This is a genomic window from Oceanospirillum beijerinckii DSM 7166 (genome assembly GCF_000422425.1).
Taxonomy (GTDB): domain Bacteria; phylum Pseudomonadota; class Gammaproteobacteria; order Pseudomonadales; family Halomonadaceae; genus Oceanospirillum; species Oceanospirillum beijerinckii.
Genome location: NZ_KE383828.1, coordinates 173,015 through 222,165 on the forward strand (window position 1 = coordinate 173,015; position 49,151 = coordinate 222,165).

Consider the following 49,151-nt stretch of genomic DNA (forward strand, 5'->3'; position numbering starts at 1 on the left):
GTGTGCTCTCGGATTCAGGGGAAAAACATTAAGGTTGCCGCTTAAATATTCTCAGCTCATTTTGCCAAAAAAATTAAAGGGCTACTTGGTTAAAGCTTTTTCTTCACTTTAACGTTTTTATTATAGTAGGCCGAACCGTAAAAAACGGTCGGCCTATCAATTATTTAGCTATCACGTTGTCCTTGATTTAAAAGCTGTTTTAGTCACCAAGTCAGACTAGTTACAACATCAGGCTTTTAACCACTGGCTGAGTGGATAAAACAGAGACTCGCCCAGCTTGATGGAACGCTCTGGTGACCAGCCACACTGTTCATCGGGGCGCTGGTCGTAGTCCTTAAATGGCATTTCCAGAGTCATTGAAGGGCAGTTAAACTCTCTGCCAACCCAGAAAGCAGCAATCGTATAAGTTTCAGGACCGAACTTACCCGGCGGATAACCCCGTTCCAGCTGGAAGTCAGGGTTAATCTGTGCCAGATCCTGCTTAAAGCATTCTTCCTGCTGGAAAATCTCGTTCGACAGATGGGGAGCCCCTTCCTGACCGGCGATAAAGTTACAGGGCAGCGCTTCATCACCGTGCAGATCCAGATACAGATCAACACCGGTTTCGGACATCGCCTGACGCACCAGATAAACCTCTGGGCTGCGCTCCATGGTTGGCGCTTCCCACTCACGGTTCAGGTTAGCGCCGCAGGCGTTGGTTCTCAGGTGTCCTCGTACCGAACCATCAGGATTCATATTAGGAACAATATAGAAATCTGCTTGTTCCAGCAGACTCTGAGCCAGAGCATCTTCAGTATCTAACAGACGCTCGATAAAGCCTTCGGCACACCATTCCGCCATACTTTCGCCGGGGTGCTGACGCGCCGTAATCCAGATGTTTTTCTTCGTCTTACCTTTATCTGAATCGCTCTTCTCAGAACCAGTCTTCTCTGTGCTAACCTTCCCTGCTTTATCTTGATCAGCTTTACTGATCTTTAGCAGGTTTAGATCACGACCATCAAGAGTCTGGCCCAGATCAAACACGTCACACAGCGGGGATTGCTGAGCAAAAGCGATCAGATCCAGGTGCTGTTCAAAGCTATACGGGGCAAAATAGGCGAGGTAGACGCTGTTTTGCTCAGGAGTATGGTTAATCACCAATTCACCCTGCTCAAAGCTGGTCGGTACACGGAACCAGTACTGACGGTCGTAAGATGCCACAGCACGGTAGTCCGGCCAGCCATCCACATAAGCCGCCTGATCCGCATTCACCAGACGCATAGTCAGCTCTTCACCCGCAGCCCCTTGAACCCGAAAGTGGAACCACTGGAAAAAATCAGACTGATTGTCTTTGCGAATACTGAGTTGAATATCATGAGGGCTGGACAGATCCAGCACCTCAATATTGCCCGAGTCAAAGCCCGAGCTAATTCGAATACCTGGCACAGAAAGTGGCATTTACAGTCGACCCTCTTCTACTGCGTGACAAGCGACCTGCCCACCATCATCTGTGGCAATCAGCTGAGGAATCTCTTTCTTGCAGCGATCATTTACATAGGGGCAACGGCCGTGAAAGACACAGCCTGACGGCAGATTCACCGGCGTCGGTACTTCACCCTGCAGCTTAATGTGTGACGGGCGATCATCTTCCAGGCGCGGAATCGCCGATAACAATGCCTGAGTGTACGGGTGACGTGGCTTGGCAAACAGCGCCTTCGTCGGCGCCAGCTCACACAGGGAACCCAAGTACATCACCGCTACACGGGTGCCAAAGTGCTCTACTACCGCCAGATCGTGGGTAATAAACAGATAGGTCAGGTTACGTTTTTCCTGAGCATCCATCATCAGGTTCAATACCTGCGCCTGAATGGATACATCCAGTGCCGAGATCGGCTCATCGGCGACGATAAACTCAGGGTCTACCGCTAAAGCACGAGCGATACTGATACGCTGACGCTGACCACCGGAGAATTCGTGGGCAAAGCGCTCACCCCAGCTTGGATCAATACCCACTGAGAACATCACCTCGTGAACCTTGTCACGAATCTCCAGAGCTGACCAGGTTGGGTTGTGCAGTTTAACCGGCTCCATCAGGGTCTGGCCGATGGTCATACGCGGGTTTAATGACGCATAGGGGTTCTGGAAGATCATCTGCATCTTTTTGCGATACGGCATCAGTGCCTTATCGTCCAGATTATCGATCCGCTCACCCCGGTAGCTGATGGAACCCCGGCTTGGATTCAGCAGCCCCATTACGGTTCGGGCGACGGTGGATTTACCACAACCGGACTCTCCCACCACACACAGGGCTTCACCTTTGTGTACATCCAGATTTACACCGTTGATGGCATGAACAAACTCTTGCTCACGAACGATCTTGCCGCCTTGAAACTTCAGCTGATCAAGAAAGTCACCGGAGATATTGAATTTTTTATACAGATCACGGATCTGAACCAGAGATTCAGGTTTATTTTCTGTTCGAGACTGGGCCTGAGCTTGCTCTTGAGTCTGGTCTTGTTCAGACGCCTGCTGCTGTTCTTGTACGCTCATCACTTACACCTCATCCGACGTCTGTTCAGCTTTTTTCAAATTCGCCACCATATGACAGGCCACCTGGCAGTTACCGGATACGGTATAGCCCGGCAGTTGCTTGGTACATTCATCCATCACATAGTCACAACGCGGGTTAAAGGCACAGCCCGTCGGGATGTTTTGCAGCGGTGGCATCGCACCACGAATCTGATTCAGGCGCTGGCCCGGAATCGCCATCTGTGGCAGAGCATTCATCAGACCCTGAGTATAAGGGTGCTGAGCATCGTTGATGATCTCTTTGGTTGGTCCCTGCTCGATAATACGACCCGCGTACATCACGATCGCTTTCTGCGTTACCTGAGAGACCACACCCAGATCGTGGGTGATCAGAATCAAAGCCACGTTGTTGCGATCACACAGCTCAACCATCAGCTCCATAATCTCTGCCTGAATGGTGACATCCAGTGCGGTGGTCGGCTCATCGGCAATAATAATATCCGGGTCCATCAGCAGACCGATGGCGATAACGATACGTTGACGCATGCCGCCGGACAGTTCGTGAGGATACTGATCGATACGGGTTTCCGGCGACGGAATATAGACCTGTTTCAGTTTCTGAATCGCGATGGTACGGGCGGCGTCATTACTGATCTTTCGGTGCGCTTTCAAACACTCAATCATCTGCTGACCAATAGTCAGAACAGGATTCAGAGTCATCATAGGGTCCTGGAAGATCATAGAGATACGATTACCACGCACATCTCTCAGCTCTTTTGCCGATAGATCCGCCAGGTTCTTGCCGTCGAACCAGATCTCACCACCGGAAATGCGCCCCGGCTTAGAGATCAGGTTCAGAATGGAGAAACCCAATACGGATTTACCGGCACCGGACTCCCCTACCAGACCCAGACGCTCGCCGCGCTCCAAAGTAAAGCTGATATTGCGCAGGGCTTTAACCGCGCCGCTGCGCAGACCAAAACTGACTTCAAGGCTTTTAACTTCTAACAATGCCATAACTTACCCCTTGTACAGTTTTGGATTTAATACATCACGTAACCAGTCACCCAGCAGGTTCATCACCAGAACCAGCACAACCAGTACGACACCTGGAATCACAGTGATCCACCAGGCTCCAGAGAAGATATACTCAAAGCCGCTGGAGATCAGAGACCCCAGGGATGGCTGAGATACCGGCATGCCCAGGCCCAGGAAGGACAGAGATGCCTCTGAGATAATGGCGTTAGCCACCTGTACCGTAGAGATAACCAGAATCGGTGACAGGGTATTGGGCAGAATATGACGGAACATAATGCGCACTTGGCCCAGGCCCATCACACGTGCCGCATCCACATACTCTTTCTTTTTCTCGGCCAGTACCGATGCACGAATGGTACGGGCATACTGCGGCCACTCTGCGATACCGATTACCAGAACCAGCATTATCATGGCCAGCTCCTGATAGAGTTCGGTGCCAAAACTGGCCTGGAAGACCGCCAAGACAACAATCGCCACCATCATGGTTGAGAACGACAGCTGAACATCAGCAAAACGCATCAGAATGCTATCCACACGGCCACCACGGTAACCGGCAATCAGACCGATGATAATTCCTATGGTTGCCTGCAACAGCACCGCGCAGATACCTATGGTCAGCGAGATACGGGTGCCATACAGAATGGTGGACCATAAATCACGACCTTGGGCATCGGTACCTAGCCAGAACTGAGGGTCGCCCTCATCTTCATTCCAACTTGGCGGTAACTCAGAGTTCATAATATCGATCTGAGTGGGATCATAAGGATCAAACGGAGCGATGGCCGGTGCAAACAGCGCCATCAGCACGTAACCCATAAAAATAGTGAAGCTCAGCTGTGCCACACGGTCTTTAACAAAGCTATGCCATACGTGTGTATCTTTAAAACGCTGCCACGCCGATGGCGCTTTTTCCGGCAGATCGCTAGTCGTATTTTGTGTTGTCATTGTTCTATCTGCCTATTACTTCTTACCAGCCAGTTTTACGGTTGGGTTCACCAGACCGTAGATCAGGTCTACGATGGTATTGGTAATTACAAAGATGGCACCTACTACAATCAGGTAGGCCACGATCAGCGGAGTGTCTACGCGGTTTACCGCTTCAAGAAACAGGAAGCCCATCCCTGGCCACTGGAATACGGTTTCGGTCAAAATGGTGTACGCCACCATGGTACCGATCTGAACACCACCGACGGTAATAACCGGCAGCATGGTATTTTTCAGAGCGTGCAGGAAATAGATACGGCGGGTCATCAGACCTTTAGCCCAGGCAAACTTCACATACTCAGACTGCAGTACTTCCATCATTTCGGCACGGATCAGACGGATAAACAGAGGCAGCATAATAGATGCCAGAGATACCGCCGGCAGCACCAGGTGCGACCAACCATCAGCGGTTAACAGACTGGTTTCCAGTCCTAATATTTCAACGGTGTCGCCACGGCCATAGGAGGGCATTAAGCCCAGTTCGATGGAGAAGAAATAGATCAAACCAATGGCCGTCAGGAATACAGGCACAGAGATACCGACAATACTGATACCCATGACTGCTTTTGAAAACAAGCTTTGAGGATTAATAGCGGAATAAACCCCCAGTGGCACCGACAAACCAATAATGATTAATGATGCACCAAACACCAGTTCCAGAGTCGCTGGCAGCTTGCCTAAAATCACATCAAGCGCAGGTTCTTTGAAGAAATACGAAGTGCCCAAATCCCCCTGCAGGGCATTTTTTACAAAGCGGCCGTACTGTACTAAAAACGGATCATTCAGGCCCAGTTCATCTCTCAGAGCCTGACGCTCAGCTTCAGAAACTGACTGTCCCACCATCTCTCGTAGTGGGTCACCTAAATTATCCTGAATGGAAAAGCTGATCAGACTGATGACAAACATCACCAACACAGCTTGAGCCAGTCGTTTTATAAAAAAAGCTATCATGGTAGTTCTGCCTTAACCACTGTGCATTCCATGCATCGGAGTTTTGTTGTAGTGCGAAGACCGGTATCCGAAGATACCGGCGGATTCCAAAACCGGTGATTGCCCTAACCCAACCACCGGTTCGAAAAGCACAGTACTGAACAGCATTCAGACTGTTGAAGAAAGAGCACTACTTTGAAGATTTATAAGAGTCGATCTTCAATAATAGGGCTCAATCTTGTCCCTTAACCTTAGTCTTCTACAACCAGGTCACCCAGGTATGGGAAGTTCATTACGTTCAGCACAGGCTCAGCTTTAACTTTGCTGGAAGCGCCCCATGCCAGGTTCTGCCAGTGCAGAGGAATAAATGCGGCATCGTTGTACAGCATTTCTTCGATCTTCTGCATGATGGCAGCACGTTTCTTCGGATCAGTTTCAGCATTAGCCTGATGCATCAGCTTGTCAGCCTCAGGGCTACAGTAGTTACCGCTGTTGTATTGACCCAGGCCTGTTTCAGTATCAGGACATGCAGTCAGGAACTCGAAGAAGTTGTTGGAGTCTTCGGTATCTGCGTGCCAGCCAATCATCATCATGTCTGCTGCACGAGCGTCAAACTCACCCCAGTACTGGGCTTTAGGCAGCGTCTTCAGATCAACTTTGATGTTGATCTTAGCCAGCATAGAAGCAACAGCCTGCGCGATCTTCTCGTCGTTCACGTAACGGTTGTTTGGCGCCATCATAGTGATGCTGAAACCGTTTTCATAACCGGCTTCTTTCATCAGCTGTTTCGCTTTTTTCAGATCGTAACGAGGCATCAGCGCTTCGTTATGACCCAGGTAACCCCAAGGACTCATTTGAGCCGCAGGCGTTGCAAAACCTTTCATGATTTTCTTAACGATACCCTTCTGGTTGATCGCATAAGCGATTGCCTGACGGACACGGGCGTCTTTAAAGGCTTCAACGCGTTCCTGATTCATCTGGAAAGTGATGATACGGGTACCGCCCATGGTGATCAGATCGATGCCTTCTTTTTTGGCAATACGATTGTGATCTGTTGGTGGTACAGGCGCGATAAAATCAACGTCACCGGACAGCAGAGCGGCAACACGGGTTGGCGCTTCTTTAATCGGCGTCAGGATAATCTTGTCAACGTTACCTGGAGAGTTTACATCCCAGTAGTTGCTGTTACGGGTAAACTCAACTTTTACACCCTGCTGACGGTAAGTCACAGTGTAAGGACCAGTACCAGACAGCTGACGGGACGCAAAAGAGTTACCGTGTTTAACCAGCTTGTCTTTTGGCTCACCATTCGCGTCATTACCTGAGTAGTACTTACTATCCATTGGGAACAGGTAAGTTACGTTATTCAGTACCAGAGGGAATGGCTTAGCAGTCTTCAGATCGATAGTATGATCATCAACCACTTTCAGCTCGGTAAAAGGGGCGAAGATGCCTTTAAAGTCAGGAGAGTTACGCAGACGGTTGAAAGTGAATACGACATCTTTCGCAGTGAAGTCGTTACCAGAGTGGAACTTAACACCTTTACGCAGATGGAAACGCATGGTCAGTGGATCAACACGCTCCCACTTTTCCGCCAGACGCGGTTCAAAACCCAATTTTTTGTCCCAACGAATCAGGGGGTCAAAGGTCATGTGAGATAATTGCAGGGTGCCACCAGACAGCTGCTCATGTGGGTCAAGTGACACAGGGTCAGCGTCGTATGCCATCTTCAGCGTTGCTGCGTTCGCGCTAGCCACCAGACCCAGGCTTAATGCTGCGCCTGCCAGCAGGGATACCGTTTTTTTCATTGTGTTGTCCCGTTTCGTTGTTATTAACAAGTCAGGCTCAACAATGCGATTCTATTTGTCCGACTCACTTTTTGTCTGACACACACTGTTTAGCTGTGACTTGCTTCTGAGTTGCAGAAGTGATTCACCTTTGGGAGCAAGGCGTCACACACCTGTAATCAGAAAAAAGTCTAATTGATGATTTCAGGACTACCAATTGGAATAACGAAACAGGCTATACACTATTTAAATACTGACAAATCAAAGATCTGTATAGGCACCATTACACAGCACATCATGCTACGATAAGCGTCATATTGGTGCAAAAAGCAGAACTTTCAACCATTGCCCCGGCATTTTCTCTGCAAAACACCTTACTTCTCAGTGCTCAGCATAACTGAATTAATTGCCACTTCAGGCTAACGGTTTTATGATGCGCCCAGTTTTGATCTTGCAATCAGTCAATAAAGTGATACATAAATGGAATACGATTTTATTCGCGATAAAGATGGTGCTTTTAGTGTTGAGCTCTCTATGGAGCATCTGGTGATCGGCCACTGGCTAAACACCGAATTAGCAGCTGATAGCGACAAAATCCTTAACTTTATTGACGACATCAAGCAGTTCAAAAATAGCGCTGATCATGAAAAAGCCTATGTCGGCCAAGAGTACACCCTACTACTAACCCCTGAAGATGCAGAGGTTACCGCCAATGCATTGCATATGAAATCTGATCAATTTAATGACCTGCTACAGGAAGAAGGCCTACACGAGGATGATGAGCTGAGCAGAGCACTCTGCGGCTTGGATGATCTACAGTTTCTTTTGCAGGATTGGTTAGAATTCATCCAGAACTGAAGCCGTATTTGTAAGATTTTCTCGATTATAAAAACCGATCCAGCGTTGCATCAGTCTTAGGAGTTATCATGTTCACATTACATACCCGCCTGGAAGAAGACACCTTTCCTGTAGCCGATTTGCCGTTATGCCGTTTATGTATGATGAATGACCGCCGCTTTCCCTGGTTTATTTTAATACCACGCATCGGCGGTATTACCGAGATATATCAACTGGAAGCAGACGATCGTCAACAACTGATGAATGAATCCTGCGCTTTAGCCGAAGCTCTGATGGTCGCTTTTGATGGCCATAAGATGAATGTGGCGGCTTTAGGTAACATGGTACCCCAACTGCACATTCATCACGTAGTACGCCAGCCAGATGATTCAGCCTGGCCTGCACCAATTTGGGGGGGTGGCGCTCCTGAAGCGATGGAGCCAGAACTGATTGAGCAGCGTATGGCGCAGCTCCTCTACCACCTGGAAGTTAAAATTCCAAATCTAGTCAAAGTCTAAGAGGCTCATCAGATCCAAATCTCCCTGGTTTTCGTAACAGTTTTTACTATGTGTAAGGCCGGTTAATATCAACATTCGGCCTTAATAGACTAAGCGCACCAACTTCGATTGATGCCCCCACTTGATCTTCAAAGCGCGACCGATGTTATGAAAATTCGTTTTATTAACCAGCTTCAGGATCTTTCCATAGAACAATGGCAACAGCTTCAGCATGATGGCAACCCCTTTATGCGACGAGAGTTCCTACTGGCTTTGGAGTTATCTGGTGCGGCCAGTGAAAAAAGCGGCTGGCAGCCTATGCATCTGGTTCTGGAAGATGATCAAGGCCTGGCTGGCTTTATGCCTCTGTACCTGAAAAATCATTCTTACGGTGAATATGTCTTTGATTGGGCTTGGGCCGACGCCTATGAACGCTATGGTTTGGCCTATTATCCGAAACTGGTTAGCGCTGTACCCTACACGCCCAGCCAGGGACAGCGAATCCTGCTAAGAAAAGGTATACAGCCAAACGATTGCATTCCACTGATACTAAAAGAGATCAAGAAACAAGCGAATCAACTGGGAGCATCTTCCTGGCATCTACTGTTTCCATCTGAGGATGAAAACCAAAGCCTGGAAAATACCGGCACACTGACTCGCTTGAACTGCCAATTCCATTGGTTTAATCGTGATAATTGGCAGGATTTTGAGCAATTTCTAGGCAGCTTTAGCTCCAGAAAACGCAAAAATGTACGCCAGGAAAGGCGTAAGATCGGGCAACAAAGCCTGACACTTCAACGTATTCCTGGTACTGAGATCACCCAGGTACAGTTGGATCACTTCTACCGCTGCTACCATATCACCTATCTGCAACGGGGACGTCGTGGTTACCTGAATAAGGCTTTTTTCCAGCATTTATTAGACACCATGCCAGAACAGATGATGCTGGTGATCGCAGAACATCATTTCCATGCCAATAACGAACACAGCAGCATGAGCCATAACAGGTCCCACACCGAGGCAAACAGTAATCAGCACAACCCTGGAGATAATCAAGCAGACTCAGAAGCCATTCAAGATACGCATGATGAACCATCCGAATCAAATGACATGGTGACGCGGCCAGTGGCTGCAGCACTGTTTTTCCATGATGCAGAATCTCTATACGGTCGCTATTGGGGCAGTGTGGTTGATGCCGACTGTTTGCACTTTGAAGCCTGTTATTATCAGGGCATTGAGTTCTGCCTGGAGAAGGGTCTTAAACATTTTGATCCAGGTACTCAGGGCGAGCATAAAATAAGCCGGGGTTTTAAGCCTATCATCACCTGCTCTAATCACTGGGTAGCCGAAGAAGGCTTCCAGGATACTCTAAAACAGTTTGTGCAGGAAGAAGCCGAGCATACCTTCCGCTACGCCCAGGAAGCAGAAAACCTGCTGCCATTTAAGCAGGTATAAGAAAACTTTCAACCTGTTATAACCCTATCTTTTACCTATTAACGTGTCATTTTCTTAACAAAAACAACAACAAATAAGGCAAGCGTAAAACTGCCGATAAAAGCCTCTCCTCCGGCAAACAACCGGCTCCAGCCATTGGGAGTGATATCACCAAAGCCGAGAGTGGTAAAAGTAACCGCACTAAAATAGAGCGCATTTAAGAAGTTCTCGATATTTTGCAAGACAGGAAGATCACTACTGAACTTCACCAGATTGCCACCATCATTAACCCCATTAAGAAAATACGCTACAGCAAAGGCCAGGATCAGAAAAACCGAGAAAAATATAATCCTAAGCGGCCTTTCACCATAACCACAAAAAAGATCTACAGTCCGCGAAACAAAACGCGACATGGAGTAATAAGGCATCTGTAGACGACGCATCACCATCTCACGACGGAAGAAATACCCCGCCTGCTCAAACAACCCTTCATGCTCCAGCACTCGGCGCAAGTTCCGATACACCTCTTCTGCCTGTTCAAGATAATCCTGCCTGTCAGCAAGATCCTTACTGGCATGAGCCATCTTCTCTTGAAGCACATAGTGCCCCCATTGGATATTATCCAGACGGGCATCTTCGAGCCTTGTCCCCAATAGATTGGCATCTTCCAAGTTGGCACAGTGAAGATTCGCCCCTCTTAAATCAGCTTTCATAAGTGAAGCATGCTGCAAATTGGCGTTAAACAAATGAGCCTTTTGCATATTGGCACGATAAAAGTCACTGTAACTCAGGTCATAACCTTGCTTACAACCATGATTGACCAAATTGATATCAGACAGATCAGTTCTTCTTAGTGAGACTCCCTGCATGGGTAGGTTTGTTTTGGCCCTGGTTTCTAATTTATCTTTCAAATCAGTACGATCCTTAACCTGGTCGCTGTTATGCCAATAACATCGACCATCATATTCTGCCGATTCAGTGCAAGGTAAGCCATCAGGGCTAATGTATTTACAACGAGGTTCAATCATTTATCATCTCTTTGCGCAACATCCTGTTACACAGTGTTGTCAGGCAGGACTAAAGTTGCAAGAAGAAGTGGTAAAATAACGCTTGATTTGATCAATGAGTTTAAAGTCACAGCCCTGCCGATCTTTATGATCGGCATGGAAAATCCAAGCCAGACTTTTAGTTCAGGCTCAGGCTTTGATAGAATCATTTAAAATTCAAGGCCCTGCAGAGGCTCCCACAAGATTACAAGGATATTATGTTGAAAAAGTTATTTTTAAGCATTTTACTGCTGACTTTTCTCACAGGCTGTCAAAGCGCCTACTACTCAGCAATGGAACAGGTTGGTGTTCATAAAAGAGATATTCTGGTAGACAGGGTTGATAGCGCCAAAGAGTCTCAGGAGGAAGCACAGGAACAGTTCAAGAGTGCGTTAGAGCAGTATAAAGCTGTCGTGAACTTTGACGGTGGCGAGCTGGAAGGCATGTATAACCGCCTTGAAGGTGAATATGAAGACAGTAAATCAGCCGCAGAGTCAGTGACTAAGCATATTGATCGTGTTGAGGATGTTGCTGAAGCTCTGTTCGAAGAATGGCAGGAAGAACTAACACAATACAACAATGCGAGTCTGCGCCGCCAAAGTGAACGCCAACTCCGTGATACCAAGCGCCGCTACAAAAGCCTGATCAGCTCCATGCGCAAAGCTGAACGTCGTATGGAACCGGTATTGGTTGCACTGAACGACAATGTGCTATATCTGAAGCACAACTTGAATGCCCGTGCTATCGGTGCGTTAAAAGGTGAGCTGAATGCTATACGCCAGGATGTGGATGTACTGATTCGTGATATGCAAACCGCTATCAATGAATCCAACCGCTTTATCAAAGAACTTGAAAGTAAGTAAGTCTGCAAAATAAACCAAAGATAGTCTCGTAGTGTCCGGCCAGCTGTACGGACACTACAAGAGCACCTCTCCATATTCTGTGCCTACAGTCCAAATGCAGTAAGCGCTTAACGGCAACAAGACAGGCTCTCCTACTTATTTGACTTTTTTCGCTACAGCTTCAACATAAGTCCTGCAGCATTCCCAGCTCTGGCGTTTATTCCAAATGAAACTTTTTCTCAGCAACAAATGAGTCTACGCCATATTTTTCATACACCTCTAACTTTTTTAGCCATAATATTCTATGGGTGATGTGAATTAAAACTTAATCAAAAGCTAATCCATTGAACTATATCAGCCTTTTAGCCTTATAAAAGATAAGGCATAAGAGGAAAAACTTTGAAATAGTATCTTTTTGGTTGATTTTACTCACATTTTTCCACAAAATCTGATAGATAGCGTACTCTATAACTAGCAAGTCTGCCTTACAGTCTTTCGGGCTGTAATGACTTAATGGAAAAACACCTACAGCAAACCTACCTTTTATTGCAGTAGGAGAAAGCTCGCTATCAAACTACTATTTTACTCATGTCAACTGGAATGGGTCTAAACTGAAGCAGTATAACCGGTGTATAGCCGGTAATGAGCCAGCTTAAAAAAGACATTTTTAAAACTGGCTCAACTGAGCACGATCTTAATTTGTCCAAGAAGCATAATAAAAAGGAAGCATTTATGAAATTTACCAAGAAATTGCTGACAGGTATGGCATTTGCTGCATCCGCGGGTATTGCAACCGCTGCCAGTGCCGCTGACACCCGCTTTATTTCTATTGGTACAGGTGGTGTAACCGGTGTTTACTACCCTACGGGTGGTGCTATCTGTCGCCTGGTAAACAAAGATCGAAAAGATCACGGCATCCGCTGTTCAGTAGAAAGTACCGGTGGTTCTGTATACAACATCAATACCATTCGCGCTGGTGAGTTAGAGATGGGCGTGGCTCAGTCTGACTGGCAGTATCATGCCTATAACGGTACCAGTAAGTTTGCGGATAAAGGGGCATTCAAAGAGCTGCGCGCGGTATTCTCTGTACACCCAGAACCTTTCACTGTTGTCGCGCGTGCTGACGCCGGCATCAAAAATTTTAAAGACCTGAAAGGTAAGCGGGTTAATATCGGCAACCCAGGTTCAGGCCAGCGTGGCACCATGGAAGTGCTAATGGCAGAGATGGGCTGGTCCAAGTCTGATTTCAGCCTGGCTTCCGAGCTGAAAGCTGCTGAGCAATCCAAAGCACTGTGTGATAACAAAATTGATGCGATGATTTACACCGTTGGCCATCCAAGCGGTTCCATCAAGGAAGCAACCACTTCCTGTGATAGCGTCATTGTAGAAGTATCCGGTAAGACTGTAGACAACCTGGTCAGTGCTAATGACTTCTATCGTACTGCGACCATTCCTGGCGGTATGTACCGCGGCACTCCAAATGACACCAAGACCTTTGGTGTGGGCGCAACGTTCGTAACCTCTGCCAACGTGCCTGACGATGTGGTTTATACCGTTGTTAAGTCGGTATTTGAAAACTTCGCGACCTTCAAAAAGCTGCATCCGGCGTTTGCTAACCTGAAAAAAGAAGAGATGGTTAAAGACGGTCTGTCTGCCCCTCTGCATCCAGGCGCTGCTAAGTACTACAAAGAAGCAGGTCTGATGTAATACCCCATGATTGCAGGTTTGCTGCTTAATGCTACTGCTGGAGACGGCAGTAGCATTCTTATATGGAGCAGCAGGATTTAATCCCTTCACCATGGAGTTATGTCATGTCCGATTCATCACAGACTACACCGCAAGCATCAGATGAAATCGATAAACTACTCAATTCAGAAACCGGCAGCCGCAGCCTAGATGGCCTTTTTGGCAAACTGGTTCTAACACTGTTAATCTCCTGGTCCCTATTCCAGCTCTGGTACGCATCCCCACTGCCGTATATATTTAACTTTGCAGTGTTTAATGAGGATCAGGCTAAGTTTATTCACTTATCTTTCGCTGTATTTTTAACTTTTTCACTGTTTCCCCTTAGTGTTCGCCATAGCAAAGGACACTGGCAGGCTCTGGATGTCATCATTGGAGTCACAGCCGCTGCTTGCTCACTTTATCTATTAGTCAACCGCGATGCGCTCAGTGACCGTATCGGTGCCCCATCGACAACGGATATTATCTTTGCTGTTATTGGTATGATTACTCTTCTGGAGGCAGCACGACGAGCGCTAGGACCGCCCTTGGTCATTGTAGCTATAGTCTTTATGATCTATACCTTCGGCGGCCCTCATATGCCGGATGTAATCGCCCATAAAGGTGCCAGCCTGAATAAAACCATGTCTCACCAGTGGCTGACCACTGAGGGGGTATTTGGTGTGGCGTTAGGGGTATCCACCACTTTCGTGTTCCTCTTTGTACTCTTGGGCGCGCTATTGGATAAAGCCGGTGCCGGTAATTATCTGATCAAAGTATCTTTCTCAATGCTCGGCCACTTAAGAGGCGGTCCTGCGAAAGCCGCAGTGGTAGCCTCTGGTTTAAGCGGTATTATTTCGGGCTCCTCCATCGCTAACGTGGTGACTACAGGCACTTTTACCATTCCGCTGATGAAACGGGTGGGTTTTCCGGCCTCCAAGGCGGGAGCCGTCGAGGTTGCGGCGTCTACCAATGGTCAGCTGACACCACCGATTATGGGTGCTGCTGCTTTTCTGATGGTTGAATACGTGGGCATCTCCTATATCGAGGTGGTTAAACACGCTATTCTGCCGTCACTGATCTCCTATATTGCACTGATCTATATCGTGCATTTGGAAGCAGTGAAGCTAAAGATGAAAGGCATCACGCGTACCCATGTGCCAACAATGGCACAACGTATGATGTCCTGGGCCAGCACATCTACGATCACCCTGCTATTAGCTGGTGTGGTGTATTACGGCTCCAACCTGCTGGAAGCGGCCCTGGGCGACTTTGCTTATCTGGTGATGCTGCTGGTGATGCTTGCCGGTTACTGCTTCCTGGTCAAACTGGCAGCAAGTTATCCTGAACTGGCCGCAGATGATCAAAGTATCGAACTCGATCATCTGCCGGAAGTCCGCCCCACTGTCATGTCAGGCCTCTACTTTGGTCTGCCGATTATTGTGCTGTTATGGGCTTTAGCGGTTAAGCGTTATTCCCCTCAGCAATCTGCATTTTTCTCGGTGATTTTCCTGATCGGTATCGTGTTAACTCATAAACCGATGAAAGCCTGGTTCCGGGGTGATAACGAATGGATTGGCTACTTTAAAGACAGCTGGGATGACTTTGTTGGTGGTTTGATCGATGGTGCCCGTAATATGGTCGGTATCGGTATTGCTACTGCGGCAGCGGGTATTATCGTAGGCACGGTAACCCTGACCGGCCTGGGCCAGATGATGACGGAGTTTGTTGAGTTTATCTCTGGCGGCAATCTGGTTCTGATTCTGATCTTTACCGCGATTATCTGCATCATCCTGGGTATGGGCCTGCCGACTACTGCAAACTATATTGTGGTATCCACTCTGATGGCTCCGGTGATTGTCTCCCTGGGCGCTGAAAACGGTCTGATCGTTCCTCTGATCGCCGTACACCTGTTTGTGTTCTACTTCGGTATTCTCGCGGATGATACACCGCCCGTGGGGCTCGCGGCCTTTGCGGCCGCTGCAATTGCCCGCTCCGATCCGATTAAAACCGGTATTCAGGGTTTCACCTACGATATCCGAACCGCGATCCTGCCATTTATGTTTATCTTTAACACTCAGCTGCTGCTGATTGGCATCGATAGCGTATGGGATCTGTTGATTACGATCATCAGTGCGATTGCGGCGATTCTGATATTCTCAGCAGCCACTCAGGGCTACTGGCTGGTGAAAAGCAAGCTATGGGAATCTTTAGCACTACTGCTCATCGCTTTTAGTTTGTTCCGCCCTGACTTCTGGTGGGATCAGGTCTACCCCCCTCATACCAATGTACCCGCCACTCAACTGGTGCAGCAGGTTGAAAGACTGAAAAAAGGCGATTACCTTCAGATCAATGTTGAGGGTGAAACCATTGAGGGCGATCAGGTGGCTAAAACCGTCTCTCTGCAACTGGAGTCTGAAGAAGGCGATGGTATGAGCCGCCTGCAGGAAATGGGCTTTATGTTGACGCAGAATGACGTGAACTGGACCGTAGATCTGGTGACCTTTGATAGCCCGGCAGAAAAAGCAGGTATCGACTTTGGCTGGCAGATTACCGGCCTGAAAGTTGAGTCTGATCGACCACCACAGGAACTGGTCTTTATCCCTACCCTGCTTCTGCTTTTATTTGTGGGATGGCTGCAGAAACAGCGTCGCGAACCGGAAGAAGCAGTTTAGCCTGATAAACCTGTGATGAAGAAGAAACCGAAAAGGGCGCTATTTAGCGCCCTTTTCTATTTCTGTATAGAGTGATTGCAGCTTAGGCTTAGGCCCAGCAAAACAGCCTGACAGTACAACTAATATCCATAGTTAATAGCCCTGTAGCAGAAAGGAAAGAGAAGTTTGAGGTTAGGACTATCTGGGCCTGAGCGCCACTGGAGCTTCTTCCTGCTGATTTTCGGTCACAAAGTAGAACGGCGGGTAATCTGCATCACTTAAACCCACTTTAAGGGCTTCCCCATTGAGATTTGCAGCTGAGGACCGCGATTTCGGAATAAGTAAGTACACAGAATGCTAAAAAAAGCCTCTTTGCCATCACCCGCCTCCTCAGACTGGGATCTCCCAATATTCTTACTGCTAATTTAAACCTTAATTAAAACATTACTCTATTTCGTCCGATTTGCCATCAGTAGCAGCTTGAGAAAGCTGCTCATGTCGAATAAACATTCGATAGGCAAAAATAGTCAGTAACGACAACAAAATACCTTCTACACAAGAGAAGAGTACAGAAACGACTGTATTCCACAGATCCATACTGGCCAACATGCTGGAAAGCACAAGTGTCATACCAAATACAGATGAGTAGATAATCACAGCCCCCCAGAATATTAACCAGCGATCATGTTTTGTTGCTGCAAGGCTCTGTTTAAATGAGGCAATAGGCCCCTGCCCTCTAAGTAGGCAGTAAATATCCGAGAACTGCAGTCTCACCAATAGCAATACCCCAGGAATAATCAGTAGAGCAAAGCCCATTAATACCGCCAGACCTGCAATAAAATGCAGTAAAAATAGCATGGGCAAACGCAATAAAGCTTTCTGATAGCACACAATGATGCTATCCGGGGCATCGTTCACAGCAGAAGCGATATAGAACATTACAGCCCCGTGGTACCAGGCATAAAGCAGAGCCATAACAGGGGCATACCAGAATACTGTAGGATCTATTGGTTCTCCGTCACCAGTTTGAAAACCTGCTTCCATCTGCAAACCCACCAGATTTGCAACAATCAATCCCGGAAACAAAATAGAGGAGATAGGCAACAGATGGGCGAGAAAAAAAGTCCAGGAGTCATTTAATAAACGTTTAAGATCCTGCATAGTTCACAAGGTGCTGAGGGCTATCCGCCCGATAATACACCGATCTCCTCAAGCAATTAAAGTAGGTATCAAGGCAGACAGCATAACCCATCTCAAGTTCAAAAATCACCGTCTAGTCAATACTATAGTTAAATCAGCTACATACATCTAACTGATTAACAGATAAAGAGGGTCGGTCTATAGCCATATTTCTCTATCAGATCAGCGGGTGTTTTCAAGATAGCTATCCTACAAAGCCCATAGGCAATGGCCTCTGGATATTAAAATGCATCCACTCTTAATGATTGCACTTAATCAACTGGAAACCAGTGGCTTGTTCTATTGGCAAAGTAGACTAACGACAGCATGACTGGAACCTCAACCAAAACCCCAACCACAGTGGCAAGCGCGGCACCAGAATGCAAACCAAACAGGGAAATAGCGACGGCAACGGCTAGCTCGAAGAAGTTGGATGTGCCAATCATACAGGCCGGAGCAGCAATATTGTGTGGCAGATGAAGTCGTTTGGCAGCCAAATACGCCAAAGCAAAAATACCATAGGTTTGAATCAGCAGCGGAATAGCTATCAGAAGGATAGTTTGCGGTTGCTGTAAAATCGTTTCCGCCTGGAAGCCAAACAGCAGCACAACAGTACCTAGCAGGCCTATGATAGACCAGGGTTTAATATGATTTAAAAATGACTGCACACTGTGACTATCGGAACCCTTCTCCAACTTTCTACGAGTAAGAATACCTGCCAGTAAAGGAAACACAACATAAAGAGCAACGGATAAAAGCAACGTTTCCCAAGGTACCTGAATATCGCTCACACCCAGCAAAAAGGCAGTAATAGGCGCAAAAGCAAACACCATAATGATGTCATTTACCGAGACCTGAACAAGAGTATAGTTGGCATCCCCTTTCGTAAGCTGGCTCCAGACAAATACCATCGCAGTACAAGGTGCAACCCCCAGCAATATCATACCTGCGATATACTCCCCAGCACTTTCAGGGTCTACCAGATCAGCAAACAATACACGGAAAAACAGCCAACCTAAGAAAGCCATAGAGAAGGGTTTAATAAGCCAGTTAACGATCAGGGTTAACGCCAATCCTTTTGGCTTTTTACCGATATCCACGATGGCACCAAAGTCGATTTGTACCATCATGGGATAGATCATTACCCAGATCAGTACGGCTACTATCAGGTTAACGTGAGCCACCTCCAGTTTGGCCACTGTCGCAAAAAAAACGGGGATCAGATTACCTAGAGCAACCCCGGCAACAATGCATAACGCGACCCAAACAGATAGATAACGTTCAAAAATCCCCATTATTTTCCTCTTACACTAAACGTTTCAAAGCTTCCTCTCTGCTCAATACATTTACACCGGCAACGGCTTAAGCTCGAGAGAACATCTGAAAAATCATATATTCTAATTTTCAGATACTATCACAGCACATATGCAAGTACATATATCTATTGGATGCCATTTTTCTTGCAACCATCAATTTGCATTGCTGGATATTCAAGGCCAGGCTGGCCAGCAGATTGAGTTACAATCAGGTAACTTGTCTCAGTTATCGGAACAATCCTTAGCTACTCAACAACAGATAAACTTTGCATGCGACAACATCGTGAGCATTTTACAGCTGATTAATGAGAAAGAAGTTCAAGACGACGTTGATATTCGTTATATTCATCAACTAGTTAGTGATGTTGTCAATGAAGTGAATGCACTAAAAATACTCTCTGGCTCTAACGCTCAGGATTGCGAGGAATTGCAACATCAAGGCCAGCGGCTAAACCAGGTAACATTACGGATTGTTCAGCAGCTGGCTGCGTTTAAAACCCGTTAAGGACCACAAATGCGAATTACGACATTTACAGACTTCAGCTTAAGAACCCTGATCTATCTGGCCAGCCTGCCTCCAGATCAGATGTCTAGCGTACAGCAAGTCTCTAGAGTCTATAATGTGTCGCAAAACCATATGGTTAAGGTGGTGGGCAAGTTAAAAAAGCTGGGTTACATCCATGCCCAAAGAGGAAAAGGTGGTGGCATCTCTATCGCTCAGGCACCAGAAGATATCAATATTGGCCGTGTCATTGCCCAAATGGAAAATCATATGGACGGTGTTGACTGTAATGCCCCTGCCTGCCAACTAGCCCCCTGCTGTGAACTCAGAAAAGCCCTTATGGTAGGAATGCAGGCGTTCATTGCAGCGATGGAAAATTACACCTTGGCCGATATTATGACCAATAAAGAGCAATTTTCTCCTCTACTATTTATCAATCAACCTGAAGGCCTGGATCAAGAAATGACCGGCCTTGAGGATAATCAAAACGTTGCCACAAACAAAAACCTGGATTAGATACAAAAGCGATTGATATGAGACACCATCCTGCTGAAAGAGTCATCGTACTCGACTTTGAAACGACGGGGCTATCTCCAAACCAAGGAGACAGAGTCATAGAAGTTGGCGCTGTTCGTATCGAAAACGGCCAAGTCAGTGAACGCTTTCAACGCTTGATGAACCCTGGTCGTCGCATTAACGGCTTTATTGAAAGTTATACGGGTATCAGTAATCGCATGTTACAGGATGCGGCTCCCTGCGAAGAGGTAATGAGTGAGTTTGCCGATTTCATTGAGGGATATAATCTTGTTGCGCACAACGCCTCTTTTGATAGCAAGTTTCTAGTCAGTGAACTGACACGTATCAAACGCAGTGAAAGTGCTTTATTTGCCTGTTCGATGCTCATCTCCCGTAGGATCTACCCAGATGCGCCCAACCACAAACTGGCCAGTTTGGTTCACTACAAACAACTGCCTACCGATGGCACCTTTCACCGTGCCCTTGCCGATGCCGAAATGACCGCTCACCTTTGGCTTGCAATCCTCGATGACTTACGTACTGAGTACGGTATTTACCCGGCAGATTTTGCCCTGATGCAAAAATTAGGGAAAACAGCCAAGAAATCAGTGAATCAGTTTTTACAACAGCAAAGCAGTTAATATCAAACCAGATAAGTTGTTGTAAGTCGGAAAAGCCGCAAGGTGCCTTCTGGCAATTATCCGGTATCGGAGCCAGTGTCGGATGGCTTCGCTTATCCAACCTAGATATCAAGAAGCATATCGGGAATGGTGTAACTACCGCTAAGTTTTATCAGTGTACGAGGAGCCCAGCATACAGTTGGAGGTGAATGCCAGGCAACGCTTTTACTCTTTAGAATATGAGTGACTATAAACCCGCTTTGGCTGCCCGTGCCGCATGCAGTTTTTTGTAGCTTTCGATCAGACGAAGATGTTTGTCCAAGCCTTCCAACTGAGAGTTGGTTGGTGTCAGGCCGTAGAAACGTACTGAGCCTTCAACAGAACCCACTACCGCATCCATACGCTCATTACCGTACATACGACGGAAATTACCAATATAGTGCTCCAGTTCCATCTCTTCATCCAGGACCACTTCCAGCACCACATTCATTGCCTGATAGAACAAACCACGATCGACAGTATTGTCGTTGTACTGCAGGAAGTTTTCTGTCAGCTCCTTGGCCTCTTCCAGACGGCCCAGAGCCAGACAGATCAACAGCTTCAATTCCAACAGGGTTAGCTGGCCCCAAGTGGTGTTTTCATCGAACTCGATGCCGATCAGGGTAATAATATCGGTGTAATCATCCAACTCACTTTCGTAGATACGCTCCAGCAGATCTTCCAGTTGCTGATCTTCCAGAGAGTGCAGATTCAGAATATCTTCGCGGAAATACAGCGCCTTGTTGGTGTTATCCCAGATAAGATCCTCTACCGGATAGATCTCGGAGTAGTCTGGCACCAAAATACGACACGCCGGTACACCCAGGTCTTCGTACACCGCCATATACACTTCTTTGCCTTGATCTTCCAAGATACCAAACAGTGTCTCAGCTTCCAGCTCATTGGCATTTTCACCCTCTGAGGTGAAGTCCCAATCGCTAAACTCATAATCGGCCTTATCACTGAAGAAACGCCAGGACACCACACCGGTTGAATCGATAAAATGTTCGACAAAATTATTGGGTTCAGTTACCGCATTACTTTCAAAGGTCGCCTGCGGCATATCGTTCAGACCTTCAAAACTGCGGCCTTGCATCAACTCAGTCAAACAGCGCTCTAACGCCACTTCAAGACTTGGATGGGCACCAAAGGAAGTAAACACACCACCGGTACGTGGGTTCATCAGTGCAATACACATCACCGGGAACTGTCCACCCAATGACGCATCTTTCACCAGAATCGGGAAGCCCTGCTCTTCCAGGCCTTTAATACCTTCAACAATTTTCGGGAAACGTGCCAAAACCTCTTCAGGTACTTCCGGCAGAGCCAGCTCCTGTTCCAAAATTTCCCGTTTAACCGCACGTTCAAAGATCTCAGACAAACACTGCACCTGAGCTTCCACCAGCGTATTACCGGCACTCATACCGTTACTCAGATAGAGGTTTTCAACGATATTCGACGGGAAATAAACGGTTTCACCATCGGATTGACGTACATAAGGAATTGAGCAGATGCCACGCTCGACATTACCCGAGTTAGTATCATACAGATGGGAACCACACAGCTCACCTTCCGGGTCATAGATGGCGCGGGTGTATTCATCCAGAATCTCTTCCGGCAGCTCATCCTCTGGCCCTGGCTGGAACCATTTTTCAGTCGGATAATGCACGAACTCGCTATTGGCGATCTCTTCACCAAAGTACTGATCGTTATAGAAGAAATTACAGTTCAGACGCTCCAGAAACTCACCCAGCGCCGATGCCAATGCCGCTTCTTTAGTTGCGCCTTTACCATTGGTAAAGCACACCTGAGACGCCGCATCACGGATATTCAGCGACCAGGCATTGGGGACGATATTACGCCAGGAGGTGATCTCGATCTTCATGCCCATATCAGCCAGCAGACGCGTCATCTTAGCGATGGTCTCTTCCAGCGGGCGATCTTTACCCAGAATATAGGTACAGGCATCTTCAGTTGGTTCCGCCATCAGCAGTGCCTGGGCATCTTCATCCAGGTTCTCAACCACTTCGATCTGGAATTCAGGGCCGGTCTGCACTACCTTTTTCACGGTGCAGCGATCAATCGAGCGGATAATACCTTCGCGGTCTTTGTCGGAAATATCTTCCGGCAACTCCACCTGAATCTTAAAGATCTGGTTGTAGCGGTTTTTCGGATCAACAATATTATTTTGAGATAGGCGGATATTTTCAGTCGGAATGCCCCGTGACAGACAGTACACCTTAACAAAATAAGCGGCACACATGGCAGAAGAGGCCAGGAAATAGTCAAACGGGCTTGGGGCAGAGCCATCCCCCTTGTAGCGAATCGGTTGGTCGGTCACCACCGTGAAATCATCAAATTTGGCTTCAAGGCGTAGGTTGTCGAGAAAATTGACGTTGATTTGCATACAAAGGGTACTCAGAGTGTAAAAATATAGCGGACAAGGCTGTGCTGCCCGCTATTATGCACTTTTTTCGCCCTGAGTCTTGGTTTGTCGGTAGGTTTTTCACTCTTCTCCACGTCACGTAATAACGCATTTTTAGCCGGGTTATTTCATCTGACATTCACGCAGAGAACCGTATAATTGCTGCCATATGGTTATTGAGCAGGCCACTCTGTACCTTGCGTACAATCCTGAACCATCAGCATATTATTACGGGAGTCGTTATTAATAAACACCTGGTTTATAGCAGATTTCTCATAGATAAAGTCTTTACATTGAGCACTCTGGCCTGGGCCTATCACAATTTTGCTACCCACCTTCAGTTTACACTCACTCATCACATTCAACGAACTCCAGGATGGGCAGATACCATTGTCTTTACGATACTTTGCTTTTGGTCCTTCAGGTTTCTGCAAAGACCACCAGCGACCGTATAGAGTGAAATCTTTATCACTGTTCCAGACACGGTATACCGTGATAGGTTTTTCTGCTTCGAATACACGCCCTTCACACAGCTTACCCTCACCATCTTTGCCACTAGCTTGCGCTAACAATTCGGCATCATAAGCTGGTTTCAAGCCCTCTGGCACAGCCATAATAGTGCCAATACAAGCCTCACCATTATTGGCCATATCGGTATTAGTGTGTTCGGATTGGTAAATACTGGTACACCCTACCAGAGAGGTTAGGACCAGAGCAGATAGGATAGATTTTAAGAACATAATAATTCCCTTTATTGTGTTTTTGGACTAAGCATTATTGAGACTTACAACGCTAATAGGTCATAAGCAGGTAATAATACCTATTAATTACAATACCTGCAGCCCATAGAAGCATGCTGCAGCCCATAAGAAGTATGCAGCGGCCAAGAAGTTGATTGCCACCGTACTAAAAACAAAGGCCAGAGATTGCTCCCTGGCCTTTTTCCGGCGCAATAATGCACTCAGTCAGTACTGTTCTTTAATTAACTCTTAAGCTGCTTTCTGCTCCGGTTGTTGCCGTTTAAAGACTCGACGCACCAAACGGAACAGCCAGTTATTACTAAAGTTATCGCCCAGTACTAACATACAAGGGGTCAGGAACAGGGTCAGCAGGGTGGCAAACGCCAAACCACCGGCAATGGCACTGGACAGTTGTGTCCACCACTGGGTTGACGGGGCGCCCATGCCTAACGAGTGCTCCATCAGGTTGACATTCACCGCCAAAACCATCGGCATCAAACCCAAAATGGTTGTCGTTGCGGTCAGCAATACCGGACGTAAACGCAATGAGCCGGTTTCCAGCGCTGCTTCAAAGGCACTCAAACCATCTTTGCGCATCTGGTTATAGGTATCGATCAAAACAATATTGTTGTTCACCACGATACCCGCCAAAGCGATAATGCCCATACCCACCATTACCACACCAAAGGCCTGGCCAGTAATCAAGAGCCCCAGAAGTACGCCTGCAGTAGAGAATACAATAGCTGACAGCACCAGCAGAGTCTGATAAATGCTATTAAACTGCACGATCAGAATCAGCATCATCAGCAGAATCGCCACAACAAAGGCACTGGACAGGAACACCATCGACTCCTGCTGATCAGCATCTTCGCCGCCATATTGCACACTGACGGTATCCGGCAGCTCCACCAAACGCTCCTTCAGTACCTTCAGACGTTCATCGACCTGCTGACCTTCAGCCACATCGCCTTCAATAGTGATTGTACGTTTGCCATCCAGGCGGCGCAGAACCCCCGTTTTGGGTTCAGGTGTCAGGGTAACAAAATTACTCAGCGGAACCTGCCCCAGCGGTGTATTCAGACTCTGTCTATTCAGCTGATCCAGTGTCCGGGCATATTCCGGCAAACGTACTCGAATATCCACCTCATCTGTAGCATCTTCCGGTCGATAGCTGGCCAGTTTCAGGCCATTGCTAACCATCTGAACCGCATTACCCACACTGGCTACGGTAGCACCATACTGAGCCGCCTTGGCACGATCCACCTCAAAGCGCCATTCAATACCGGGCAGAGCACGGTTATCGTTGACATCAATAAAGCCGCCCATTTCGTCCATAATATCCCGTGCCTGCTGTACAGCCCGGTTAATCTCATCGGGATTGGAAGCACTGATCTGCACTTCTATCGGCTTACCACCTGACGGTCCGTCTTCCTGTTTACGAAACTCCAGAATCACACCGGGAATATCTTCCGTACGTTGACGCATATCTTCCATGATCTTGCTGGCCGGACGACGCTGTTCCCAGTCGATAAACTGAAACTGGATCACACCGATCACATCAGCGGCCATCTGGCCATCACTGCTGGCAAAGGAGCGGGCGTACAGGGCTTCCACTTCGGGCATACCGTACAGGCGCTCTTCTACACGCTTTAGAATGGCATCTTTCTCATACACGGAATAGTCTCCCAGTGTACGTACCTGCACCTGTGCCGATTCCGGTTCAACATCCGGGAAAAACTCAACGCCGTGATTGTATTTGCCGTACAGGGCATAAATTACGGCCATAACACCCACCAGACTCAGAAAAGTCATGGTTGGCCATTTCAGCATCCCACCCAACACGGCACGATAGCCTTTACCGGCAAAGGTCAGACCATGAGCATGATTAAGATCAATAGCTTCTGTGCTCTCAACCGTTTGAGCGTTTTCCTTGCGGCCAATCACCTTACCCATCACCGGCAGGAAGATCAGCGCCATCGCCAGAGAGGCAAACAGACAGATCATAACCGTCGCAGGCAGGTACTTCATAAACTCACCCATCACCCCCGGCCAGAACAGCAGCGGCAGAAACACCATTATAGTGGTCATGGTTGAAGCGATAATCGGCCACGCCATACGACTGGCAGCCCGCGCCCAGGCCTCTTTACGGCTAAAGCCCTCTTTCTGATGACGATCCGCCAGCTCAGATACCACAATGGCACCATCCACCAACATACCCGCCACCAGAATCAGTGAGAACAGCACGATAATATTCATGGTGAAGCCCAAACCCCACACCACCAGAATACCGGTCAGAAAGGCGCCTGGAATGGTCAAACCCACTAACAATGCCGGCCTTGTGCCCATCGTCGCCAGCATAATAATCAGTACCAGTACCACAGCCGTCAGTACATTATTGAGCAAGTCAGACAGCATGGAACGCACCTCAGAGGATTGATCCATGATATACGTCACCTGAGTACCTTCCGGCATTTGTGACTGTGCCACCTCAAACAGGGCTTTCACCTGCTCCACGGTATTGATGATATTAGCGCCAGCACGTTTGGAGATCTCCAGCACTACCGCCGGTTGACCATTAATGCGGGCGAAACCGGTCGGATCAGTAAAGCTGCGTCGAACCGTCGCCACCTCTTTGAAGGTCACTACCGTATTGCCGTCCACCTTGACTGGCATATTCATCACATCTTCCAGGTCTTCGATCACCCCCCGGAATCTTTAGTGTCATACGACCGGCACCGGAATCCAGGCTACCCGCCGCAACCAACTGGTTATTATTGGTCACCAGAGTATAGAGATCGCTGTAATCCAGGTTGTAGCTATCCATTGCCTGAGGATCGACAATGATTTCCAGCAGATCTTCCCGGTCACCACCGATATCCACCTCCAGTACTTCCGGGATACCTTCAATTGCATCTTTCAGACGACGGGCGATAAAAACCAGCTCTTTTTCACTGATTGGACCCGATAAGCCGACCGAGAGCACCGGGAAAAGAGCCACATTGATCTCATGCACCGAAGGTTCATCGGCTTCTTCCGGTAGGTTTGCCTTGGCGTTGTCTACCTTCTCCCGTACATCCTGCAGTGCCGTCTTGGGATCAAAACCGGCATCAAACTCCAGGGTAACCGATGAATGACCTTCACCGGCAATAGAGGTCATCTTCTTGATGCCCTCCAGTGAACGCAACTCCTGCTCCATCGGGCGTACCAGCAGACGCTCGGCATCATCCGGGCTGATACCACTCAGACTCATGGAGACATAGATCACCGGAATAGTGACATCAGGATTGGATTCTTTGGGGATAGCGACATACGCACTCAAGCCGCCTACCACCAACATAATCAGAATAAACAGGGTGGCACGACTTCGATCCATTGCCGCACGGATAATGGTCTCCATCTTAGTTCACCCCATTACCCTTAGCGCTATTGCTTGCGCCACTGACACCACTCATCTCCTGAGGATTAGCGCTTTGATCCACTGACAGAGTAGCAACAACCTGCTCACCCTCTTTCACAAAACCACCACCTAAAGTGATCACTTCAACCTGATCCGGCAGACCCTTAATCCAGGCCCCATCCGTACCAGTACTGAGCAGCTCAACACGCTGAAAAATCACCTTATCGCCCTGATCGACCCATTTCACGCCCAGTTGACCATGACTATTCAGGCTCAACAGCGCTGGCGTGACCTTATGAGCCCGCACCGAGCCTAAGTCGATATCCAATGTCGCACTGGCACCGGCAATACGTTGGCGGTCAGGATTTGGCAGCATCACTTCGATAGGGAAACTACGGGTGCCAGTTTCGGCTGCACTGGCGATAAAGCTCACGGTGCCAGACAGCTCTTGTCCATTCAGCAGAGTAACGGTCACCTGCTGCCCCACAGCGACAGCAGCGACAGACTGCTGAGGGATCTGCGCCGTCACCTTCAGCCGGTCAATATTTACCAAACGCGCCCAAGTCTCCCCTGCGGTCAGAAACTGACCGATCTCGGCATCGTTCTTGTCCAATACGCCAGTGAACGGAGCTGTCGGTGTAGAGTGCTGCAGTTGCAGACGCGCCTGAGTCAAAGCTGACTTGGCCCCTTCCAGCTCACTTTGCAGGCGCAGAACCTCGGTTTCCGTTTGCATATTACGCTTTTTCAAACGCTGGGCTGCGGCCAGTTCAGCGCGCTTAAGTTTAACTTCCGCTTCCGTGCTGCGGACCTGGGCCTGATATTCCGCATTACTCAGTTTCAACAGTAACTAACCCGCTTTAACCGGCTCACCCTGCTCAACCGGCAGGCTCTCAACAGTACCGGACACCTGAGTTCGCAAATCAACACTGCGCCAAGCTTCGATCTGTCCCTGTACGATATGATGCTGGCTGTAATCCTGAGCCTGAATAATCCGTGCTTCCACACGGGTTAACGCTGCATCGGTGGTTGTGGCGACATCAGACGCCTCTGGCGCTTTTTCCTGGGCTGCAAGCTGTTCTGCCGTCATCGCCCAGTAAACCAGAGCAATAACGGCTAATAGAGCGGTTACCTTGGAAAAGCTGATTTTTGCAATACTCATTTGAATACCATCTAGTTCAAACAAAAAATACTGTGAGCGGTTAGCCCAGCCAGGGCTAAATTATAGGTAGATTTAATACTCTAAAGATATCTATCCAATGACATTTCAGTGATCTCCTACAATTTTAGAAATATCTGATTGAAAGAGCGTGCTCAATCGTCAGAATACCACCGCCACTTATCTATAAAATCGATCAATAAAATCTTTTTTATCCGTTTTCATCTATTTAAGAAAAACATAATAATCAGCGCCATAACGATAAACGGATAAAGACCATGCTTGTCACCACTTCTCAATTGAAAGAGCTGCTCAATAAAAAGGCTCATAGAGTAATGCGGCCTAAGAATGCTATTGTAAGCTCACCTCTGGTTACTACAGCTATAACACTGGCTGTAATCACCATTCTGTCTTATTTCCTGGCCAAGATCGCCTGGTTGGCTGAGCTGGGACTAAGCAGCCTGCCTCTGGCCATTATTCTGGGGATCACTGCCGGATTTTTTATCCGTAACCCTGTAACGGCAATTCCAGATAAAGCCGCTCAGTTTTGCCAACAAAAATTACTGCGCCTCGGCATTATTCTGTTTGGCTTTAATCTGACCATTCAGCAACTAGTCGCTTTGGGCTGGCAGGTGATCGTGATCGACCTGCTGATTATCAGCACTGTTTTGGTCGTCGGTATTACTCTGGGTATGCGCTGGTTAAAACTCCCTAAGGAGCTGGCTGTGTTGACCAGTATCGGCAGTGCGGTTTGTGGTGCTGCGGCCATTATGGCGGCAGAACCTGTCGTTAAGGGCGGTCACAAACATGTGTCTGTTGCCGTCGCAACCGTAGTGATCTTTGGTACCCTGTCACTACTGGCCTACCCTCTGCTCTATCCTCTACTGGCACTGTCACCCGAGCACTTCGGCATTTTTATTGGCAGCACCGTACATGAAGTCGCCCAAGCCGTTGCCGCCGGTGAAACTATCAGCCCTGAAGCCCTGCAAACAGCACTATTAACCAAACTTGTTCGCGTATTGTGTCTGGCGCCGGTTGTCGTCTGTTTAGCCTTGGTATTGTTCCGCACTTCTGGTAAAGAGCAGGTAAAGAGCGGTGAAAACCTACGCGACAAAATTGTACTGCCTTGGTTTATTCTCTATTTTCTACTGGCTATTGGCGTCAATAGTCTGATCGCCTTGCCAGAAGCAACCGGTGAACTGATTCAGGTGATCAGCCAGTTAAGCTTAACTGCCGCGATGGCGGCGATGGGGTTTAACACCCGCCTGTCTTGTCTGCGTCAGGCGGGTATCAAACCCCTGTTGCTGGCTGGTATTTTATTTGTCGTGCTAATGGCGACCGGTGTAACGGCTAATCTGGTGCTTTTACCTAAGGTATAAAGCTCAGCACTCAACTTAACCAGGCTAGACCGGACCAGATCAAGCCAAACAAAACCACACACTGAGAACAAAACCACACAGGTTAGAAAGTGTAAGTCGTCATTATCATGCCACTGAACACCTTATCCCGTTTGATCAATGGTGAGTCGCTGATGCCATCGCCCAACCAGGTGTAAGTCAGCTGATTGACAATGCGCCACTCTTCGGTAAGAGGAATAATAAAACCCAAAGAGGCAGAGGTATTAACCGTATCTTTGCCTTTATAGGCAGACCTTGCCGCCGTAGCTTCACTGTCTTTTACACCAAAATAGTAATCCACGTAATCTTTGCTGAGAGCTTCTACCTCAATAGAAGGCGCCACTATCAGATAACGATTAACAGGGAAGCTACTTTCCAACCCAAGGTTCATTTGAAAACCATCGTGACGACCGGAAACATCGCCTGCAACAGCCGCTGACAGGCTTGCCATTCCCAGGTCAAACTCACCACCCAGGCTGAGATCAACACTATTATGGCGTGTTTTCATCCCTTCCAGGATGGTCGCATCGTCACTGTCGTAGCCATCACCTGAAATACCCAGGCCTGCATACAAGCTTAGTGGCGAGTTTTCGTTGCCATAGAACTGATAAAAAGCCCCTTCGCCACCAATGCTGAAGTTTTCAGTCTCGTATGCAATAACAGGAAACAAGGTATAGTTTTTATCCTGTCCATAGTAAATCTCTTCCATACCGATAGCCCCTAAGCCCAGAGTCCATTGACCCGCGTAGGCTGACGCGGAGGGCAGCATCAGAGTCGATACGGTCAATGTCGAGCTTAGCAATGCTGTACAAAACAGTGATTTTTTCATGAGATTGGCTCTTCTAATTCCTTTAATCTGTCCCTAAATACTCTGGCGTTCATCCCTCAGACAGAAGCAGAGATGGCCCTTAAACCTGATTGCAAAAGTGTGCAACCCAATCAAATAGAATAAAAGCTCTGAAGTGTATGGCTTTGTAAGATACGCCATTACAAGTGTCAGCGACGTTGCAGCATCAAGAAAGATGCCAGGTAGGCATACAGTACTTTCCCCTACATAAGCCCGTATCTTCCGGCCCCATCGGCCGGAAGATATCGGAATATTTATGCTCAGGTACTTAAGTTGCCAAACATTTCATTAGATTAGTGTGCACTTATTAGATTAATGTGCACTGATCAGATGAGTATACGAACAGGCACCAGAATTAGAGCTTTGCCCCAGATGCGACAAGTGGCAGCTCAAGTGCGATACGGGCACCGCCAAGAATAGAATCGGAAATAAGGATACGCCCCTGATGCAGGGAAGCAATTTCACGACAAATCGACAGACCCAAACCATATCCCCCGGAAGAGCGGGTGCGGGATACATCCAAACGTTCAAAAGGCTGAAGAATCCGTTCTCTGTCCTGCTCAGGAATACCGGGGCCATCATCATCGACATAGATCAAAACAGACTTTCCTCTCACCTCATAGCCCACAACAATCTCCGTTTCAGCATAGACATCCGCATTACGAATCAGATTGCTTAAAGCTCTGCGGATTAGATTAGGGTCAAATTCAGCATTAACCCCCTTACCGACATCACCCTGTCCACTGCAACAAGCCTGAACTCCGGGATCAAAGCTGACTGAATGCTGACAGCCACGGGCCAGATCCTGCTGCTGATTAAGCCAGGCATCAAGAGGAGTTTGAGCAGGAGAGAAGTTTTCCCGACCCGATTCCATTCGGGCGTAACTGAGCAGCTCATCGACTAACGTATCCAACTCCACCAGATCTTCATCCATACTGCGGATAAACTCATCCAGCTCCTGTTGCGACATATCAGGCAGTAACAGCTCTAACTGACAGCGCAGTCGAAAGATCGGTGTTCTTAATTCATGGGCGACAGCATTGGTCAAGCGCTTATGACTGGAAACCAGTTGCTCCAAGCGCTCTGCCATATGGTTAAAGGCTTTGTTCAGACCGCCCACTTCCTTGAAAAACCCCGTCGGTGCACGGCCTGAGAGTTCACCACGGGAGAGCTGTTCAGCCGTCTGTTCCAGGCGGGATAGCTTACGATGAAACGTCCAGATCCATAATGCCAGAGCGATTGCAATAATGCAGAAAAATCCATATTTAACAATCTGAAATACCTCTTCAGATTGACGCCAATACTCTTTATCCGAATCATATCGCACCCATACCACCTCGTTAGGTGCCTGCTCATAAAGAAAGTACTCATTCCAGGGAAAGCCTTCCTGAGGCCGGAAGAAACCGCCCTGCTGCTTGAGTTGAGCCAATTCCTGAGTATTTAAGTATTGAGCCGGATCAACCGGCTCAATAATCATCAAATTGATATCTGCAGCGGTCTTAAGCGCGTTGAGCCAAGCCTCTCTTCCCTCTAACTCATAGATCATGCCGGATAACGCAGTATATCCCTGCAGGATACGCTGTGACTCTATCATATCCCTTTCGCCATAGAGATAGATCACACTGTTCCAGAACAGCAAAACGGCAGCGATAATTCCGGCATAAAGGGTAAAGAAAATACGTGCCACAAAGGTCTCCTCTTTTGCTGCTTACCAGCTGTCGGAGGCAAATAAATAGCCTTTACCTCTGACGGTAATAATATGACGGGAAGGTGACGAGGTATCGCCCAGTTTCTTACGCAAGCTGACAATACGATTATCCACGGTTCGATCCAGACCATCGTATTCAATACCACGGGTTTTGCGTACCAGCTCATCTCTGGAAAGAGGCTGATCAGCATGACAGGCCAACAGCCACAACAGATCAAACTCGCTACTGGTCAGGTCGATATCACGCCCCTCTAGCTGACAGAGTTTAACCGTCTGCTTTAATGTCAATGCACCAAATGTCAGGTGGTTTGAACGATCCGATCCGGGTTGTTGATCAAAGGTTTCAACCATAGAAGCGGCTTTGGCCTGCTCATCTTCCAAACGGCGCAACAACATTCTGATTCGGGCCAGCAACACCCTCGGCTGTAGTGGCTTACAGACGTAATCATCCGCCCCCATCTCCAGAGCAGCCACCTGATCCATATCGTCATCACTGGCCGTTAAAAACAGAATTTTGCCATGAAAAACCGGACGTATCTGACGACAGATACTTAAGCCATCCATGCCAGGTAACATCAGATCCAGAATAATAAGATCGGGCTCGGCATCTGGCAGTAGACGAATCGCTTCTTCCCCGGTCAGAGCAGCCTGAACCTGAAAACCATTTCGCTCAAAATATCGGCATAAAATATCGGATAACTTCTTATCATCCTCAACCAGCAGGATTCGATGCACAATTTCACTCCAGAATCTCACCTGCCATTTCCCTGATAGAAGATTATGACTTATGCGCAAGTCATTGGGCAGGCACACCATGTACGGGTTTGTATACTCCCCATACAATATCAAGACATAAATAACGATAACCTGGCAGAGCATGCTACTGCATCTTGGCTGAAGCTTCAGCAGAGAGCCGCTTATTTAGCCATACCTTAACTTGATCCGATTGATCAACCCTGATTCAAACAGACAGCAAAAAGCCCCGGATAAACACCCGAGGCTTCAAAAAGAAAGTGAACAGACTATCGTAAGGAAACAAGCCCAGCAACAGCTCGATCCATACTACAGCTTAATCCATATATTGGGTCAGATTACATCACACGGTTGGTGGTCATAAACTTACTGTCCTGATCCGGGCCCGAGTTATCCGCATACAGGGTGACACCAGAGCGCAGACAGATCGACAGGTTCTGATGAGATGCTTCGGTTTCTTCCGGTAGCAGACGTTCTACTACCGCCTTCTCTTCCAGCAGCTCCTGCTCGGTGATTTTCAGACGCTCTTTACTGAAATCATTCAGTTCGATGCCCTGCACAATCTGGTAACGGCCATAGTTACAGCGTACCGGGAAAGAGTAGAAGATCCCTTTTTCAACACCGTAACTGCCATCACTGAGAATCCCCATACTGGCTACTTCACCCGGCTCAGTACCCAACACCCAATCGTGCATATGATCCACAATCGCCTGGGCTGCAGAAGCCGCACTGGACAGACCCCGCGCCTGAATAATCTCACTACCCCGCTGCTGAACCTTAGGAATATATTCGTCACGATACCAATCAAAATCGATCTGATTGATCGCAGGCTCACCCAGAATCGTCGCCTGATGCAGATCCGGGTACTGTGTCGGAGAGTGGTTACCCCAAACGATAATACCGTTGATATCACGGGGCGTAGCACCGGTTTGGTTGGCCAGGATTCCCCCAGCCCGATTGTGATCCAGACGGGTCAGACAGGTAAACTGGGACGGGCTCAGATCCGGTGCATTACGACTGGCGATCAGCGCATTAGTATTCGCCGGGTTACCAGTGACCAGAACCTTCACATCGCGGTTAGCGTAATCGTTCAGAGCCTTACCCTGACGGGCGAAAATCTCACCGTTCACCTCAATCAGATCGCTACGTTCCATACCCGGTCCACGAGGGCGAGCACCGACCAATAGCGCATAGTGGGCATTGTTAAAGCCGTCTTCAACATTATCGTGCAGAGTAATGGTGTGCAGCAGCGGATAAGCACAATCCATCAGCTCCATCGCCACACCGCGCAGGGCATCCATTGCCTGGGGAATTTCGATCAGCTGTAGAATCACCGGCTGATCCTTACCCATCATCTCACCAGCTGCAATCTTAAATAACAGACTATAACTGATTGCACCTGCTGCACCTGTGACAGCAACTCGTACTGGCCTTCTCATAATTGACTACTCCGTGTAGCTCTCTTGCTCTTGATTTATACACTCCCAAACAAAAGCGTTTTCCTGTATTCCAAGCATGTACGAACAATGCAACTCAGCGAAATTCAGTACTTTTGTTTTGGTGCTATTAGCTTTTTTATTACTTATAGCCCTTAATGTTCATAGCATCAGGGGCACATTAGACTATACGAAAGTCTAAAGCACTAAAAGTATCTGGCGCAGGTTGCAGAAAAGTTAAGTTTTTCTTAAGGAAACATGGCACTAACCACCTGATGAAACCCTGCCTACCAGAAAGTCAGACAGAAAACTTCTCTGCCAAGCTACTGAAATTTAACAAGGTCTGCTATATAGGCGCTTGCCTGAGGACGACACTCTGCGGCCAATTGTGTCGTTGCGGCTTACACTGAGACAATTTGCCCGGCCTGCTACTACTCTGCTGTAACAAAATATCCCTTCTGCTTAGAAAAGGGCAAAACTTATAAAGGAACAAGGCTTAGAAAGGAACAAGGCTTAGAAAGGGACAAGGCCTAGAAACACACGACCGAAGTGATAATACGGAGCAATTCAGCTAAGGCTTAACGGCTACCCGCCGCCGGAGGATTCTCAGGCGGTCCTACCCCATTGAGCACTGTCAAAGCACTATCAAAGGTCGCGTCACAAGCAGGCTTATCCTAGGGTTTTTACCAGTAGATTTAAACCACCGGATTAAATAGGGTTATGCCCTAGCGCTATAAAATATAGAGCGATAGTAAAACACCCAAGTTTTACTAAATGATTGAATAATCAGACCTCAATCAATGTATGAGTAACAGACTTTGTATGTGAATTGACAGCAAAGATATCTTTGTTAACTTGTTAATTTCGCAACATTTATGGAAACTTATCGGCCAGGAATGCTGACAACCCTATGCGATGCTCCCTGGCCTTAACAATAAATAGCGGTGAAAACTGCAACGTTAAGGAAGCGCAAGGATGTTTATTGTTCAACTGGAATTTAAACGAATCCAGACCTTTCTGTTCGCCTCTCCCCGACTGAAAGATATGGTAGGTGCCAATGCCCTTTTGGGTGATGTGATCCGTCAGGAACTGCCAGAACTCGTTCAGCAAATCAGAGGTGCAGACCCGTTTACTCTCAATAAAGAGCTGCTGAAGAAATTCGGCGCTAAGTTTAAAAAATCAGACCCTTTATCTAAAACCAGTAAGGAAGGTTGGCATAAGGATGCACCACAGGAAAGCTGGGAAAATGGAGTTTTAAGTCGTGACGGAGGCCACTTCTATGCTGTTTTTTCTTCAGACGATATGGCTTTAAGCTTTAAACAACAGGCCATAAGCCTTATCCAAACAAAATTGCCCGGAGTATTAGTAGAATATCTGATCAAAAACGAAGAGACAGGCCAGCTCATTGATTCAGGCATGATTGAGTCAGATAACCTACCGATATTGCCTATTTTCCAACCCTGTCAGTTCAGCGATCAGGGTATCGCTGAAGATAAAGTGGCTCACCCAGACAGAAAAAAACAGTACCAATCGACTTCAAGCCGCATTAAACGAGAGTTTTTAAGCCAGAACGGTGAAAAACAGGAGAAAAACTCGGCGGATATAGCCAGCATTTTAACCGAGAGCTGGCTGGAAGAGTTTTCTGCCCGACCAGCCTATGATCTGGATAAACTCGTTGACTCAGATTACCTCGCGGTTATTGTGGCAGATGGCAATAATATGGGACGGCGCTTTAAGGACTTCATCTCATCAGAAAAAACTAAGCGAAATAATAGAGAATTCAGTTGGCTGGAAGAGCAAGCCATCGCCGAAGCATTTTTCTTTAAAGCCCGTTCCGCCATGCGTAAAGCAACCGATCAGGCTATCAGAGAGCACTATGGCGAAAGGCTGCAAGGTCGCGTTTTGCCTTTCCAGCTGCTGATGTTAGGCGGTGATGATCTGCTGATCGCTTGCCAGGCCAAAGACGCCCTACCTCTCATCACTTTAATTGATGAAAAACTAAATCATGACGAGCAGAAGCTACTAGATGGCGACACAATGACACTGGGTGCAGGTGTGGTCATCGCCTCTCACTCGATGCCGTTCTACCGCTTACATCATATTGCAGAAGAGCTGGCCAGCAGCGCCAAGGTTAAAGCCAGAAGTGAAGATAAGTCCAAAAGTGATGATGAAGCCAAAAAAGGCAAAACCTATCATGAGTCTTTTATCGATTGGCAAATCATTACCCAAAGCTGGGTCGATGACCCGATTCTCGCGCGCAGAAAAACAGATATTGTCCAATACCAATCGGGGACAACGCCAACCACTCTGACCAATGAAACACTGGTACTTACACAGAAACCCTATGTCATTAATACTCCGCCGGAACTATCACTTAATCAGTCGGCTCTGTCGCTTAAACAGCTATTGCACCGATCTGAACTGATCTATGACGCTATTAAGGGCGAGCCAGCAGCACAACAGGAAGCACCGCAAGAACAGCCTGAACAATCCGGTACATTAGAGATTGCCCGCAGTCAGCTCAGATACCTGCAATCCCAACTGCCCTCAGGCCGACGTCATGGTGAGCTGGTCTGGAAAAAACTACCTTCAATGCTGAGAAACCGGATAAACGAGCTATTTTCTGAAGATAAACAGCCATTTTCTGACAAAAAAGAAACACTGCCCTGGTATTCCCCGGAAAACAGCCCCGGTATTTACCAGACCCGGTTGTCTGACCTGATTGAGCTGATTGAAATACAAACCCTGCAACGGGCTGTTACCTCTAAACCATCAGCTACCGCAAAAACTCCGGCATAAGGACAGTATTATGACAATGGATAATCACACTACCCAGGTCACCCAGTACCAACTGGCAATCACCTTGCTGGATGATATGCACACAGGCAGTGGTTTAGGCAACCACCATGTCGATAGCTTTCAGGCCAAAGACAAAGACAACTACCCTGTTATCTCCCGTCAGCATCTTAAGGGATTGCTCAAAGTTGCAGCCGATGAATGGCTGAAGCTTAAACAAGCCCACCCGGATCAACCGGATTACAGCCTGGAAAAAGAGCAGATCGCTCACTTGCTTGATGATAAAGAGGGTGAGAAGGTTGGAGTTCAGCTTACACTAAATTCAGCTTTTTTCTGCCGTGAACAGGCTCAAACCGACTCCCCTTTTATCATATGGAGCAGCAGCGCCCGAGGTAAAAGTGCAAAGGATGAAAAAGCGGACCCGTTTAACAGGGCTCCGGCAGATGACACCTTGCGCAGCGTGGAGTATGTGCGGGCTGGCAGTCAGTTTAAAACGTCTGTCACTCTGTTTGCTCCCACGGATCAAGCCGAAAGCTATCAGGCACTACTGACTCGCTTACTGTCCCGTATTGACCGGGTAGGCGCTAAGCGCAATAGAGGTGCAGGCGGCATCCAAATGGATATTTCAGCGCCAACCACCACCAGCCTGAGCGCATCCTCCCAGGCCAGCACAAACAATCACAGCCCTCTGACACTGCACATTACTAACCTCGATCCACTGCGCTTACCCGCAACCCAGTCACCAGGGAATGTGATTCCCACAGCAACACATATTAGCGGAAGCCAATTGCGGGGCGCATTAGCCAATCTGGCTCGTCTGGCAGGTTTAACTGCCGAAGATGGTTTATTCTCAGCACTGGTCACAACAGATCACACTAAAGCTTATACCATCAGTCAGGCTTACCCCTCACCTGAAGGCACCCGGGCAATCCCCTGGCCTCATAGCCTACAGCAGTCCAAAAGTCAGGCTCAAACAGAGGCCCCCAAGGGCTTACCCTGGTGGTTCAACTCTACCGATAAAAAAGTACAGGACACACTCAATTCCAAGGTTGAAGACGGCGAGAAGTTTAAACGCAATAAGTCAGCCAGCTACCTCTATCAAAGTAACGGACACTGGTATCACTACGAACAAAGTAAATCGATTCAGATGCGCAATAAAGTACGCACTGATTTCCTAAGTAAAGAGGATGATTCGGCGTTATTCAGTGAAGAAGTTTTGCCGGAAGGCAGCCATTTCAGCGCAGAGATCCGCTTTCAGACTCAGGCACAAAAAGCTGAGTTATTAAAACTGTTATCCTGGGCAAAAGAGAACCGTATTCCTCTGGCCTTAGGCCGGGGTAAAGCCCCCTGTTTAGTGACGGATATCACATCACAAACGCTGACCACTACAACAGTCTCCCCTGCAGAGACTTTCACATTGGTTCTGGCCAGCGATTGGCTGGTTTACAACCCTGATACCCTTCAGCCTTACGAGAGCCTGAGCGGTCAGACTCTCAACCATGCCCTACAGCTCAACCTGACGGATGAACAATGCCAGCAGATAGATGCTCATTCAGACACCATAAGTGAAACCAGCCTATTATCAGGCTTTAACTTTGCCAGCAACCTGCCCAGACGCCCGCTGGAGATTATTGCAGCAGGCAGTGTGATCAAAATCAGCGCCGATCTGGATAATGATCTGTTGGAAAAAATTACCAGCCGCCTGAATCAGAACCAGCCAGCAGGTGAGCAAACCTGTCAAGGGCTGGGTCAGTACTGGTGTTATACCGGCTCGCTAACCTTGGCCAACACGGATTCAGTCAGCGATACAGCACCAGAAAATATGCTGGAAAAACAACTGGCTCTGATAAACAACCTTCTGACAGGAACACCCCATTACAGTGGCTCTGCCAGCCAGTGGCAAAATCTGGTTGCAACCATTTATCAGTGCCACCGAAAAGCACTGAATCAATCAAGCTCTAGCGTTGATGCTATTGAGGGTCTACTGAACAGCTATATCTCTGTGCCTGGCAAGGGGCTAGAAAGCTTTCGGGCGGAAAAAACAAAAGACCTGCTGGACGCCTGGGTGAAAGAACTCACAAGTAAAGACAGTAGTATTGTCTCTGCCGACCCCGTGCGCTTTGCAGAACTGCTCGTCAACGAGCTGATTGCCAGAAATTTAATTACCGGTAAACACCAGGACAAGGCCACCCAAGGAGAAGCCCAATGACAGCACCAGGACGTTACCGCACTCTTTTCTTTGGTACGCTACAGCAGTGCTCTGATATGAGTACAGGCGGCACAGAGATTATTAACCAGGTGGATATGCCCGTCAGCATGGATGGTCAGGGCCGCCATATTCTGAAAGGCACCTCACTGGCAGGCGCACTGCTCTATACACTGCGCAAGCTGGGTTATAACCCGCCCATTGAGCTTTGTATTGATGATGAAAACCCAGTCCCTCTGGCAGAAAAGACAGGGCAAAAACGCCCGGTTTATCCCTCAGTTTGGAAAGTAAGCAATAGCCACTTAGCACAGGGCATTAAGCAGGGTAAAACCCAGCTCAGGCAATACGTCAAGATTGATCCCGCCAGTGGAGCGGCGGAAGAAGGCGCTCTGTTTGATATGGAGGTGATCAGCCGAGGGAATGAGTGGGATTTTTTGTTGGAAGTAGATACCCATAAGATGCCTGTTCAACCGAATCAGCTCGATGCGGAGCAACTGGCAGCCATTGCACTACTGAACTGGCAGGAAGAAGGTGTGCATCTGGGTCGACGCTCTGTTGCCGGAACAGGCTGGTTTAAGCTTAACAACCTGAAAGCGTTGCAACTGGATATTAATGCCGTGGATGAATGGCCCAACAACCGCCAGACACCATTGCAAACACTAGAAGAACTATCCCAGCAACATAATCAGCATCCGGGCATCGAATTGCATAATAGCGAAGGGCTGACCAAGCGGCTGATAACACAGCTTAACCAACGCCCTGTGATACAGCACCCTTATCGTCTGGAATACGAAATCACACTGGTAGCAGGCCCTAATAAGGATGAAAGTGATGACAGTACCCAATGGGGTTTAGACGGCTTCTTTATCGGTGGTCACGGCACAGAGATGCCATTTTCACTGAACGATACATCGCTAAATGGACATAATTGGAAGGATAAATTCTCCACACCACAGGACTACACTTTAGCCCCAGAAGATATGCCGGATAACTTCTTTGTTTATGACGAACAAGGCAAACCTTTCATCCCCGGCAGCAGTATCAGAGGCGTACTGCATCATCAAATCAGAAGAAACCTCACCAAGCATCCTGAGCAAGAGCAGCTACTGAACGAAATATTCGGTACAACCGAAGTCAGCAGTAACCTGTTCGTTGGCGACAGCCATCTCGATAAAGACTGGAAAGGGCTGATCCTGCATAACCATGCTGAGGATGAGTTTACCGCCGGAGTCTACGCCAGCAGCAAGTTTGTACGCTGCCAGGTCATTGAAGGCACATTTACAAGCCGGATTATTCTTGAAGTGAATATGGCCGTAGACAGCAATAATCCAGAGGCGCTGAAACAGCGACAGGACAAGCTGGAACAGCATCAGGCCATTCTTGAACAAGCGCTACGACAAGCCAGTCAGCAACAAATTGCCATCGGCGCGAAACAATGGGTCGACAGCGGCTGGTTGAAATGGACATGGGAACTCAAAAACCAATCTAAGCTTCAGGAGGATGCCGCATGAGTCAGGATTACCCAAAATGCACCACCAAAAGTGAACTTTTCAGTCATTCTGGTGACCAGCATCAACTATTAAGCCAAGAGATAAACCGCATCTTACAGGGTGAAAATGCCAGCGTTCTATCAAAACCGGTATTACAGGCAGATCAACCCTGGCTACTGTGGGTTGAACCCATTCCAAGAACCGATAAAAACCATTGCCCAGGCCTTTACTCCGGTACGGGTTTTGGCGCTGAGTCTTGCCAGGATTTGCAAAAGATACTGGATGAAAACTGGCAGTTCAGTGAATTTTTCTGGTTTGTGCCCGGTGTAACCCTGCATGCCGTTCAGACCGAACAGGGTATGCTGCTAAAGCGTACCGACGCACAAGCGCCTGCTGTAGAAACCCTTCAGCGAACGCCTTATCTACGCCAGGATACGAAACGTTTCCAAAAAGCAACATGGCTGGATGAGATCGCAACCAGCAGCCCTCTGATAAAAGACAAACAATTGTCCCTTGCCCAGTACCGTTGTGAAAAAACGAAACAGGTTGAATATATTCTGCAGGAAGGAGTCTGATCATGGCGCGACCAAATCAAGGCAAGAAAAATAAAGGCAAAAACACGCAACAAAGCCGTCAAAGTTACAAGAAACCCACAAAGACGAATAACGTCAGTAGCACACTGAACGTTAACGTCGGTAAAGCCACATCAAGAGTCGTGGTAAACCGTTCTGAGAGTAGCGACGTTAGTTACCCGCCTTATCATTTTGTGCCTAACCCAGAGTTGCCGCCATCCTTGTCTGAAGCGGTTTTACACCATAAAACCCACGATGATACCTTTAGCGGGGAATTACGCTGTGAACTGACAACGGTAACGGACGCTATTTTTGCCGGGTATCAGAAAAAGTTTTCCGACAAAGAAGAGTTCAAACAACTGAAACAATCCGCAGGTGAACTGGGTCAGCGAATTAGCCCTGATCAGATGACGGAAAAATCGGTTCTTTATCCATTAAGTTATAACAACCTGACTCTGATAGCTGGCTCATCAATTAAAGGAATGTTGCGTCATTCAATTGCAGCGTTGGCGTCTGCCCCTATGTTACGGGTGCAAGAGAAAACCTTCTCTTTCCGGCCTAATTTGGGCAATTCAACCAAAGCACAATGGCGTACTTATCCGGCAATTATTGATGCAGTTGATTCAGACGACAATATCCTGCGGGTTAGGATTCTTCATAATATCAATATTCAGAATGATCTAAGTTTTAAGACCGACAAAATAAAAGAAGCTATTCCTGATACAGTTCTGCACTATAAAGGCGGAACTGATGCAGACTGGGCACTGGCAACCGCTTTTGAAGAATGTGAGCACGTCCAAAAAAACAGCGTTATCGTTAACGCCCCCGCGAAGATCAGGCAGATTAAGCCTACCGTCGTCGGTCGGGATGTTCAGAAGTTATACCGGCTGACCACCGATCATTTATGCGATCAGCAGGGTGGTCATATCTCCAGCCGCCATCCAAAACTGCCCGACAGGGATCATCAGAGAACGCTGGCCCAGGCGATCCGCGAGAACAGAACGCCCCAGGTTAATCAGCTTATCTTTGTTGAGGTGGAGAAAAGAGGCAATGAGTTTAATGTGATCAGCCTAGGTAATAACTACTATTACCACTGGCGTTATAAAGACTCTCTTCGCACCATTAATGTCAAAAATGGCACTCACTTTGAGACTGAAAACCGCCGGGAAACCTCCCTTCTGCCAGAGGAGAAATTAACCGCCTATAGCCGTGACAATGCAGAAGGTGATTACAAGCCTTCGGAACTTAATGTGGTTCGGGCATTATTTGGTTTTACCCCGGATAAAGACCAGAATTTAAGCCAGCAAACGGGTACAGAAGACTCCTCAGCTGAGGAAATAGCAGAAAAAGGGCTGGCGGGTGATAGGTATGCCGGTCGCATCTCTATCAACCACGCTATTGAAGCCCCCAAAAGCCCTGCATCAGCAGTACTGAAGAAAAACCAATGGGCTGCACTGCCATCAACGGGAGGCCCAAGAGCCAGCTCAGTCGAGTTCTACGTACAGCAGAATAAAGACAACATGATGTCCACCTATGGTGATAGTACCCATGATCAGATCTCTTTGCTGAACGGACGAAAATTTTACCCTCACCATGACGGCTCCAGGCTGCCATACGAAGAAACGCCTTCCACCGAGAGTATTCACAGCAATCTGTCCCCGTTAGCCAGTTGCGTTGTACCACCGCAAACCCAATACCGTTTCTCTGTACGTTTTCGTTCGCTGAAGGATTGGGAACTGGGCATGCTTCTGGTATCACTGAGTCCTGATAAACTTATTCAAGAGTTTGAAGCTTCTGCAGTGGATAAACTTAAAGGCAGTTATCAGTGGATTCAAAGCAAACTGCAACAGAATGAAAAGCACATCATGGGCAACAAGCTGGGCTATGGCCGTCCTTTCGGCTATGGCAGTTGCGTTATTGATATCGCCTCAGCTAAGCACATTAAAAATGATGCCCTTTCAAGCATCAGTACAGAGCAACAAAAGAGCTGCATTCAGGCCTTTTTAACTCGCTTTAACTGCGAAGCCTTTGACGATGTGCTGCTTCAATGGCTGAAACTGCATCACCTGAAAACCGGCAAGGTATTCCATTATCCTCCTGGCAATCAGAAAGAGGAGAAGGAAACATTTGCTTTCCATTCTGACCTGCGGGTTCACCATATTAAACACCGCCGGGGTGTGACTAATAAAAACGGCGAACCCGTCCAGAAACACAGAAAAGCTTATCTGCCTGAGCTGTAAAGGATTAAGTGAAGGAGAAAATAAATGCCTGAATCACCAACAAAGGTTGTTCTGATCGTAACAGTTGGGCGCACTGATATTCAGGTACTGGCAAAAAGTGCAGAGGATTCACCTCTGCACTATCCAGTTCCAGTTGGACGTGACCACCAAAAATACTTCAATGAGCAACTTCAAAACAACTTTTCATCAAGTCACTCTCCTCCCCTTGAATCAAAGGGTTTTGAGGTTCTCACAAATCTTAAACCGAGTGACATGGAACGCTATCTGGAAGAGTTTCAACAAATTGATGATCGCTACATCAATGAAGATAATAAACCCAGCAGCCTATTCTTCAAGTTTGATGAATGCAACGAACTACGACTAATGGGGAGACTAGGAAAACAGTTTGAATCTCAGCTCTGTAAACCCATTCAACTCATCCCCGCCAAACTATTCCCTATTATTCGCCAGCTAAAACTAAAGCAAAAGAAGATTGACACCGCGATTGTATTCAACACCAGTCGGGACAAACAGAACAACAATCGCCATGCAGATGCAGAACCATATGCTTTTGGTGAAGTTATAGCCCGCTGGTTGGCCCATGAACTTCAGTTAGAGTTCGCCTCTCCAGACAGTCGGCCAGAACTACAACCAGACAATAAAGCCTTCTTCTGTAACTATCTGACAGGCAATATGAATGCTGAAGGCGAGGAAGCTGATTACCCGGTATCCCGTGCCGGGATGGAGCGCATCGACTACATACTGGAGACAGTTACCCAATACTATAAAAAACAGAAACTTTCAGTTGAGGCCTTTTATAGCCCCGGAGGTGGTATTCCCGCCTTTAAACCACAGGTTGAAGCGGCCTGTCGTTTCTATTTTGATCAGGTTGACCACTGGATAACACCGGATAATGAATCTGAATTTGAGCTAAAAAATGACTGGCAGGATGCACAGCGCTACCCATCTCCAGACATGTCTTATAGAGCCAGAAAACAAGCCTTGCAGCTGATTGAAGAGGGCAATTTTGAAGGGGCAGCCGTTATAGCAAAACCATTCTTACCTGCCGAAAAAGTCACATTAGCAGACAACAATTGGGCAAATGCAGTTAGAACGACCGCTTTATGGTTTCAAGGAGGGCGATCTTTAGCTGAGCTTAACCAATCCCTTTATGAAGCAAGTACCCGGATAGGAGTGAAAGGCGCTACCGCACATATACTGTACTTTGAAAGCGAAGAGGAAATGCCTAATACATTATGGGCAGCCTTCAAAGTAGAGGCCGCACTTAGACAAGGGAATCTTCAGGATGCTGTTCGATATACCTGTGACCTTAGGGATATCGCTCTTTATGACTTACTAGGTAAAAAGTTAGCCGAAGGTAGCTTTGACACCTTCCACAACTCACCCGATGAATGTAGCTTTAACCCAATCCCTTTAAACGAAGCTCTGACCACCCTTTCAGAACAACTCAATGTACTCTCAAAAGATAGCGACAAGGAGAAACAGGAAGCATCGGTTTACAAGCCATATACTTGTAGCCAATTAATTAAGGCAAGTCAGGGGCGCTTTAAGCTGGAAACAGGAACAAGTTATTCTTTCAGCAAACAATCTAAAAAAGAATTCAAAGGCCTGACAGGCGGGGCACCTAAAGATCCCAAGTTTAACGACCGCCCAATTCTGCTAGACGCCTCTGCGCTTTCTGATGCTGGCTCAATTGAGGCAATGTTTACCCACCCTTTAAACTGTTATGAGTATGCGCTAAAGGCTTATAGCGAAAAGAATAAACCGAAAGCCCGTGACTACCGCAATATCATCACTCACGGTTATCTTTCCCCCAAAAAATCAGAGGATATTGAAGCCCACTTTACCGCAGAGACTGTGGGCCTATGGTCTGCCCCAAACTCAGAAACAAATACGAACTCTGACTCAGATTCTAAAATGCGTTTTCTGAATCAAAAGTTAGTATCTGATCTCTACAAGCGACTGGACTCCAATAACGAACTTGCAGACCTCTACAACAAGCTCACCAATACGCTTAAAGAGATCTTAACCCACAGCCCCATTTGCGATGCGGCGCTTGTTCCACCACCTGAACAATCAGCCAAACCTACCTCTGAATAACAACAACCCGGTATTTTTATGGTTTTTAATAATCTTTTACCGGTTCGTATCTATCAGGTTAATCTGCGCTGGCGAGAGTCAGTGCAGATGCCGTTTTTCCATCAGGCGGTTGTTACCGCCTTTGTGCGCACCCTGCTGAAAAGCAGCCATAAGCAGTTTTTTCAACTGGCGTTACACACCCCGGAAAGCGGTAAAACCGATTACGAAGCCGAAGACACCTACACCTTTTACATCAATCAGTTTGGCGATAATTTCCGCCAGATCGAAACCCTGTTTGGCCTGTTGGATGCTTTACCGCGTTCGGCCCAGCAAGCTGGTTGCTACGGTTTAATGGCCGATAATATTGAGCTGACCTCCATTCGTGATGCACTCAGCGGTGAGCTACTGGCCGACCCGCAGCATGCCGGAGTTATTGACCCCGAATCGTTACAGGCCCAGGCTGAAGCGTTTCAAAACTATTCGCCCTGGCAGGTTCAGCTGGAATTTATCAGCCCGGTACGCTTAAAACCCCTTAACCCTGATGGCGAAAAGCGGAAAAACAGCAAAACCCTATGTCAAAACGGTGAACAGGTGTGTCATGAGCTGCTGTTTAATCGGGTATTTGATGCCTGTGCCACCCTACAACAGCAACTCTTTGAACATCAAGACAGGGCCACCCGCCCCTTACCGCCTGAGGCCTGGGTTAAAGACAGCGATCTATTCTGGGCCGATGCCTTTTATCAGGGTCAGGAGCGTAACGCCAAAGAACTCAGCGGCCTGCTGGGCAGTATCACACTTGCCCTTCCGCCGTTAAGTGATGAGCAGTGGCAAATGCTGATTCTGGGGCAATACACAGGCATCGGTGAAAACCGCCGCTTCGGCTGTGGCCGTTATCGCTTATTGACTCAGGACGGCCAGTGCCTGATGCCGGAACTGACCCGATCCAACCCGCTGATTCAGGAAGCCATCACCCTGAATGAACTGGAAGAGAGCTGGCACCACGAATTCGATAAACTCACCGACGAGCACAAAGCCTGGGAACAAAGCCGGGAAAACCTACCCGATACCCTATATCGCTGCTGGCATCTGGATTACTGGCCCGAGCTACTGCACCCTCGCCTACTGCAACAAGCAGGCAAAAAAGAGCGGCTGCTACTCTTGCCGCCTTTTCCAGATAAGGTGATCCATAAAACCATCAGTCGTTGGCTGAGTGATAGTCTTGACCAACTCTACAGCAAAAGCAGCTACGGCTACCGAAAGGGTTATTCAAGGCTCGGGGCCAAAGATCGTATTATCCATCTGGTGCGAAAAGGCTATAAATATGCGCTGGATGCGGATATCACCGACTTTTTCCCCTCCGTGAATACCAATCGTATTCTAGGGCGATTAGCCGCACTCTATGGCCAAGACCCGCTTTGGCAGCTACTGGAACGCTTCCTGCACTGCCAGATAGACCGACAAAATCTGCCAGCAGGCTACGAACATCATGTTAATCAGGGGCTGAACCTGGGCACCTCTCTCAGCCCGGTACTGGCAAACCTGATGTTGGATCATCTCGACTCCGTACTCAACAACATGGATTACGAGCTGGTGCGCTATGCCGATGATTTTCTGGTGCTGTGCAAACACAAACAGCAAGCCGAAGACGCCCGTGTCCTGATTGAACAACTGCTGAAACAGCATGACCTGCAACTGAATGCCGAAAAAACCAAAGTCCGCAGCTTTGCCAGCGGTATCTACTTCCTGGGTTATCTGTTTATCAACGACACCGTCATCCCCGCCAAAGGCGAACACAAACCCAAAAACCGACCACCCGAGGTACTGCTACCTAAATTTGACCCTGCAGACAGCGATAACCCTAACGGCACCCACCTGTTCTATCAGGATATGGCGCAACAAACGCTGTGCCTGACCGGGGATAACGCCTTTATCACCCTAGACCAACATCGCTGGGTGATTGAAAAGAAAGATGAAGTTGTCGCCGATATCCCGATCAAACACCTGAGCACCGTAGTTCTGTTTGGTAAACATCAGATCACCACCCAAGCCCTGACCCAAGCCATGGAGCAAGGCGTATCCATTCACTTTGCCTCTGGCTTTGGCCGTTATCAGGGCTGTGCCAGTCAGATTGAGCACAACCCCGGCTTTCACCTACAGCAAGCGGCTCACTTCAGCCAACCGGAAAACCAGCTCGACTTTGCCCGCGCCTTGGTCGCTGCCCGAATACGTAGCCAAAAAGAAGTGCTGCGCAACCGAAAAGTCAATGAACCCGGTTTGGATCAGGCACTGGAAAAGCTGAAACGCATCACCACACTGGATCAATGCCTGGGCACAGAAGGCAACGCGACAAAACTCTATTGGGAGGCCTTCCGCAGTCAAATACCTGACGATTGGGAGTTTACCCACCGGGAAAAACGCCATGCCAAAGACCCCATCAACAGCATGCTCTCATTTGGCTACAGTCTACTGTACAGCCATACCGACAGCCTGTTACGTAGCAAAGGGCTGTTTCCAACCTTAGGCGGCTACCACCAATCCAGAGGCACACACAGCGCATTAGCCTCAGATATGATGGAGCCGTTCCGCTACCTAGTAGAGCGTGCCGTACTCAGCACGATCAAAACAGGACAGATAAAACGGAATCAATTCTTTATTAACAAAGGCCAATGCTGGCTGGATAAAAATGCCAGACAGTTCTGGTGCCGGTATCTGGTCGATCAACTGCAAAAGCCACAATTTACCGACCCTGAAGGTAAAAAACGCAGTGCATTGGATCAAATACAGCAACAAAATCATAACCTAAAACAATGGATTAACGGCGACATAGAGCGCTTCGCGCCCTGGCAGCCCAGATAGAGAAACCAATGAATAGCTCAAGTTAAAAGGAGATTAACCATGCCACTGACTTATCTGGTGTGTTTTGATATCGAAAACGATAAAATCCGCCGCAAACTCGGCAATGCCCTACTCGCTTGCGGCAGACGGGTTCAGTATTCCGTCTTTGAGATACGGGTACTCACCGATAGTCAGTTGGCAGAGCTAAAAAGCAAACTGACAGAAATCATGGAAGCCAGTGAGAATCCTGATGATGATATTCGCTTTTATTATCTCAACAGCACAACACTGGCCCGCTCCAGCACTCTGGAAAATGAGCCTGTTGGGCACTTCCCCTCCGCTACAATTTTGTAGTGGTAGGGGTATTACTCTAAAGAGCAAAAAAATCACTTTACAAATAAAATCAATCTGTTAGCCTAATTCCGTTCTTGGAGGTTCACCAGTTCTTTAAAATCAAAGACTTAGTAAACTTCAAAACTGAAAAAGTCTGTAATTTGGTCAAATATAAGCGAAAAATAACCCTACACTTTACAGGGTCGCCTATTTGGCCAAATCAGCCGCTCTGGAATGCGGGTTGTAGAGGGTACTGTTGCATCAGACCTTGCCGTTAAGGCAGTAGAAAC

At 47.7% G+C, this 49,151-nt stretch carries 37 protein-coding genes; 18 read left to right on the forward strand and 19 right to left on the reverse strand.

What is annotated here, in order from left to right; genetic code table 11:
• Positions 1 to 228: 228 nt before the first annotated feature.
• From H579_RS0119455 to H579_RS0119480, 6 genes are all read right to left on the reverse strand, one after another.
• The gene (locus H579_RS0119455; RefSeq protein ID WP_036566858.1) at positions 229 to 1,437 is read right to left on the reverse strand and encodes a M14 family metallopeptidase; all 1,209 of its coding nucleotides are present in this window, start codon (positions 1,435 to 1,437) and stop codon (positions 229 to 231) included.
• On the reverse strand, positions 1,438 to 2,529 hold the full coding sequence (locus H579_RS0119460; protein ID WP_084624243.1) for an ABC transporter ATP-binding protein: 1,092 nt from the start codon (positions 2,527 to 2,529) through the stop codon (positions 1,438 to 1,440). It lies immediately after the preceding gene.
• A gap of 3 nt (positions 2,530 to 2,532) precedes the next feature.
• Complete coding sequence (locus tag H579_RS0119465; RefSeq protein ID WP_028302042.1) at positions 2,533 to 3,525, reverse strand: ABC transporter ATP-binding protein; 993 nt, start codon at positions 3,523 to 3,525, stop codon at positions 2,533 to 2,535.
• Positions 3,526 to 3,528: 3 nt separating this feature from the next.
• Positions 3,529 to 4,491 (reverse strand): ABC transporter permease, encoded by a 963-nt coding sequence (locus H579_RS0119470; RefSeq protein WP_028302043.1) that lies wholly within the window; start codon positions 4,489 to 4,491, stop codon positions 3,529 to 3,531.
• 15 nt (positions 4,492 to 4,506) lie between these two features.
• Entirely contained in the window at positions 4,507 to 5,481 is a 975-nt protein-coding gene (locus tag H579_RS0119475) for an ABC transporter permease (protein WP_028302044.1), read from the reverse strand.
• Between the two features lie 230 nt (positions 5,482 to 5,711).
• Positions 5,712 to 7,268: an ABC transporter substrate-binding protein gene (locus H579_RS0119480; protein ID WP_028302045.1), complete on the reverse strand. Its 1,557-nt coding sequence runs from the start codon at positions 7,266 to 7,268 to the stop codon at positions 5,712 to 5,714.
• Positions 7,269 to 7,727: 459 nt separating this feature from the next.
• On the opposite strand from H579_RS0119480, the gene H579_RS0119485 reads away from it, so the two are divergent.
• From H579_RS0119485 to H579_RS0119495, 3 genes are all read left to right on the forward strand, one after another.
• A complete protein-coding gene (locus tag H579_RS0119485; RefSeq protein ID WP_028302046.1) occupies positions 7,728 to 8,105 on the forward strand; it encodes a YacL family protein in 378 nt (125 codons plus the stop codon).
• A gap of 68 nt (positions 8,106 to 8,173) precedes the next feature.
• A complete protein-coding gene (locus H579_RS26705; protein ID WP_036566861.1) occupies positions 8,174 to 8,602 on the forward strand; it encodes an HIT domain-containing protein in 429 nt (142 codons plus the stop codon).
• 147 nt (positions 8,603 to 8,749) lie between these two features.
• Complete coding sequence (locus H579_RS0119495; RefSeq protein WP_028302047.1) at positions 8,750 to 10,036, forward strand: GNAT family N-acetyltransferase; 1,287 nt, start codon at positions 8,750 to 8,752, stop codon at positions 10,034 to 10,036.
• 38 nt (positions 10,037 to 10,074) lie between these two features.
• On the opposite strand, the gene H579_RS0119500 is transcribed toward H579_RS0119495, so the two are convergent.
• On the reverse strand, positions 10,075 to 11,043 hold the full coding sequence (locus H579_RS0119500) for an ion channel (RefSeq protein WP_028302048.1): 969 nt from the start codon (positions 11,041 to 11,043) through the stop codon (positions 10,075 to 10,077).
• A gap of 236 nt (positions 11,044 to 11,279) precedes the next feature.
• Between H579_RS0119500 and H579_RS0119505 the strand changes: the two genes are divergently transcribed.
• From H579_RS0119505 to H579_RS0119515, 3 genes are all read left to right on the forward strand, one after another.
• Positions 11,280 to 11,924 carry a DUF2959 domain-containing protein gene (locus H579_RS0119505; protein ID WP_211224759.1) on the forward strand — a complete coding sequence of 215 codons (645 nt, stop codon included), beginning with the start codon at positions 11,280 to 11,282 and terminating at the stop codon, positions 11,922 to 11,924.
• 711 nt (positions 11,925 to 12,635) lie between these two features.
• Positions 12,636 to 13,610 (forward strand): TAXI family TRAP transporter solute-binding subunit, encoded by a 975-nt coding sequence (locus tag H579_RS0119510; RefSeq protein ID WP_028302050.1) that lies wholly within the window; start codon positions 12,636 to 12,638, stop codon positions 13,608 to 13,610.
• 104 nt (positions 13,611 to 13,714) lie between these two features.
• Positions 13,715 to 16,300, forward strand: coding sequence for a TRAP transporter permease (locus tag H579_RS0119515; protein WP_028302051.1), 2,586 nt, complete (start codon positions 13,715 to 13,717; stop codon positions 16,298 to 16,300).
• A 423-nt stretch (positions 16,301 to 16,723) separates the two neighbouring features.
• On the opposite strand, the gene H579_RS0119520 is transcribed toward H579_RS0119515, so the two are convergent.
• On the reverse strand, positions 16,724 to 17,440 hold the full coding sequence (locus H579_RS0119520) for a YciC family protein (protein ID WP_028302052.1): 717 nt from the start codon (positions 17,438 to 17,440) through the stop codon (positions 16,724 to 16,726).
• Positions 17,441 to 17,730: 290 nt separating this feature from the next.
• Positions 17,731 to 18,753, reverse strand: a complete 1,023-nt coding sequence (gene arsB, locus H579_RS0119525; RefSeq protein ID WP_028302053.1) for an ACR3 family arsenite efflux transporter — start codon at positions 18,751 to 18,753, stop codon at positions 17,731 to 17,733.
• Positions 18,754 to 18,883: 130 nt separating this feature from the next.
• Here arsB and H579_RS29345 point away from each other — a divergent pair, with 130 nt between their 5' ends.
• From H579_RS29345 to H579_RS0119540, 3 genes are read left to right on the forward strand one after another with little or no spacing between them, the layout of a single operon-like run.
• Positions 18,884 to 19,279 carry a hypothetical protein gene (locus tag H579_RS29345; protein ID WP_028302054.1) on the forward strand — a complete coding sequence of 132 codons (396 nt, stop codon included), beginning with the start codon at positions 18,884 to 18,886 and terminating at the stop codon, positions 19,277 to 19,279.
• A 9-nt stretch (positions 19,280 to 19,288) separates the two neighbouring features.
• Positions 19,289 to 19,792, forward strand: a complete 504-nt coding sequence (locus H579_RS26710) for an Rrf2 family transcriptional regulator (protein WP_051227970.1) — start codon at positions 19,289 to 19,291, stop codon at positions 19,790 to 19,792.
• A gap of 17 nt (positions 19,793 to 19,809) precedes the next feature.
• Entirely contained in the window at positions 19,810 to 20,433 is a 624-nt protein-coding gene (locus H579_RS0119540; RefSeq protein ID WP_028302055.1) for a 3'-5' exonuclease, read from the forward strand.
• A 226-nt stretch (positions 20,434 to 20,659) separates the two neighbouring features.
• On the opposite strand, the gene H579_RS0119545 is transcribed toward H579_RS0119540, so the two are convergent.
• The 6 genes from H579_RS0119545 to H579_RS28170 all read right to left on the reverse strand — a co-directional run bounded on the left by H579_RS0119545 (position 20,660) and on the right by H579_RS28170 (position 28,172).
• Complete coding sequence (locus H579_RS0119545; protein WP_028302056.1) at positions 20,660 to 22,858, reverse strand: OsmC domain/YcaO domain-containing protein; 2,199 nt, start codon at positions 22,856 to 22,858, stop codon at positions 20,660 to 20,662.
• Positions 22,859 to 23,049: 191 nt separating this feature from the next.
• Positions 23,050 to 23,616, reverse strand: coding sequence for a hypothetical protein (locus H579_RS0119550; RefSeq protein ID WP_036566866.1), 567 nt, complete (start codon positions 23,614 to 23,616; stop codon positions 23,050 to 23,052).
• Between the two features lie 249 nt (positions 23,617 to 23,865).
• A complete protein-coding gene (locus H579_RS26715) occupies positions 23,866 to 26,295 on the reverse strand; it encodes an efflux RND transporter permease subunit (RefSeq protein WP_342662801.1) in 2,430 nt (809 codons plus the stop codon).
• Positions 26,216 to 27,013: an efflux RND transporter permease subunit gene (locus H579_RS30010; protein ID WP_342662802.1), complete on the reverse strand. Its 798-nt coding sequence runs from the start codon at positions 27,011 to 27,013 to the stop codon at positions 26,216 to 26,218. Before H579_RS30010 ends, H579_RS26715 begins: the two co-directional genes overlap by 80 nt.
• Position 27,014: 1 nt before the next feature.
• Positions 27,015 to 27,854: an efflux RND transporter periplasmic adaptor subunit gene (locus tag H579_RS26720; protein ID WP_051227972.1), complete on the reverse strand. Its 840-nt coding sequence runs from the start codon at positions 27,852 to 27,854 to the stop codon at positions 27,015 to 27,017.
• A gap of 6 nt (positions 27,855 to 27,860) precedes the next feature.
• Positions 27,861 to 28,172 (reverse strand): hypothetical protein, encoded by a 312-nt coding sequence (locus H579_RS28170; protein WP_051227975.1) that lies wholly within the window; start codon positions 28,170 to 28,172, stop codon positions 27,861 to 27,863.
• Positions 28,173 to 28,447: 275 nt separating this feature from the next.
• On the opposite strand from H579_RS28170, the gene H579_RS0119565 reads away from it, so the two are divergent.
• Positions 28,448 to 29,548 (forward strand): YeiH family protein, encoded by a 1,101-nt coding sequence (locus tag H579_RS0119565; protein ID WP_245583316.1) that lies wholly within the window; start codon positions 28,448 to 28,450, stop codon positions 29,546 to 29,548.
• Positions 29,549 to 29,630: 82 nt separating this feature from the next.
• Here H579_RS0119565 and H579_RS28175 read toward each other — a convergent pair whose 3' ends face one another.
• From H579_RS28175 to H579_RS0119585, 4 genes are all read right to left on the reverse strand, one after another.
• Entirely contained in the window at positions 29,631 to 30,395 is a 765-nt protein-coding gene (locus tag H579_RS28175; RefSeq protein WP_051227978.1) for a MipA/OmpV family protein, read from the reverse strand.
• A 373-nt stretch (positions 30,396 to 30,768) separates the two neighbouring features.
• Positions 30,769 to 32,100: an ATP-binding protein gene (locus H579_RS26730; protein ID WP_036566868.1), complete on the reverse strand. Its 1,332-nt coding sequence runs from the start codon at positions 32,098 to 32,100 to the stop codon at positions 30,769 to 30,771.
• A gap of 21 nt (positions 32,101 to 32,121) precedes the next feature.
• The gene (locus H579_RS0119580) at positions 32,122 to 32,877 is read right to left on the reverse strand and encodes a response regulator (RefSeq protein ID WP_028302059.1); all 756 of its coding nucleotides are present in this window, start codon (positions 32,875 to 32,877) and stop codon (positions 32,122 to 32,124) included.
• 335 nt (positions 32,878 to 33,212) lie between these two features.
• A complete protein-coding gene (locus tag H579_RS0119585; protein ID WP_028302060.1) occupies positions 33,213 to 34,313 on the reverse strand; it encodes a malate dehydrogenase in 1,101 nt (366 codons plus the stop codon).
• 972 nt (positions 34,314 to 35,285) lie between these two features.
• On the opposite strand from H579_RS0119585, the gene H579_RS0119590 reads away from it, so the two are divergent.
• From H579_RS0119590 to cas2, 8 genes are read left to right on the forward strand one after another with little or no spacing between them, the layout of a single operon-like run.
• Positions 35,286 to 37,109: a Cas10/Cmr2 second palm domain-containing protein gene (locus H579_RS0119590; RefSeq protein WP_028302061.1), complete on the forward strand. Its 1,824-nt coding sequence runs from the start codon at positions 35,286 to 35,288 to the stop codon at positions 37,107 to 37,109.
• A gap of 10 nt (positions 37,110 to 37,119) precedes the next feature.
• Entirely contained in the window at positions 37,120 to 39,315 is a 2,196-nt protein-coding gene (locus H579_RS0119595) for an RAMP superfamily CRISPR-associated protein (RefSeq protein WP_028302062.1), read from the forward strand.
• Positions 39,312 to 40,823, forward strand: a complete 1,512-nt coding sequence (locus tag H579_RS0119600) for an RAMP superfamily CRISPR-associated protein (RefSeq protein ID WP_028302063.1) — start codon at positions 39,312 to 39,314, stop codon at positions 40,821 to 40,823. The genes H579_RS0119595 and H579_RS0119600 overlap by 4 nt, the downstream gene beginning before the upstream one ends.
• Positions 40,820 to 41,377, forward strand: a complete 558-nt coding sequence (locus H579_RS0119605; protein ID WP_028302064.1) for a hypothetical protein — start codon at positions 40,820 to 40,822, stop codon at positions 41,375 to 41,377. Before H579_RS0119600 ends, H579_RS0119605 begins: the two co-directional genes overlap by 4 nt.
• Positions 41,378 to 41,379: 2 nt before the next feature.
• Positions 41,380 to 43,614 (forward strand): hypothetical protein, encoded by a 2,235-nt coding sequence (locus H579_RS0119610; RefSeq protein WP_028302065.1) that lies wholly within the window; start codon positions 41,380 to 41,382, stop codon positions 43,612 to 43,614.
• A gap of 24 nt (positions 43,615 to 43,638) precedes the next feature.
• On the forward strand, positions 43,639 to 45,714 hold the full coding sequence (locus tag H579_RS0119615; RefSeq protein WP_028302066.1) for a hypothetical protein: 2,076 nt from the start codon (positions 43,639 to 43,641) through the stop codon (positions 45,712 to 45,714).
• An 18-nt stretch (positions 45,715 to 45,732) separates the two neighbouring features.
• Positions 45,733 to 48,549: a CRISPR-associated endonuclease Cas1 gene (gene cas1 / locus H579_RS0119620; RefSeq protein ID WP_028302067.1), complete on the forward strand. Its 2,817-nt coding sequence runs from the start codon at positions 45,733 to 45,735 to the stop codon at positions 48,547 to 48,549.
• A gap of 39 nt (positions 48,550 to 48,588) precedes the next feature.
• Positions 48,589 to 48,882 carry a CRISPR-associated endonuclease Cas2 gene (cas2, locus tag H579_RS0119625; RefSeq protein WP_036566871.1) on the forward strand — a complete coding sequence of 98 codons (294 nt, stop codon included), beginning with the start codon at positions 48,589 to 48,591 and terminating at the stop codon, positions 48,880 to 48,882.
• Positions 48,883 to 49,151 lie beyond the last annotated feature (269 nt).

Excerpts from the sequence above, each read along its gene's own strand:
- H579_RS0119455 (WP_036566858.1), bottom strand. The coding sequence starts at position 1,437 with ATGCCACTTTCTGTGCCAGGTATTCGAATTAGCTCGGGCTTTGACTCG.
- H579_RS0119460 (WP_084624243.1), bottom strand. The coding sequence starts at position 2,529 with ATGAGCGTACAAGAACAGCAGCAGGCGTCTGAACAAGACCAGACTCAA.
- H579_RS0119465 (WP_028302042.1), bottom strand. The coding sequence starts at position 3,525 with ATGGCATTGTTAGAAGTTAAAAGCCTTGAAGTCAGTTTTGGTCTGCGC.
- H579_RS0119470 (WP_028302043.1), bottom strand. The coding sequence starts at position 4,491 with ATGACAACACAAAATACGACTAGCGATCTGCCGGAAAAAGCGCCATCG.
- H579_RS0119475 (WP_028302044.1), bottom strand. The coding sequence starts at position 5,481 with ATGATAGCTTTTTTTATAAAACGACTGGCTCAAGCTGTGTTGGTGATG.
- H579_RS0119480 (WP_028302045.1), bottom strand. The coding sequence starts at position 7,268 with ATGAAAAAAACGGTATCCCTGCTGGCAGGCGCAGCATTAAGCCTGGGT.
- H579_RS0119485 (WP_028302046.1), top strand. The coding sequence starts at position 7,728 with ATGGAATACGATTTTATTCGCGATAAAGATGGTGCTTTTAGTGTTGAG.
- H579_RS26705 (WP_036566861.1), top strand. The coding sequence starts at position 8,174 with ATGTTCACATTACATACCCGCCTGGAAGAAGACACCTTTCCTGTAGCC.
- H579_RS0119495 (WP_028302047.1), top strand. The coding sequence starts at position 8,750 with ATGAAAATTCGTTTTATTAACCAGCTTCAGGATCTTTCCATAGAACAA.
- H579_RS0119500 (WP_028302048.1), bottom strand. The coding sequence starts at position 11,043 with ATGATTGAACCTCGTTGTAAATACATTAGCCCTGATGGCTTACCTTGC.
- H579_RS0119505 (WP_211224759.1), top strand. The coding sequence starts at position 11,280 with ATGTTGAAAAAGTTATTTTTAAGCATTTTACTGCTGACTTTTCTCACA.
- H579_RS0119510 (WP_028302050.1), top strand. The coding sequence starts at position 12,636 with ATGAAATTTACCAAGAAATTGCTGACAGGTATGGCATTTGCTGCATCC.
- H579_RS0119515 (WP_028302051.1), top strand. The coding sequence starts at position 13,715 with ATGTCCGATTCATCACAGACTACACCGCAAGCATCAGATGAAATCGAT.
- H579_RS0119520 (WP_028302052.1), bottom strand. The coding sequence starts at position 17,440 with ATGCAGGATCTTAAACGTTTATTAAATGACTCCTGGACTTTTTTTCTC.
- arsB (WP_028302053.1), bottom strand. The coding sequence starts at position 18,753 with ATGGGGATTTTTGAACGTTATCTATCTGTTTGGGTCGCGTTATGCATT.
- H579_RS29345 (WP_028302054.1), top strand. The coding sequence starts at position 18,884 with ATGCAAGTACATATATCTATTGGATGCCATTTTTCTTGCAACCATCAA.
- H579_RS26710 (WP_051227970.1), top strand. The coding sequence starts at position 19,289 with ATGCGAATTACGACATTTACAGACTTCAGCTTAAGAACCCTGATCTAT.
- H579_RS0119540 (WP_028302055.1), top strand. The coding sequence starts at position 19,810 with ATGAGACACCATCCTGCTGAAAGAGTCATCGTACTCGACTTTGAAACG.
- H579_RS0119545 (WP_028302056.1), bottom strand. The coding sequence starts at position 22,858 with ATGCAAATCAACGTCAATTTTCTCGACAACCTACGCCTTGAAGCCAAA.
- H579_RS0119550 (WP_036566866.1), bottom strand. The coding sequence starts at position 23,616 with ATGTTCTTAAAATCTATCCTATCTGCTCTGGTCCTAACCTCTCTGGTA.
- H579_RS26715 (WP_342662801.1), bottom strand. The coding sequence starts at position 26,295 with ATGAATATGCCAGTCAAGGTGGACGGCAATACGGTAGTGACCTTCAAA.
- H579_RS30010 (WP_342662802.1), bottom strand. The coding sequence starts at position 27,013 with ATGGAGACCATTATCCGTGCGGCAATGGATCGAAGTCGTGCCACCCTG.
- H579_RS28170 (WP_051227975.1), bottom strand. The coding sequence starts at position 28,172 with ATGAGTATTGCAAAAATCAGCTTTTCCAAGGTAACCGCTCTATTAGCC.
- H579_RS0119565 (WP_245583316.1), top strand. The coding sequence starts at position 28,448 with ATGCTTGTCACCACTTCTCAATTGAAAGAGCTGCTCAATAAAAAGGCT.
- H579_RS28175 (WP_051227978.1), bottom strand. The coding sequence starts at position 30,395 with ATGAAAAAATCACTGTTTTGTACAGCATTGCTAAGCTCGACATTGACC.
- H579_RS0119585 (WP_028302060.1), bottom strand. The coding sequence starts at position 34,313 with ATGAGAAGGCCAGTACGAGTTGCTGTCACAGGTGCAGCAGGTGCAATC.
- H579_RS0119590 (WP_028302061.1), top strand. The coding sequence starts at position 35,286 with ATGTTTATTGTTCAACTGGAATTTAAACGAATCCAGACCTTTCTGTTC.
- H579_RS0119595 (WP_028302062.1), top strand. The coding sequence starts at position 37,120 with ATGACAATGGATAATCACACTACCCAGGTCACCCAGTACCAACTGGCA.
- H579_RS0119600 (WP_028302063.1), top strand. The coding sequence starts at position 39,312 with ATGACAGCACCAGGACGTTACCGCACTCTTTTCTTTGGTACGCTACAG.
- H579_RS0119605 (WP_028302064.1), top strand. The coding sequence starts at position 40,820 with ATGAGTCAGGATTACCCAAAATGCACCACCAAAAGTGAACTTTTCAGT.
- H579_RS0119610 (WP_028302065.1), top strand. The coding sequence starts at position 41,380 with ATGGCGCGACCAAATCAAGGCAAGAAAAATAAAGGCAAAAACACGCAA.
- H579_RS0119615 (WP_028302066.1), top strand. The coding sequence starts at position 43,639 with ATGCCTGAATCACCAACAAAGGTTGTTCTGATCGTAACAGTTGGGCGC.
- cas1 (WP_028302067.1), top strand. The coding sequence starts at position 45,733 with ATGGTTTTTAATAATCTTTTACCGGTTCGTATCTATCAGGTTAATCTG.
- cas2 (WP_036566871.1), top strand. The coding sequence starts at position 48,589 with ATGCCACTGACTTATCTGGTGTGTTTTGATATCGAAAACGATAAAATC.